This is a genomic window from Bacteroidota bacterium (assembly GCA_018266755.1).
Taxonomy (GTDB): domain Bacteria; phylum Bacteroidota; class Ignavibacteria; order Palsa-1295; family Palsa-1295; genus JAFDZW01.
Map to the genome: position 1 here is coordinate 1,153,426 of JAFDZW010000005.1, position 57,671 is coordinate 1,211,096.

Consider the following 57,671-nt stretch of genomic DNA (forward strand, 5'->3'; position numbering starts at 1 on the left):
ACGTGGTTGTGCGCGCAAAGAAATGCTTCGGCACGATTGTTATCGAGCGCATTCCACAGGACATCGCGATTCTCGGGATACTGTCCCAACCCGTCATTCGCCGATCCGGCGCCGAGTTGGTAGTCCCAGGCGTAGGCAGGTTTGTGGCCGATTGCGAAGATGTGCTTGCTTCCCGAAGTCTTTGCAGCAGCGATGTCGGACGCGATCCAATGCGACGCCGGACGCCAGTCTCGCCCGACCGGGTCGGTATTAACGACCACAAAGTGTGCATCCTTAAAATTGAACGAGTATGTGAGTTTGCTCTGATCGGTTTGCAGGCTGTCGGCCCCCCCGATCCCCGGACCATTACTACCAAGGATATATGGCGACATGATAGAAAGCCACTGACGTTCGGCGGCAGCCGTCGCAATCTTTTTGTCATTCTGCGATTCATGGTTTCCGAGCACTGCAACGAGCTGGATGCCGGCCGCTTTCGCTGCAGATGCTTCGTAGAGTGCTCTCCACGCTCCAAGTTCGCTTGCTAACTGCGTCGAATCCTTCGTATAGCCGAGTACCATGTCGCCGGCAAAGAAGAGATAATCCGGTTTCGGATTTAGCGACGCGATCTCCGTCATAGAGCGATTGAACTGGCTGAGGTTTGCCGTGCTCGGATTCGATGTAAAATTTGTATCGGCTTTATCGACACGATTACATCCAAGCACAACAAACGAATATGCGACAGCATTGGAATCGGTCGATGTCGGGGGCGTCGTAGTAGTGGAATCGGATGTGCAGGAAGCTAACAGAAGTGCCATAGCCGCGCCGAGCACGACAGCACCGAACGAAACAATACGTACCATGAGTAACAAGAAATGAGGTGAACGAAATAGAATTGCCCATCAGCAATGGTGGGAGATGCAAAACTACCCGTCCCTCGTTATTTCCCTATTACCACGGTGTTATGAATCGAATACGCGCCGATCCTCGCTTGGGATCGGTCGTAGAAATACGATGGAGACCGTTGATTATTTATCGAGCAACTTCATGACGACGCCCCATTCGCTTTCGCTCACCGGTTGCACGCTCAACCGGGAACCGCGTTGGAGCAGCACCATCTTCTCCAACCCTTTTGTCGTTTTCAGTGCAGCAAGCGTGATCGGGTTCTTCAGTTTCTGTTTGAACTTCACGGTCCGAGAGTACCAGATCGGATTGTCGGGTGTGGACTTCGGGTCGTAGTGATCGTCAGCGGCGTCGAGCGCCGTTGGGTCGGCATGGGCATCGCTTGCAATTTCGCAAATGCCGACAATGCCGATCACATCGCTGCTCGAATGATAGAAGAATGCAAGATCGCCCTTCGACATCAGATCGCGAATCGTGTTACGCGCCTGATAATTGCGCACACCGCCCCAATCGGTCTGTTTGTCGCGTGCCAGATCGTCGATCGAATATGCTGTCGGTTCGGATTTCAAAAGCCAGTAGTTTGCCATCACATTGCATATTAAGGCTAATACTAACGCAGAACACCACTAAGAGTGTTCGAGGGTTGACCGAGACCAACATAAACATCTTCGCTCCTCACCGGATCGAACTCGGTCATCTGGATCACTCTCGGATACGCGCGTGCATAAATACTGTCGCCGGACTTGAATCCGTTACCGAGCAATGAACTGTAGGTAAGGGGAGCTCTAAGCGACCGGATCGTATCGGCGGTTGCACCATACTTGTCTACGCTGAAGCCCGATGCAAAACCATAGCTGTCCGGATCAACCGGATCGAACACAGCGTGTTTCCCGACAAACAGGAGCGCCGGAGATGAAATCGCAAACGGACCGTTGGGGCTGGTATGTCCGAGCAGTACACCATCGTGCAGGGTCACCCGCCCGAACGAATCGACTTCTGACGGCGAGGGTAGGATGACTGCATCAAGCGTAATAGTGAAATCCGGTACCACCGCCAGATAGATAACACCTGCATTGACCACACCACCCCCGAGAAAGACGATGCTCCGAATCCTGCGCGTCGTGTAACCGGGTTTGGTAAATGTCAGCGAGTACGTCCGTGACGGCAAACCGTGGATGATCCACCGGCCGGTCGTATCGGTCTCGGCGCTGAAGTCTGTCCCGTCGCATCGCACCGTCACTCCGGAAGCCTCCGCTACATACTGTCCCTCTCGATCATAGAGGTACACTACGCCAGCCAGATCCCCCGTCAGGGTTGATCCCCCTCCGCCGGAGCCCACCGAATCGCTCGACTTGGAACAGGAACTCGTCACTGCTGCGAGGAAGCAGAGAATAGTTATCACGGTCAGACGCTGCATAGTAGGATCGGATAGCCAATATCGAGACAAATGTACGAACACAATCGGGATCGTGCACGCAAACGGACTATCGATTGATTGCCGACCGATGATCGTGCCCACGTGAATGGCAACCAGTCAACTCCATGGGGTATGCATCGGCAGAAAGAATGCTGGGGGCAGTTTCCGGTGAGGCCATGCGCTAAGTAACACTGCTACGTATATTTGCACGGTCTGTGCACGTCACGGACCGATCAAGTACCCCAGAGACATCCATCGAATGACAATGAAGTTTCCATCGTACCTACTACTCACACTTTGTATTTCCGGCTGCTCCATACTCAAGAGCGAACCTGCCGCGACGGCCGATGCGACACCACCGCCGGGATATAACCCCGTCTATATCACCGGCATCAAGAAGATCACCTCGCCGCCGACCGAGCGCCCGGCATTCTACCTGAGTCGTTCCGAGGCAACCGAACCCAACCGCATCCGTCTGTTCTCGCATATGGTGGATTCTGCCGGAAATTACCTTTCCGGCGCATCGAGCTCGAAACTTCGCTCGATGTGGTGCCGCCTTACGGATGTCTGTGCGGGGCGCACCGATATTATCAAAGATTTCAAACTTCGCGAAGTCTCGGAGAACGACCATATCCCGACAGCAATCGTGCTGGCAATGGATCACTCCGGCTCGATGGGTGAGCCCCGTGCGCTTGCAGTGCAAGAGGCCGCGTCAAAGTTCATCTCCATGAAGATGCCGGAGGATGCATTCGCATTGATCAAGTATGACGGACATATCGGCGTCGAATCGCCGCTCTCCAATGATGGCCAATTGCTGCAATCGCGGCTGCAAAAGACAGGGCTTACCGGGTTTGGAGGGTTCACGGCCATCGGCGATGCGATCGAATCGGGTATCGACCTGCTCGCGAAGACACAAGGATACGACCGCAAAGCGATCGTCGTCTTCACCGACGGAAAGGACAACAGTTCGACGCTGACACGCGACTCGGTCATCCGTAATGCCAGACGCAACGGCGTTATCGTTTGCGCAGTCGATTTTGGCGAGAACATCGATCCGGGATATATGACCGAGGTTGCAAACTCGACCGGAGGCATTCACGAGCAGGTGTATCGCACCGGTGAATTCGAGTCGGTCTTTCAAGACCTCTATCGCAAACTGAAAAACTATTACGTGATCGAATATACGCCGCGCTCCTACGGCCAGCACACGGTCTCGATGAAGCTCTGTCTGCCACGCGATACGGCGATCGCAGAACGCACATTCGATAACTCGCCGAAAGCAGGCGAAGTCGCATTCCTGGATATTACATTCAATGTCGATCAGGCAGACATCCAGCCCGCATCGGAAGAAGCGCTGACAAACGCAGAATATTTGCTCAAAGCATTTCCGACAATGACGGTCGAGGTCCGCGGACACACCGACAACACCGGCGATTCGCAACATAACAAGACGCTCTCCGAACGACGCGCACAGGCTGTTCGCGCTGCCCTCGTCAAGCGCGGCGTCGCCGCAAATCGTATCGTTGCGAAAGGCTTCGGAGACTCGATGCCGATCGCGGATAACTCCACCGAAGACGGCAGAGCTCGCAATCGGCGAACGGAATTCGTGATCCTGACACAGTAAAAAGAAGCTCGAATCTATCGAACGATCACCAGCGGCAGTACGACGACTGCCGATCCGTTCACGATGCGGACGAAATAATTTGCGGATGGCAGGTCCGCAATATCAAGAATCAGCGGCGCATCGGTACCGATGATTCCTTCCTTGCGCGAATGAACACTCCCGAGACCGTCCACGACGTCGATCACGACATATCCGTTCGACGTAGAATGGACTTCGGCGATGTTCGTTGCCGGGTTCGGTCGAACGGTGAATTGAGGAAGAACCTGATGGTGTAAGAACCGCGATACAATCCCAACCCCGCACCCACCGATAATCGATACGGCGGCTCTGGCCGAATCTGCAACGGTGAACGCGCACGGGACGAACGTCCCCACTACCGATACCGAGTCGAACCATACTCGAGGTGTCATGATCGTGTCGGCAAAGACATTGAAATCGGCTGTGCAGATCGTCCCCGAGGTTGCTCCTTGTATCCGCAATTTTGCACGGCCCGACCACGACTCGCTAGCGAGATCAACGGAGGTTCCACTCGCAGCATACGAACCGAGATAGTCGAGATCGGCAGTGACATCATAATGCAGTACCGCTTCGATCGTTTGCGATGAAGATAACCCGGAGAGCGTAAGCGGGACATGGATCGTCGAGCCAAGAACGCCGACGCTCTGGTCCGTCGTCGAAAGAGTGAGCACTTGTTGAGATCCTCCAACGCCGTGTAATGGCACGACAAGGGTAGATCCGTTCGAGAACTGAATCACATAGTTCGCATCGCGTGCGCCTCCTCCGGAGGGAGAAAATCGTATCAACGCGGAGTCCTGGACGGCAATCGAATCGGCGACACCCTGCAACAGGGTGTAGTCGGCCGACGCAGGGCCGACGATCGATTGCGAGACGACACGCGCGCTGGGGCAGCCGGTTGCCACTACCGCGAAACGTTGCACGATCGGTGAGTCGCACGGGAACAGCGTATCCTGTGCGAATGCCACAGTGGGAGCGATCGACGAAGCGAATGGGGTTTCGACACCGACATCTTCCAGCGTGATCGTCACCAGCGTCCCGTCGGAAAATGTCAGGACGATCGCACCACGAGCGAGACCTCCCTGTGTGGGTGTGAACCGAACGACGAGGGAATCGAGATCGCCAACCGAATCCCGCATGATTTGGACGAGACGATACGACGGGTCGCCGGACAATTGCTGAAGTATAATATGCGGCTGCGGACATCCATTACCCGTAAGATAAATCGTCCGATCGAACGGCGGATCGCAGATGCGTATTGTATCGCGCAAGACTGACGGACTGGCCTCAGCCCCGAACGAATTCGCAACCCCAAACCCATTGAGCGGAATGCTAATCTTCGAACCGTCGTCGAACACGATCTCGTACGTCGCGCTGCGCAGACCGAGTCCATGAAGTGTGAAGCGCACCACCGCCGAATCCAATACTCCGATCGAATCCGGCACGGGTTGAACGAGAGTGTAGTCACCTGGCTGCGCGCCGACGATCTGCTGACTGACAATTTTCGGCACCCTGCATCCTCCGGCATGAAACCGAAAAACCCGTGTGAGTGCGCTATCGCAAAGTGTTAGTGAATCGGTCAATGCTGCCGGTGAGTATGTTCGAGTATATCCGCCAGGCGTGGTGAACGAGTTTAAGGGGATGCGCACTATGGTGCTGTCGGAAAAGACCACCTCGTAGGTTGCGCTTCCGGCTCCGCTTGAGCTCGGACGGAAATCGATCTCGGCATAGTTTGCAACACCGAGCGAGTCGGGTGCCGGAGTAACAAGGGTGTAATTCCCGCTGCCAATAATACGCTGCGAGACGATATGCGGCATGAAGCAACCCTTCACCGAAAAGATGACACGATGCGTTACAGGCGAATCGCAGAGTGTAAGCGAATCGGTGATCGAAGCGGGCGAGGCCGTGCAGATGAACGGCACTCCCCTGCCATTCCCATTCAACGAGACCAGTTGTGTGCTGCCGTCATCTGCCGTGAGCAGCAGTGTTGCCGGAAGTTGGCCGTGAATGCCTGTCGGGGTAAGCGTTACGACTACCGAATCCGATGTTGCAAGCCATGCACTGTAGGAAGCGGCATCCTGACCATACACACTGACACTCTTCAACTTGACGGGCAGACACCCGGTATATCCGCACGTCAACATTCGAACGATGCTATCGGAGCAATCGACGACGGTATCTCCATCGAACAAGGAAGCGACGCTTGGCGAGAGCGTACCCGCGTTCGGGACTCGTCTGATCGAATCGTTGCCGCTGTTAGTCGTACGCCAACAATTCCCGTTGGCGTCTACCGCAAAGACGGTGTTGTCGTTCTTCGTACATACAAGATGCGCATCGATGATTCCCGACGGTCCGCCGATCTTCTTCCATGTTCGCCCATGATCGAGCGATCGAAGCAGTCCGTCGAGCGTCTCGGGTGTGGTCTGCACATAAAGCGTGCCGCCAAGCGAGTTCGTTATGCAGCCGGTGTAGTACGTGATGTCGCTGTAGGCCACCTGTGGAAATGTCAAGCCATTATCGAACGAGTAGTGGAGGCGGCTGCGCAAGTCGCTTTCCGGTGCTGCCGTTCCTTCGTTGACGATATTGAACTGCCCCCAATTACACGAGTCGAGCGCGAAGCTATAACAATCGTAGGTATAGCCGCCGGCCGATGTGGTCCACGTCAGGCCATAATCCGACGACCACAAGACACGAGAACCAGTCGAACCGTTGAGCTTGATGATATAGATAGTATGGTTTGCATGACGCACGAGCAGATTCGTGAGGTCACCGTTGTATGGCGGGACGATGCGATTCCATGTCGTGCCGCCATCTTGCGTCACCCACACAATCCCCGCGCCGGTTGCGACAGCGATGATATAGGGCGACGACACAAATTTCGCTTGCGTCCAGAATGAATCCGGCAGATTTGCCGCCGACCAGTTCGCTCCACCATCACGCGTTATATATGGCCCGAAATAATGGCTGAGGACGACACCGTTGAGACTATCATAAAAGTCAACATCGAGTGTCTTGGCCGCTGCAAGTGGAAAGTTAACAGTATGGGTTATCCACGTGACACCGTCGTCGGAACTCTCCATTACTGTATTCTGCGACGTGGCATAGACCCTGCCTGCACAATAGGCGATGGCACCATCGAACGACTGGTCGAGTGTCAGCAGGCCGGACTTCATGAGCTGCCACTGTGCCTCTGCGGGACCGGCGAAGACCGATAGGAAATAGAGTACAACAACCACCCACAGACGGTGGTAGCATTTACTGCTCATCACATGATATTTCTCATGCATTCTGTGCTGTTGGTACCTCCAGATCAAACAAGAACGTCCGTCAGAGTACTCCGCAAGTATCTCGCCTCTCCTCGTCGGTAAGACACATCGGCCGGGATAAATGTGACAAAGCGGGAGCGCCATCCGACGCCCCCGCCTTGTCGTAACGATTCACGCCGGGTTTAGAACCCCTTGATCTTGGCTGCTTTCTTATAGACCAGCATTACTGCTGCCCAGCCGACAAGGATGAAAATGCTCGTGATTCCCCAGTCACAATTGCTTGCCATCGGCGCATGGTGCGAATTGATCATCGCCCACACAAGCGGGACGGACATATATGTGTTATGCTTCGAGCGCGAACCGGCAAGCGCGACAACGGATGCGTCGGCAGGATTACCCGTCTTCACGCCGTTGATGATCTTCTGCTGCGATGGCCAAATACGGTACCACACATTGTAGGCCATGGTCGTCCCGAACATTGCGCCCATGTAGATAACCATCCCCCGATAGCCGAACCCACAGACGGTCTCCATGACCCACAATACCGCGACGACAAGCACGAACATGATCGCGGTGAATACTTTGGGGTTCTTCGCCAACGGGCTCTTGGCGAGCGCATCGTAAATAAACGGAGCAAGGATAAAGCTCCAGAGCACGACGATGCTGCCGGCAGAACCGCCGGACGTATTCGCCAGAAAGACGTTGCCCGACTCAAACACGAAATAGATCAGCAGCACGCCGGTGATCCACGTGTAGGCAGCTCCCCAACGAAACCAGTACAGCGCTCGGGGCATGAGCTCCGGCACGACCTTCTTCTTCGTGTCGCCGTCCATCGTCCCCGCAAATGGGCCGTTGACAAAATTAAAGAAGTACAGCAGGCCGATCCAGAGGATACCCGCAGCAATATGGGTCCAACGCGAGAGAATGGATAGATAATCGACGAATTGCATAATGACTGTGTGTTTTGGGTGAAAAATCGATCCGATGATGTAGTGTTGCAAATATATGAATATTTCCCCTCGGTGCAACTACTTCCCTATGATGATTTCCCTCTATTAACAGACAGAGCCCAACAACGGGAAGAAGGTCAGTTCGGCGCGATGCTTGCGGCGGCGTGTACGATATCCTTCACTTCAAGAATACGCTGCGGATAACCATGCAACGTCACGGCAAGCATCGCATCGCCAATCTCGCGAAGCGAGCAGATCATCGAACGAGCAAATAGCCGCAAGATCGGCACGAGCCAACGCAAGTAGCGATAGAGTGTCAATGTATTATGCAGTCCAGGCGTGGCTTGGATGAACCCGGGTCGAAACAGAAACACTGCTTTGAACGGCAGCGCTGCCAGGTCATTCTCGGTCTTGCCTTTTACACGCGCCCACATCAACCGTCCGTGTTCCGAGCTGTCGGTTCCGGCGCCGGAGATGTAGCAGAATGTCATTGCGGGCGACTCTTCGACGAGCGTTCGGGCGAAGTTCAGCGTAAGATCGTATGTTACCCGTCGATAGTCGGCCTCCTTCATTCCAATCGACGACGTACCGAGGCAGAAGTAGCAGGCATCGTAGCCGGCAAGCTGCGAGCGAATCTGCGAGAGATCGAACAAGTCCGGGATAAGAATCTCTTTCAGTTTGGGATGCACCGTTCCACAGGCGCGGCGCCCAACGACGAGTACCTGTTCGACCTCCGGACGTTGCAGGCATTCGAACATTACTCCCTCGCCCACCATCCCGCTTGCGCCGGTTACGATCACTCGCAGTCCCATGTGTCACTTCGTATTATGATGAGGAAAATACCGAGAATAAAATTGCTGCACCTGAAATCCGAACAGATTCGTCCCGGACTGCGCCGCATATTCGGTGGCGATTTTGCTCGCGCGCTTCGGGTCGTGATCGACACACCGGATGAGCTTCAGCAACGTATCGAGGAACAGGAGTGCTCTTCGCTCACCGGTGTGGTAGCCGTTGGTCCGAGCGAAGCGGATGTGTTTCATAAGTGCGGTCTCGCTCGCGATATGGTCTCCGCGCATCGCAGTAAGATATGCATCGTAACATCGCAGCGCTAGCGCATTCGCGCTGATCTGCTTTCGGCCGCTGCTGAATATGTATCCCCGATGAAGGTGCTGTTGCGCTTCGTCAAGTTCGCCGAGATAAATATGATAAATCACGAGCAGCGTTGAATACGTAAGCGCCGCTTCGCGCGGCAACAACTGAAGATCGTGAGGGAAATGCGATTCGATAAACTGTTTGACCCACTTGCGATCTCCTTCACGGAGGATCCGCGGCAGAAAACGACCGATCTGGTACACCGACGGACCGAGTGTCTCGCAAGTCAGTGTCAGAAATCGTTGGAGTTCTTTCACGCTGACACCGTCGTTGCCTTCGAGTTGGAGCCGACACTCCATGACATACGGCTCGGCAAGCAGCGAAAATACTTTTGGGCGAGATCTGACTAACTCCATAGCCTCTCGTGCGTAGTGCCGTGCATCCGGTTTACCCGAGTGTCGGCTGCTATCGAGCATCAATCGATCGACGGCTAAGAACGCCGTAACAGGATCGTCGCTGTTGCGGGCCTCGGCATATATTCCCTCTAACCCGATGCGAGCGGCTGCATGACGTGTGCCATCATAATGCTGCGATCCGGTTCGACGAAGCTCATCTATCAGATCGAAAGTCCGCAATAGCCTCGACGATTCGGATTCGTTCAACATTGCCGCATACTCCAGGGAACACCGCTCAACGTGGGTTCGCACCCGATCCCCGTTCTTGCTGTCAAGCAAAAAGAATTGGGCCATCACGATCACGTCGGCATAAAAGCGCTTGAGGCCGGCGGGATCGGATCGAAGCGCGGTCTCCTGAGCGCGGAGTACCCTCACGAAGTGCCGGAAGAGTTGTTTGTTGCCGAGATACATCAACAGATGGGTGCCGCCAGCAGAGACGATATCCCGGTAGCATGCATCGAGGATCTCGCCGACGACTTGATCGAGCCGACCGGCCGATGCACTACCCCGCGGACTCCGCGCAACCGCCGACGATCCTCCCCGGGCCTTGCTTCGAAGCAGCCGTAGGAAGATCGTCCGCTTATTGCCGCGAAATTGGAGCGGTCGCAACCGTTTTCGCTCCGATCGGCTAAGCGAATAAATAAATTCTTCCAGTAAGCGCATAAAAAATTGCAACCCCCATGATGAGCTAAAATACGAATATGTAGCTCGTTTTCCAAGAGAGGTATGAGATCGTGGCGTAGCGCTCCGGCGCATCGGGGCAGACAAATTGAGGCAGGGGTAAAAATACGGAAGCCTCTGATCGCATCAGAGGCCTCCTGCCACGGGTTAATCGCAATACACATACATACTCAATATGTGCTTACTTGAGAACGGTTATAAAGCAAACTTCTGTATGTAAAAATACATGACGACGGGGGAAACCGCAAGCCTAATTTTGAGCAGATTTCTACGTTATTTCAGCCTAATTAGTTATGATTGAATTGCTTGTGTGCCCAAGAGCAGATGAAAGCTGTAATTTTATAACGACAAGAACTATGGGACACAAACGAAAGCCCCTCGTGGCTGAGGGGCTTTGCATCGTTGCTACGCTCGTGGCGGCCGTACACTCTGGGGATACTGTGCACCAACCGACTGCATAGGAGTTTGGGGATGCAAATTTATGCATCCCATGGGTTCCGAACAAAGTCATGTTTCGGAAACAACTTCATGTGATGCAGGCCTAACTTCTGAAATAACAATACGTTTCTATCTATTCCCCGAGATACGTCCCCAACGATGGAATGCCGGGATCTGCACGTCGGTTATATTGCGAGCACATCTCCAATAAATCAATACAATCGCGCACTTCGATATGGCAATGTCTCCGGAGCACCCAATGATACACAACATCAGGCAAACCCTCCTCAACCAATACGAAGCTTCGCTCAACATGCTCAAACACAGTCTCGCCGCCTGTCCTGCCCAGCACTGGGACGCCAAGGTGGGCCATAGCACGATCCGACAGGATGCATATCACGCGCTCTTTTGGTGTTCGTACTACCTTACTCGCCACGAAGATCAATACCAGCCGAGCGAATACCACAAACGAGGCGGCAACGAACTCGAACCTGTTATCAGCACCGGCCTTGAAAAAGAAGACACGCTACGGTTCATCGAGGATACGCACGACCGTATCGTCCGCACAATCGCCGATGAGACCGAGGGGTCAATGTCGGGCGACTGCGGCTTCCCGTCCATCTTTCGAAATTCGCCGTTGTCACGGCTCGAACTGCATGTGTATAACATCCGACACCTGCAACATCACGTCGGGCAAATAAACATCACACTTCGCCACATCTCCGATGCGGAAGGGCTCGATCTGAAGCTGCCCTGGGTCGGCCCGGGGTGGGGGTGAGGGTCGGATCATTCAGACCGAGCGAGAATGGTAACTCAACCACTCCTCTCGGGTGATCGCATACCATGTTTCGAGGTGGCCGTGATAGTCGAACTCATTCACGAATCGCATTCCGCTTTTCTCCAAGACTCGGCGGGAAGCGGCGTTGCCAAGTGTGGTTGTAGCGTAGATGGCGTCGAGGTGGAGTGTTTCGAACCAATGACGCAGCGAAGCTGTAGCCGCTTCGGTGGCATATCCTTTCCCCCAATGCTGCCAAAGGAAGCGGTAGCCGAGTGAATGATAGTACTCGTGTCCGTTGCGATGCTCGTGGACGATTCGCAGCCCGCTAATGCCAAGGAATTCCCCACTATCTCGTTCGATCACTGCCCACCGTGCGATACCGTCACGCTGCCGCTGATGCTGCATTGCAATGATCTCCGTCTCGGCAGCCGCGAGGTTCAGCATTGGCGCAGAATGCATGTGGCGCATTACCTCCGGATCGGAATCGAGCTGGAATAATGCGTCGGCATCGGATGCAAGTATCTCCCGGAGGACGAGTCGGTCTGTTTCGACGGCATAGATCATACAGCAGGACAGAACTCCGATCATAGAAGAATAAGCCCCGATGACGGGTCACAATCGAACATCTCCGGTAGTAGATGGTGCAACTATTCAGACGAGCGAGTGTTGCCCCATCAGATTCCATCGTCTCCATGCAAGCATCATCAATGGGCCATTTACTCCTACAGTGTTGTATACTACTTGTCTCACTGGTCCCTTGTGCGACTCCAGGTTTTGCTCAATGGCAGTCAACGAGTGGACCAGCAGGCGGCGAAATGAAGCGGTTCGCAGCATCCGGGTCGTATCTGCTCGTTGCCTCTGAGAAAGCAGTACACACCTCAAGCGATGGCGGGAACACGTGGACCGTGACTAGCCCCTCACCGGACGGGTTTACTATCAACTGCATCGCCGCTGTCGGTGGAACGTGCTATCTTGGTACCGATCGAGGACTGTTTCTTTCGCTTGACAACGGGGCGACGTGGCAGCCCTCGACATTGCAGAGCATCATCGTGCGGGAGCTGGCATCACGGCGGGGTTCACTCTACGCATTGTGCACCGATGTTTCCCACTCCAACAGCGACGACGGTGAAGTCCGACGTTCAGACGATGGCGGCAAAACGTGGGTCCCCGACTTTCCCGGTCTTAACCACGTCCGGGTCACCCAGATGGTCGAAACACAGGGCGTGCTCGTTGCCGCCACATTCAATAAGGGAGTCTACCGGTCATTCGATGCAGGAAGTACCTGGCAACGATGCACTACAGGATTGGATACCAGTTTCGGTGAGTACATGGGCCATCTGGTGGTCGATGGTAACCGAATGCTGACGGCGGCGAGAAGCGGGCCATGGGGAGTTCTTGAGTCAACAGATATTGGCCTGTCGTGGCACGTACTCGCGCTTGGTGACAAGGCAGTGAACTCAATCTTCCAAGCCAACACGTCGTTGTTCGCGATCAGAAGCGACGGACTCTTCCGATCTTCGGACCACGGCGCCACATGGCAGAAAACACAAGCCGACAGTGCACTCCAGTTACCAAATGACATGAACGACTACGGCAACCAGATCCTCTCCGCGGTTCGTGATGCAGTATTCCGATCGGCAGACGGGGGGATGACATGGGATCCATCGTCAACCGGGATCGCCGAGTCCAGCGTATGGGATCTGCTTCCGTGGAAGGACGGAATGCTGGCCTTTGTATGGGATCGTGGTGCTCAACACTCGACCGACCATGGCATAACATGGAGTCGATACTACATTCCATACCTCTACGGTCACCTGCTCTTTGTGTATCCCGGAAACCAGCGAAACGGGCTGATCCTTGCGCTCGACAATGGGGTGCTTATTCGGACGTTCGATTCAACGACGTGGGAAGAAATCACGCCCCGAGTGTTCGGTTGGGTGTCCGGTTCGACCACAGGCCTCGTCGAACATAACGATAAGCTGTACTTCTCTTGCTACAAGGGAATTGCGGTCAGCTCCGATCATGGTGCCACGTGGAAGGACATCACGACAACTCTTGCATCCTAATCTTCCTTCTTGCAGCGTGGTGCTTGGATGTGATCAATCCATTAACGTTGACGTCGCACGTCCACATTACCGATTCCGACTTGCAGACGATGGAAGCTGGGTACCAAACTCGGCTACGACCTCGACCGGTCTTCAACTCTTTCGGGAGTATACAAGACCTCCATATCCCGTCGTTGTTCGCTCCGGGCTCGTGGATGTTCTTGACTGTGCAGGTGCAACGGACACACTCTTGCAGCTAAGCGGTAACTCGTATTGGTTTTGCGACGCAAGCCCAGATCTGTTTGTCATGGCCGACAGCGGCTTATTCAGGTCCACAGACCGAGGCGTCACGTGGACCAGAAGTTATGATACGCTGCCGATCGGAATTCATTCTGCACGGCTGGCACGGTTCATGGATGGATGGTTATTCGCGGGAGTACCGGGCATGGGTGTCTGGAGGCTCAACATCTCAGGCCATGATGACGGATCACCTACTCCCACCCCGCCGCCGTCGTTTACCAGTTCGCTTCAGGGCGACCCGGCGTCAACGTCTTTCCAACTGACAGTAAGTTGCCACGATCCTGGCACTGTCTCGGTCCGGGCCTACGACATTGACGGCCGGTTGCAGGCCGACATCGCCGAACAGTCATTCAGCGCGGGTGACCATGTGCTGAAAGTGGATGTCAGTCGTTGGCCCCCGGGACGGTATCAGATCGTGGCACGTGCGGGTTCGAACCTCTCATCGAACGGATTGATCGTAGTGCACGACCGCTAACAAAAAAGGCCGATCATGCTGATCGGCCTTCCTTGACAGATTGGTATCTCCCTGCCTCAGGTGCCTGCAGCGTAGTCCATTGCGTATGCGATCTGCTCTTCGGTGAGCACATCGATCTTGACGCCGTTGGTTGCGAGCTTGACACCGGCGATCTCCTGATCCTGTTCGACCGGGATATCATAGACCTTCCCGCGCTCCATGATCTCCTCACCCTTGTCCACCTTCACCAGGCGGAGCTGCGACATGAACTGGTTCGCGAAGCTCATGTCCATCACCTCGGACGGGTGTCCTTCGGCGGCAGCCAGGTTCACGAGGCGGCCCTGTGCGAGCAGGTACACGCGGCGGTTACCGCTCAAGATATACTCTTCGCAGTTCGCACGGATCGTGCGCTTGGTTGCGGCGCGGTCCTCGAGATCCGGAATATTGATCTCGCAGTCATAGTGACCGGTGTTGCAGAAGATCGCGCCGTCCTTCATCGAATCGAAGTGGCGGCCGACGAGAATATCCTTCACACCGGTGGCGGTGATGAAGATATCGCCGATCTTCGCAGCTTCGTCCATCGGCATGACCTGCATGCCTTCGAGCGTTGCCTTCAGCGCAGCGGTCGGCTTGATTTCGGTGACGATCACGTTCGCGCCCATGCCCTTCGCGCGGGTCGCGACGCCCTTGCCGCAGTGGCCGTAGCCTGCGACGACGACGTTCTTGCCAGCCAGCAGCACGCTCGTGGCGCGGATGACACCGTCGAGTGTCGATTGGCCCGTACCGTAGACGTTATCGAAATCCCACTTGGTCTCGGCATCGTTGACGGCAACGACCGGATACATGAGCTTGCCGTCGTCCGCCATTGCGCGCAGACGGTGCACACCTGTCGTGGTCTCTTCGGTACCGCCGATGATACCAGCAGCGAGTTCGGGATACTTGTTGTGGACGGTAAAGATGAGGTCGGCGCCGTCATCGAGCGTCAGGTTCGGCTTGAAGTCGAGCGTACGGTCGATGCACCAGTAGAATTCTTCGACATTCATGCCATACCAGGCGAAGATCTGGGTACGACCGCCGACCGCGAGCGCTGCGGCAACTTCGTCGTTGGTCGAAAGAGGGTTGCAACCGCTCCACGACACCTCGGCGCCGGCGGCGGCGAGCGTCTCGATCAGCACGGCGGTCTCCTTCGTGACATGCAAGCATCCGGCGATCTTGTACCCGGCGAGCGGCTTGGTCTTGGAATACTTCTCGCGAAGCGCCATCAAGACCGGCATGCGGCTCTCGGCCCATTCGATCTGACGACGACCGGCATCGGCCAGCTTCAGGTCACGAACTTTATATTGTCCCTTCTTCTCGTCCATTAGTGTATCCTTGAGAAAATAGTAGTGGAATGATATAGTCCTACGTAAATCGGGCGTATAACAGATTGGGGATGGGGTTCGTTCAAGATGGTGTGCAGTGAATAATTTGATCCCTGTCCGACTGAGTTATCAACTTGCCAATCCTCTGCCAATCACTACGTATGAATACATTACTGCGCTTGGTCCCGGAATATCAATAGAAACGGTATTCGGCAAATTATGTAAATAAGTCAAAGTCAGAAAACAGTTTAAAAAACATTAGTCAATAATTTGGAATATCCCCACAGTATGCGTATATTTAGAATATTGCCTTGGCATAATGATGGAGCGGCAGCCCACGATGTAGGAGTGCCCGCCATCAAAGTTTTTACCCCAGATACTTGCAGTATACCTCGCGAGCGATCAGGATACAAAAGGCGGTTTGCCGAAAAGCCTTGATAGAGTAGGCATACCTTATATTTCCACAACTTAATCAACGTAACTATGATGAATTGGCCAAAAACAATCGCACTGTCCGAGTTGGACAAGCTGAAAATCGAGTGCGCACATGACCAGGGACTACGCGACCGAATGGTGAAGAACCCGGCCGCGGTCCTTCAGGAGCGTGGGATCGAAGTACCAGCCGGCGTCAAGGTGAACGTGGTGCAAGATGCAGAGAACACGCACACGATCACCCTGCCGCCATACGTGGGTAGCGACCTCGCCGCAGCGACCATGGCAAAGGCATCGAATAGCGGTACATGGTGGTGTACAACATGCACCGCCACGACACCGATCTGTGCCGGGTCCTTGGCATCGCTAACCTGCATCTGAGCGTACGTAGTCTGTCACGCACGAACAGGTAATCGCACTGCGGTCCTCAACACCGAGGACCGCAGTGTTGCCTTTTGTCATCAACGCATACCGAAGCGAGCTTCCGAAGACTTCCGAATGCCAATACTTCCAACAGTCACACAGAACTCTGACGATGAACCGGTCGACCTGGAGTTCAGCCAATCGCTGAACCGCAAACCGATCGTCAAGGAGTTGCTCTCCCCACTACTCGAGAGAGCGGCGGCAGAGCTATCCCAACGGCTTTCATCGACCGGATTATTCGTGAGCTCCGACGTACTGGCAGACCTGTTGCACGGGTATGAGCAAACCTTGGCTCGGCTGACCAATTTGATCATCGTTCAACGGTTCTCCAGCTTCCACCTCGTGCTCAACCCGTTGTGGCGTCCGCGGAAGGCGGCACCAGGTCCGGATACCGAAGGCAGAAGCACTGCCGTGCTTAACGCATACATCGAGTGGGAAGAGATCGAGCGCACATTCGGGCCGGATGGTTCGTACCCGGAGCTTGGACGACTATTGCGGATCGCACAAGAACATTGGTTGGTGATGTGCGAGGAGATTGTTGCTCGCGTATCCAAACATCTTCCCGATCTCGCGACGATCATCGGGGCACCTGTTACAGTGCTCGATGGTGTAACGTTTGGCATCTCCGATCCGCATAATTTCGGACGAACCGCCGTGATTCTTCGATTTGGTACTCACCGCATTCTCTATAAACCGCGGACCCTCGCCCCGGAAATGGCCTGGGCTCGGATTGTGGAGAAGCTCGTGAGGGAGTCTCTCGATCAAGAATTTCCACTTCCCCGGATCGCGGACTTTGGCGACTACGGATTCATGGAATTCGTGGGCAGGCAAGATTGCAGAGATCGTGACGCGGTTGCACGTTGCTATACCCGATACGGTGCACTGATGGGAATAGCGCACGCTCTCGGAACCTGCGATCTGCACCACGAAAACATCATCGTCAGTGGAGAGTACCCTGTCGTGGTAGATGCGGAGCCCCTGCTGCGTGCGCGGCTCGCACTTAGCACGCACGGAGACAAACGGCTACAGACGGAACAGAACTTGACGCTCGACGATCTGGATGTTCGTGAATCTGTCCTTGAGCTCGGAATACTACCGATCGCTGTGCAATCGCTCGTCAAGCGAGAGCACGATACAGACCGAGCCGAGCATCAGGAGATCGTCATCGGCGCCCTGAGCGCGTTCGCAAGTACTCCCCATATCGATATGGTGCCATGCGCGATCGGGAGTGACGATTTACAGATCCGTCCGGTGCAGGTGCAGTCGCATTCATCTCCGAATCTTCCGAGCTTCAACGGAGCCGTGCAACATCCGGAAGCATGGATCGACAGGATCATCGACGGGTTCTCGACCGTCCACCACTACATAAGTTGCCATAAGGATGAGCTAGTGGGTCCGAACGGAATCATGGCTGAGTATGCCTCATGTCCGGTGAGACTGCTGGCTCGGCCGACCATGGATTACATGAACGTGCTCTCGCGTTCGTTGAGTCCGCCGGTGCTCCGCTCCACGGAGTCACGCCGGGCGTTGATCGAATCGGACTTGGCGATCCTGAGCCAATTTCGAATGGACAACGTTCAAACACTGATCCCTGTAGAGATCGAAAGTTTGATGCGCGGCGATGTCCCACGCTTCGAGGTGGCGTCGGACGAAATACTGTGCGCAGGCGCCGAGCTCATGCACACACCCCTTGCAGGGGCGAAACTCCGTATCGAAGGAGTCGATGAATTCGATCGGCAGATCCAAATCCGACAGATTCGTGAGCGGATGCTCAACAGAGATCGCGAACTCTCTGTAGTTGCTCCGGATCCGACGAATGCAAGCGATGTGGAACGGCATGCACTTCAGCTCGTCGAGGCGATCATCGATGCTCGGATCGAACAGAACGGAAACACCTCATGGGTGTATGCTGCATATGCGGCTGGAGTCGCTTCCACAATGGCTCACAGCGATGTCGAATCGCTGTACGAAGGGAGCGCAGGTACAGCGATCGCGATAGCGGAAGCGGCCGCCCTCACAGATGAGCGGGGTTGGATGCAGATAGCCCGATCGGTCTTCGATGCTGTTCGACGCACCGACGCTCCCGAGAGCGCTCGTCGGGGGTGCGGGATGGCAAGAGGTCTGGGCGGCTTGTTGTATGCAATGGCACGCGTCGGACGTTGCGCGCAAGACGAAGCGCTGATCGAACGTGCGGCAACGATCGCGGTATCGTATGCTGGCCGCTTGGCCGACGAGGCAAAGCGTGACGAGGTGCTCTATGGACGAGCTGGGCTCCTGCTCTCCGTCCTCGCCCTATATCGCTTGTCCCCAACAGAGTCGTTGCTGCGAACAGCCGATCACATTGCGAGATTGATCATCGCAAATGCAAAGCGCTCTGACAGCGGGGCAAGTTGGTCGGTAAACGGTGGCAAACCTCTGCCGCACGTCAGTCACGGTGCGTCGGGGATCGCAATGGCGCTCGCGAGGTACGCGGCCATTCGCAGCGATGCGGACGCAGCCAACGTTGCGATGCAGGCCATCGAATTCGACGATACGTTCTGGGTAGAACGCGAAGCCGGTTGGGCGGACGGTCGTTTTCTCGATGTACCGATGCAGGATCGTACGAATTGGGGATGGTGCAACGGACGATCCGGGGCGTTGCTCGCGCGCTTTGCTATCGCGCATGATCTTGGGACTTCGTTCATCGGCGCGAAGGCTACTCATGCGCTATCGGCAGAATGCATAGACGTACTATCGGATGTTTCTCCGGGATTGTGTTGCGGCACAGCCGGTGCGATCGATGCGTTGCTTTCCCTGCCCACAATCCCCGCGGATGCACACATCCAACATTGTATCGCTTGTGCGACAAAGGCTTTGGCTACGACCTCACCTGCGAGCAACTACTCCACGTTGGCAGCTTCCTTGTTTTCAGGGAGCGCAGGACTCGCCTTCGGACTGTTGCGAGCAGCACAGCCAACGCGGGTTAATCCCTTGTTGAGCTTCGTATAGCAGGACAAAACGGTGGCGAGCAGAACCTACCGCTTCTTCTTCGCGGGCGGAGGCGGCTGCAGCGGATAGTCCGCTTCGATCTCGCCTTTCTTCATCTTCGTGAGCTTGCCTTTGAGGAGCGAGAGCTTGAACTTGCTGATGTGGTCGATGAAGTAGATGCCGTGGAGGTGGTCGATCTCGTGTTGGATGACGCGCGCGAGCAACTTATCGGCTTCGAGTTCGACCTCGTTGAAATTGCGGTCGAGGAATTTCACGCCGATCTCCGACGGGCGCACGACATCCTCGCGAATATCGGGAAGACTCAAACACCCCTCCTCGAAGACCGACTCACCGAAGGTGCCGATGAGTTCGGGATTGATCAGTACGATCGGCGATGTGCCTTCGTAGCCTTTCGCATGCGAGACATCGACGACCGTCATCATCAACCCCTTGCCGACCTGATTCGCAGCCAAGCCAATGCCGTCGGCGTTGTGCATCGTCTCGATCATATTATCGATGAGCGACTGCAACTCGGCCGTGTCGTCGGCGATGCGTTCGGTCTCGCGCCGAAGCACCGGTTGGTCGAAGGTGTAGATCGGTAGAATCAAGGGAAAATGTAAAATTACAAACGTAAAATGTAAAATTAGAAATGCAGGCTTATGCCAATTTTACATTTTACATTTGTAATTTTACATTTGCCGCGCGAGCGCGGCTCGTGGACCTGAGGGGAGTCGAACCCCTTACCTCTACAATGCGAATGTAGCGCTCTACCAGATGAGCTACAGGCCCTCGGTTTTTTGAATGCGGAGTAATAATTGGTTTTCGCCGCCGAAGGTTCCGATTCGAGACGAGCCTGATAGTCGGTGTATCCTTACCGGATTACCAACTGCACCTGGTCGCTGGCATCGGGGGTTCGGAGCGTCACGCGATAACTCCCCGCAGCCACCGCAGGAAGCGAACACGAGATCTGTGATGCGACTCCTTCTTCCAGTTGGCCGGCCCAGAGCTGTGCGACCTCACGACCGTTGACGTCGGTCAGTTCGATAACGCCGTTCGCCGACACTGGAGAATAGACATTCAAGGTGATCTTCCCATTCAATGCCGGGTTCGGATACACAGAAGAAAGGCGCAAGCTCTTCGAAGCGACGAGCATCGGCACCGCATTCGGCGAACTGGCGGTTGTCTTTGGTAAACCGAGATAGACGAACACCTCCCCATCCGACGAGACGCCTTCGGTCCAAGCGGCAGCATAGATGGAATCGAGCAAATCGGCGCCGATATAGTCTCCGATAAATGCCGGCCCCCCGTTGAGTGCGCCGACGACAGTGGGATCGAAGTCGTTCGGTTCGAGCGCGGTCGTCGAACTGTCGCCAGCAGCATTGAGATGATAGCGAAACGGCGCTGTCAAAATATTATTCGGATCGCGCTCGCTCGAGTAGCAGGTCAGGAAGGCATCGCCGGTGCGCTGGTTCACGCTGACCAGCGGACAAAATCGGTCGAGCACAGGCTGAGTGCCGGGCGCGGTGCCGTTATATCCGACGGCGATCGGTTCGCTCCAGGTCTGCCCGAGGTCCGTGCTCCTGACATAGAATTGCACTGCTCCGTCACCATTCCACTCACTGCCAAAAACCAGATGCAGATCGTTGTTGCGCAGATCGACATCGAACGACATGTATGGCTCGCATCGCGGACCGTAGTCGCCCTTGAGCGCAGGATAGCCGGTGACATTCTGAAAGAATGGATCATATTCATGGATCGGACGCATCTCGAACGACGATGCTCCATCCGTCGAGACATAGAGCACATGGTATGCGGCGGGATTTCCGAGCGAGTCGGCAAACACACTGCTATAACTTACCAATACTTCTCCATTTCGTCCCGTTTTGACGGAGCCGAACTCCTCCACGGAGGTTTCGATCACAGTCCATGTGCTCCACGTTTGACAGGTATCGTCGCTATAGACGATCCGTGTTTCGCCGCCACCGTTCAAATCGTAATGAGCCCACACCAGATAGACGCGGCCGTAGTACGGACTCGTCGGACTATTATCGACACACAGTGCTTCTTTATCCTCGAACCCGTCTATCTGATCGTCGGGAACGACCAACGATCCGTTTTTCCAAGTACGACCATTCACACTGGTCGCAACCACGAAATTGTCCACAATCGAGGGGCCAGTATACGGATCACCGTATATATATGCATAGTAGAGTATTCCGTTCGCACCGGCGGCCATCACTGGGTCGCCCATCGCAACCCATGTACCGGTTGACGACGCGGGAGCCTGGACGTATGTACGCGACCAATTCTTGCCTGCATTATTCGTGTAATACACCGGCATACCGCTGACATACATATTGTCGTCGTTGGCGCCTGCAACGACGATCTTCGGATCCTTGCGATCGATCGCAATAGTCGTTTCATTTTGCTGCGTGAACTTCGATTTCGACACATTCACGGCAACACCGCTATCGTCCGGAATACGTTTGAGCGATTCATTCACGTCGGACCGGCCATCGGGAATAGCGTCGGTACTGATCCCGAGCGCATGGGCTGCACGCAGACGCAACATTCTACCGTATGCGTCGGCATGCGTATTGAGGTAACGCACATTCGGATCTTGCTCACATTGTTGCTCGATCCAATCCTGGATCCGACGTTCGTTCTGCGTGAATCTAGAGGCGCGCTGCTGCGCAAACGAAACAGAGTGAAGAACAACTGATACTCCGAGGATCACCGCAAGCGAGGACATACGATATTGTTTCATATTGGACGTTCAATAGAGGAAAAATGCAATCACCAAACAACGGATGTTACTCGATATGGACCCATTGACAATCAGATGCCGTATCGGTCGTAACGCGAACGATGTATGCACCGGCACTAACTGTAGGCAGTGTACACATCAATGAGGAAGCCTTCGTCTGAGCGGGCAGTCGTCCTTCCCAGATCACCGCAACTCGTTTTCCAAGTTCGTCGCACAGCTCCACCGAAGCCGGTGTATCGTGATCGCTGGACACGCGCACGGTAATACTGTTGCCATGTACCGGGTTCGGCGATATCGATCGGATCATATCGTTCTTCGGCGCATCGGCCGTAGCGGGGACTGCGCTGGTGGTACGGTTGACCCCGACAAACCCAACGATATTCCCAATCTTCGAATCGGGGTGACCTTCTGTCCAGGCGGAAGCATAGACGGGTTCGTACGCATCGGAAGTGATGTAATCGCCGATAAACGGTTGCTTGCCTGGACCGTTCTTCACTTCGAGCGGATCGAAATCCTGCACGCTCAACTCCCTCGCATGCGACGATCCGTCATGATCAAGCTCGACGCGATACGCTGCCGCACGCCTATTGGCTGTGTCTCCCTCACTCGAGTAGTAGGTCGCATACGCTTCTCCGGTCAGTTGGCTTACCGAAACCCAAGGGCAGAAGCGGTCTGCCAGCGTCGTATCGCTCGGCAATTTGCCTGAATATCCGACTGCGTATGGGAAACTCCAGTTCGCACCGAGATTGCCGCTCGTAAGATAATAGAGCATCGCGACCTTTCCGCCAACGAACCAGTCGCCGTAGACAAGATGGATCTGACTGTTGAAGATGTTCACGTCGAAGCTCATGTACGGATAGCAGCGGAATCCGCGCTCGCCTTTGAGCGCAGGGTAGCCGTTGATATTGGCCGGATAGATCGTATAGTTCGATACGAACCGCTTCGTAAACGTACTGCATCCATCCTTCGATACTGCAATCCAGTGCGTACCGGTGAGCGAATCCTTCTCGACCGAATATCCGACCACGACCTCGCCGTACTTCCCGGTCTTCACCTCGCAGAAATGCCCCACATCGGGCGAGATAGTCTTCGGCAGACTCCAGGTCCTACATGTATCGTCCGAATAGCTGATCTTCACCGAGCCGGTGACACCACTGGTGTCGTAGTGCGTCCAGACGACATAGACACGCCCCGCATGCGAACTATAGACGGAGCGATCGACACAAATAAATTCCTTGTCCTCGTAACCACTGAGTGAATCGACGGGGATCACGGGAGTCCCGTTTCGCCAGGTAAACCCGTCGGTACTGATGGCGACCATAATATTGTCATGCTGCAACCCGACCTCTGCACGCATATATGCATAATAGAGCGTGCCGTCGATATGATATGCAAGGATCGGATCGCCAAGCGCCTGCGTCCCGAATTGTGTGGGCAGGAATGTCGTGCGCCATGTATGTCCGGTATCGACCGAATAATAACATGGCATCCCATAGCTCGACATGCGGTGATCGTTCGCACCGATGGCGACGATCGCCGGATTGCGTCGGTTGATCACGAGCGAGGGGTCGTTCTGATAATTCTCGGCATCGCTGGCAACCGACTTCGCAGAAACGGTGTCCATAATGTCCTGGACCGGAATGCCGCCGCCAAATCCGGTGGTGTCGATCGTGATGCCGAGCGCCGAGAGCGCTCGCAATTCAAGGAAACGGGGATATGAATTTGCCGAACGGTAGAGTGCGAGCGCCGAGGGACTTGCTCGCAGAACCGAATCGACCCAGCGATCGACCAACACTTGCGTCGAGTCGTCGAGTACGCTCGCGCGAACATGCCCCGCTGTCAATGTGACGACGAGTGACCCTACAAGCCAGATCCGATGGAAGTGCTGCAAGTCTGGTGAGCTGCCTGTGTGTAGATATAAAAGACACAAATTAGGTAAAATAGTTGCAGCATCGGGTGCCCGGCGGCGGCTCGGTGTTGACTGTATCACCATCGTCATTCTGAGCGAAGCGAAGAATCCCTCGATGAAACGCAGTAACCCCCCCTTGAACCACTCAACCAGTCGTCATTCTGAGCGAAGCGAAGAATCCCTTGATGAAACCCTGTGAGGCTCCGACATAGGGATTCTTCGCTTCGCTCAGAATGACATCTTTTATACAATTTCAAACTGAGCCACTGGAGGAGGTCCGGTATTGTAATTATGCAAGCGCTGAAGTTAACACCCACTTCCGACGCCGTCCTGCCATCAGCGAGAATACATTTCCCCTGCTGCGTGTTATACGGGCCGGACGCTTTTGGAGAAGTGATGGATTCGGGACATATCGCCAGACCTCGCAGCCGTTTCGTACACGTGTTTGCCGTATTTACGGCAGTGATGACACTATTCCTGATCTTTGTCGGGGCACTGGTAAAAAGTCACGACGCCGGTCTTTCCGTCCCCGATTGGCCGAACACCTATGGCCAGTTCATGTATGCCTTCCCGATCGACCTCTGGCGTGCGAATATCTTTTACGAGCATAGCCACAGACTGCTTGCATCGTTCGTCGGTTTCCTGATCTTAGTGCAGGCGTTCATGCTCTGGCGGCTCGAAAGCCGCTCCTGGGTCAAACGCCTTGGCTGGCTTGCGTTAGCAGCAGTGATCGCGCAGGGCATCCTCGGCGGACTGACCGTGATATTCCTGCTCCCGACCTGGATCTCGACCTCACATGCCTCGCTCGCCCAGACAACACTCTGTATCGCGACGGCCATCGCGCTCGTCACTTCACGAAAGTGGGACGACGACACGGTGAAAGTACAAGAATCCGGATCGTCGCTTCGCACACTATCGAAGTATACCGTCGCTGCCATTTTCTTGCAATTAGTGTTCGGGGCGGTCATGCGTCATGAAGAAGCGGGCCTCGCCATTGCAACCTGGCCGCTGGCGAACGGCTCACTGATCCCGCACTTCAGCGATCTGGGCGTGGTGCTGAACTTCATCCACCGGACGTGGGCGTGGGTTGTCGCTGTATTGATTTTCACCACGGCCATCAAATCGCTTCGCGCATATCGCACAGAGCGCTCATTCCGCACACCGGCCATCTTCTCGATGTTGCTTGTGCTCGTGCAGATCACACTCGGGGCGATCACGATCTGGTCGGGGAAAGAACCGAACTGGACCTCGCTGCATGTGATGAACGGCGCGGCAGTGCTCATGACGGAAGTCATCCTTGCCATCCGTATCCATCACCGGCTTCGCATGGCGGCGAGCGATCGTATAGCGGCCGGTGCCGTGACGTCACCTTCAATCGTCAGTTAGAGTGGAGCAAGCAATGCCGGCCCCCGAGTCGAATCCGTCGGAGCTGAAACAGCTTCTACGGGATTTCTTCGACCTCTCGAAACCGGGTATTGGTTTCTATGCGCTCATCACGACCTTCGCCTCGTTCTGGCTGGCGTCGCATCACGATCTCAACTACATTCTGCTGCTGCATACGCTCATCGGTACGGGGCTGGTGACTGCAGGAGGCGGCGCACTCAATCAAGTCATCGAGATCACGCTCGATGCCAAAATGCACCGTACCGAACGACGTCCGCTCCCGGCGGGACGCATCTCGAAAGCATCAGGCCTGACGTTCGGTATCGTTACCTCGATCATCGGATCGCTCTACCTGCTTTTGTTCGTCAACGGTATTTCGTCGCTGCTGGCGATCGCAACGCTCGTCGGGTATTTGTTTATCTATACGCCGATGAAACGCACGACGTCGCTTGCGACGATCGTCGGTGCATTCCCGGGCGCCGTCCCGATCCTGATCGGCTGGGCCGCAGTAACGGGTGGCATCGACATCCGGGGATGGACACTGTTCGCAATCTTATTCCTGTGGCAGATTCCGCATTTCCTTGCCATTGCATGGATGTACCGGAAGGATTACGAACGTGCCGGCTTGCCGATGCTGACGGTCATCGACACCGACGGCGTGTCGGCGGCGCATCAGTCGATCGTCTATCTCGTTGCGCTGCTGCCGATCAGCCTCATGCCGACCATGCTCGGGATGACGGGCAAATTGTATTTCTTCGGCGCACTCTTGCTCAGCGTCGGATACCTTGCGGCAGGCGTACAGGTGATCTTCAAGCGCACGAATGCTTCCGCACGCGGACTGCTCATCGCATCCATCCTCCATTTACCCGTTCTGCTTGGGTTGATGGTGCTGGATACATTGTGACAACAACGACGTGGTTCCGGCTGAACGCCGGCTCTACTGTCAGCAACTGCAACCAATGACACAACAACCGCTATCGAACGGCGTGACCGTCAAGACATCGGTCACGGCACGCAAAGAAAACAAGCGCACGCTCACTATCTTGATGCTTGTGATCGGTCTGATCCTTGCTATTGCAGTCACGTATATCATTATCTACCCAAGTCTGTAAGATGTTTGGCTATCTCTACGAACGGCAAGGCCTCGGCGATACGACCCACGACGGCTCGGAGCTTGTCAACTCCAAGCGCTTTGCATTTCTGCTCTACATCGGGCTCACGATCATGCTCTTCGCCGGGCTCTTCGGCGGTTGGTTCGTGCTGCGAGGCAACAACGATGTGTGGCCGCCGCTCGGGACGCCGCCGATGACGTTCATAAAAGTGTTGCCGTCGATCGTTGTGTTGCTTGCCAATGTGATTGCGATGATCCTGGCACGCAATGCGATGCGGCAGGGGGCGCTCGAACGTTTTCGAACGATGACGACGATCTCGGCCGGCATTTCAGTGCTCTTCGTACTGGCATTCGGGCTCGAATGGTGGCGCTTGATAGGGGGTGGTGTGCATTTTAGCACTGTATTCGGCGGGCTCTACTTCACGATTACCGGAATTTTTCTGCTGCATTTTCTCGGCGGCTCGTACGGCCTCGTGAGTTATGTGCGCAAAGCGAAGGATCTGCCATTTTCCACACCACAGCTCGTCGGGTTCAACAACACGCTGACATTTTATTATTTAATGTTCGCCATGTGGTTCATCATGGGGACACTCGCTTATATCAATTAGAGATTATTAATCCAAACTATTGCAATAAGGATCGACTCGTATGGCTACTGACAAAAAAGTGAATAAAATGCTGTGGGGCATCCTCGTCGTTGCCCTCGTTGGAATTGGGATATTCGCACTCTCCGATTGGATGCGACATCAGGAGAAAGACCAGCCAACTCGCGTTCTGCCCGCATACGGTGCCGTCCCCGATTTTACGCTAACCAACCAGGATAATGCGCCGGTCTCGCTTAAAGACCTTAAAGGCAAGATCTGGCTCGTCGATTTGATCTTCACCAATTGCGCAGGCACCTGCCCAATGCTCACCGCGCGTATGGCGGCCATCCAGAGCGCCATTTCCAAGACACCGCCCGATGTGCAACTCGTGAGCATCAGTGTCGATCCGAACAACGACACTCCGCCGGTTCTAAAAGACTATGCGAAGAAGTACAGCGCAGACCCGAAGCGTTGGACGTTCCTCACGGGCAAGGTTGCCACGATCTACTCGATGGCAAAAGACGGCTTCCATCTGACACTCGATTCGGCGCACGAAGATGTTCACGAACCGATCGTGCATAGCGAGCGCCTCGTACTCGTAGACCGCACCGGCAACATTCGCGGATACTACAACGGTACCGAAGAAGACGCCCAGAGCAAGGTGCTCGCCGATCTCGGAGAATTGTTGCGCGAAGGCAAGAAAGACTAAGGCCGCACGAATGACGCTTAACGATCTGCCACTCCTCAATGCCACGCTCAATGCGACGGCATCGGTACTTTTACTCACGGCACGAAAGAAAATTCGCAACCGAGAGATCGAAGCACATAAGAAACTTATGATCGCTTCCGTCTGCGTGTCGGCGCTCTTTCTTGCAAGCTACCTGACGTATCATTTTGCAGTGCATCTGACCGTCCCGTTTCGAGATCCGGTCTGGTTTCGGCCCATCTATCTGACGATCCTGCTGACGCACACACTCCTTGCAGCCACCGTCCCGGTGCTGGTCGCGATCACGCTCGTGCGCGGGTTGAAACGAAAGGACGCATTACATCGTAAGATCGCGAAATGGACGTATCCGATCTGGCTCTACGTCTCGGTCACGGGCGTCGTGATCTATTTGCTGTTGTATCAAATTTTTCCGCAGGTGATCTCATGAACCATTCGCACGATCATACGGCGCTTCATACCGATCCGTCGTTCACCTCGAAACATATCGTGCAGATACTCCTTCGCGGATGGCGTAAACAATGTCCGGTCTGCGGCGAAAAGACCATGTTCTCGTCGTACTTCACGATGCGCGACCGGTGTGCGAACTGTGGCGTGAATTACAACCGCGAGGATGGCGAGTACGTCGCGTCGATGTACCTGAGCATCATGATCATTACGGTGATCTTCGTCGCCGTCTATGTGGTGCTCGAGTATGGGTTCAATGCGTCGCTGACCGTCGAGCTGATCGTGCTTGTTGCGCTCAACGGGCTGTTCCCCATCTGGTTCTACCCCCGAAGCAAGAGCCTCTGGGCCGCCGCACTGCATTTGATGGGAAGGCTATATCCGGATTAGAAAAATCTATATTCCCTTGCCATTCTGCCCAAAGTACCGTCATTCTGAGCAAAGCGAAGAATCCCTCGATGAAACGCAGAAAGGCTCCGTCAACAACATTCTCACTATGCTCAGAATAACATCGTTGTAGACCGTGCAGACAGAACCACTATCAGGAAAACCGGCGCGAAACCCTATTCCCACCCCGCATTGTTAGTATACCACTATGAAGACCATCCGCACCATTGCCCCCGCGCTGTTCGCAGTTGTGATCGTCATGACCGCTTCGCTTGTCTTTGCACAATCGTGTCCGATGTGCAAGGAATCGATGACCTCGGCCGGTAAGAAGCTTTCGGACGGGTTCTACTACAGTATTATCTCGCTGGCCTTTCTCCCGATGAGTCTCGTCGGAAGCGCTGCTGTTTGGGTCATCAAATCTTCCTACCAGAAAAGTCACCCCGAATCGACGCTCGGCACCTACGGCATGGTCCGCGAAGCGATCAAAGAGCGGTTCGGACGCAAGTGATCGCCTGAACACGGATTCGTCGGATTAGTGGATTCACACGATTTCAAGCCGAACGTGGAGCACCATAGGCTCTGGGCTTCGACATTGCGCACGCCGAAATTCAAGGCGCTGAGGTTTCTGTAGATTCGGCGTCTTGCCGTTCTATAACGACTCGGCGCTTCGATCGTCATTGATCTAAACTCTAGGCGAGGACGCGATGTCGAAATGCTGATCAATGGGTCGGACTGTCAAGAATGTTTTCTGCACCCATCGCGCAACCAACGGACCGAAAGCGTGTTTCAGTTGAGATAATGCCGATGCCCTATGGGTTGGAAATACCTCATTGCCCTAGCCTTATTGTGGTCGATGCCACAGATATCGATAGCCCAATCTGACACCACCTGGGTCGAGTTCGATCATTTCGCCACTACCTGGCATGGTGTACGACTGGGACAGGACAGTACCGGAGCGTTCACATCTGTACTACAGGACACCATGGGAATGGTCTGGGGGGCATTCGGTAGTAGCGTACTTTCGGACTATACGGTCCGGTTCGGCGATACTCTCCTCTATCACGACTCCGCGAGCGACACGTTCCCGTTGAGAGTCCTCATTGACCCGGTGACGAGAGATATTCTGTCCCTGTCCCTTCGAGTTCGCGTTCACATGCTGACCGATTGGTTCTACGACTCTTTGCTCATCGAGAACATTCACTTGCTTAGTTCTCGCGGGCATCTCTCCGCGACAATCGCTGGGGATTCCGTCAGGCTGCATCGTGTTCGATTCACTCGGATAGCACAAGATACCGACTACGTAAATCATTGGCTAAACAACGACACTATTACAGCCCTTGATACTGCAAGTCAACTTACCAAACTCACGGTTCAGTTCTCTCTGAGGAGTGATCTGGGCATCGCGCCTACCAAGAAAGGATCAGTGTTTGCTGCTTTCCCAACTGTGGCCGGTTCTGCGTTGAAGATCCATACAGGCGATGGGTGCATGGGAGGCCATTACGTCATCTATGATGAATTAGGGCGAAGAGTGCTCGAAGGGACTTTACCAGCAGAGCCTTCGATAGTAATAGTCGATCTGAGAAGGCTCACCGCCGGGTTCTACCATTTCGTTTCGGGAGGGGTATCGAAGCGTATTCTTCTGATTCGCTAAAGATGAAACCTCGCCTGCACGCCACGCAGGTCTTCGAGGCGGCGCGATACTTCCATGCTGTCCTGCATGAGTTTCGTCGTGTCTTCTTCGGTGAGCGGTTCTCTGAGGCGTTCGCGGATTGTCACGAGTTCGCGTTCGAGTGCGCGGCGCATGATCAGCGCTGCGCTTTGATGGACGGCGAGTCGGATCTGCTCTCGTAATTCGAATTCCGTTGGTGCGGCATCGACCCATTCGTCGCTAATATGGATCTGATGCGCGGCGGCATCGACGATCATCGTTCGAGCGAGTTCGTCGTCCTCGAAATCTTCGAGCAAGTGAGCAACCGACGGCGATGCGGCCGTCTCTTCGAACTCCCGTGTGCACATCAGGATGACCGACTGCACGATGGGATGTTCGATGAGCGCAAAATCGAAGTCGACCTCGATGGCCGATTTATAGGCAAGCTCCGTGTTCTCGAGGAACGCACGAAGCAGCGTGAGTTCGGCATTCGTCGGCGGCACACTCGGCGCGACATGCATGACGAACGCATCAAGCGGATCGGACGGCGGTTCGGGAGGAAGCGGAATATCGTCGGATGCCTGGCGCTGCTGCTCTTCGCGCATCTTCAAGCGATTCTCACGCACCTCGTCACCTTTGCGGATCTTGGTCAACTCGCTGAGCAATGTTGTCTCGAGTAACCTGAACTTCTCGGCAATACGTCGCACAAAAAACTCACGCTTGATCGGATCATTAACCTTTGCGATCGTCTCGACGATCGAACGCACAGCTCGCGCAGAGCCCTCCGGGGTGTCGAACGCCCCTGTATCCTTCAGCAGCTTCGCTTTGGTTTCGACGAACGACGTGCGGCGCTCCAACTCCTCGGCGAACGCCTGTGCGCCTTTTTCGCGAATGAACGAGTCGGGGTCATGATCGCCAGGCAGTACGACTGTACTCACGTCGAAGTCTGCGGCAAGCGCAAGATCGATGCCACGTTCGGCAGCATTACGTCCGGCTTGGTCCGCATCGAAGAGCAGCACGATTTTCTTTGTGTACCGGCGCAACAAGTTGAGCTGGTCGGTCGTGAGCGATGTCCCGCTTGCGGCAACAACGTTCGTAAACCCCGCCTGTGCGAGCGCGACGACATCCGCATAGCCTTCGACAAGCAGCGCAAAGTCCTGCTTGCGGATGGCGTCTTTTGCTTGGTAGAGTCCGTACAGAACGTGCGACTTGTGGTAGATCGCTGTCTCGGGCGAGTTGACATACTTCGCCATCGACTTCACCGAGTCCGACGGCAGGATGCGACCGCCGAAGCCAATCAATTTTCCGACCGGTGAATAGATCGGGAAGATCACACGGCCATGAAACCGGTCGTACTCACCACTATTTCCTTTGGTGATGATCCCCGCCTCTTCGTAGATCTTCAGCGACGACTTCGAGTGCTCGTGCGCCTGAAGGAACGATGCCTCTCCCTCGGGCGAATAGCCGATACCGAACCGATGGAGCGCTTCATCGGAGAACCGACGGTCTTTGAGGTACTTCATCGCCACCACTCCCGCTTCGCTTCTGAGCGAGCGGTAGCAAAAAGCAGCGTACTCGCGGCATGCATTCGACAGCGATTCCGTGCGGTCTTGCTCGCCGGCGGGCTTTTGTGCCATCGGCGTGTATTCGATCCCGACGTGTTTCGCGAGGCGTTCGAGCGTTTCCGGGAAGGTCAACCCCTCGATCTTCATGAGGAAAGAAAACACGTCGCCGCCTTCGCCGCAGCCAAAGCACTTGAAGATCCCCTTATCCTCGAGAACGTTAAATGAAGGAGTTTTCTCGGAGTGGAAGGGGCAGAGCCCGAGGTAATTTCGTCCACGCTTGCGCAAGCGGACATGCTGCCCGACGATATCCACGATGCTCACGGCATCGCGGATCCGCTCGACAATATCATCGGGTCCTCGCATCAGGGTTGGTCGGTAATCGGTAGTCGGTACTCGTTAGCAGGAAATGCAAAAGTCAGAAGCAGAACACAAGATTCCTGCTTCTGACTTCCTCAAGAATAGAGTCATTCTGAGTGGAACGAAGAATCCCTTCCGGTTTGCCACAGGCTTTCGTACAACTCCGAAAGGATTCATCACGACAGCCGCACTGCGGTCTTCGTTCGCAATGGCCTGTGGTACTTGCCTCCCAAAGCTTATTTCTTGCTCGAATCCGGCGGGGCTGCCAACGAGTCGCTTGCCGGTGCCAGAGTATCACCTCCGGGCGCTGGCTCGGGGACGTATACGGTGACGGTATTATCCTTGAAGCTCGTTTTGTATGCCATCACCGGCCGCTTCGCCGGACCGTTGATGACCTCTCCCGTGACCTTGAACATGGAGCCATGACATGGGCAGACGAATCTGCCGCCATCCTTTGCTTCGTAGCCAAGGTCGCACCCTTTATGCGTACACTTTAGATCGATCGCCAAAAACGACGACTCGCCCGTGCGGACGACCTGGATCGACTTTTCGAGGTCGTCGATATCGAGATGGTAGACCCCGCCGACTTCGGCAAGCTCCGGGGTATCCTGAATCATGAGCGGAATCTCGCGCACCCCTCCGCCCGGGACGAGCGGCGCGGCCTGCACATTCGAGAGATCGATGCCTTGCAACGCAGCAATGCCGGCGATCGCGCCGAGACCGGTGATGGTAGTATTCTTGAGAAAGTTTCTTCTGTTCATACGATCAATGTTTGGGTGGTTCGTCGCGCACACGTTTGTCATTCCGGGAAGCGGTGTTAGCCCGACGAGGAATCTGGGGTGCCTGCCACGTATCGGCCGACTGACACCTCAGAGAGTATCGTCGTCTCAGATTCCTCCCTTCGGTCGGAATGACAATTGCGAAGTCACATAAAAAACCCCGCCGCGTGAACAAAGGGTTCTGTTACGCGCAGCGGGGTCCAACCATGAAACGAAACTTAGTTCATGAGCGACAGGAGGCGGTAGTACGCATCCTTGGCGAGTGTGTAGTTCGGTTCGAGTCCGATGGCTTCCTGATACTCATCGAGCGCTTCGAACCAATCGCCTCGGCGTTCGAGGATGCGGCCCAGGTTGTAGTGCGGGAAATGCGGGGTCGCATAGCGTCTGGCTTTCATTGCGAGCTCGAGATACGGGATCGCTTCGTCGGTGTCGCCTTTCTGTATCAGATAAGCGCCGATGTCGTTGTACGGATTCCCGAAGTCGGGATCGAGCTGAATCGCCATCTTGCACTCGTCGATCGCTTTGTCGTAATCGCCGAGGAAGCTATGCGCCCAGCCGAGAAAGGTGTACGCTTCCGGTGTCGGATTAAGCTCGATCGAGGTCTCGTAGTTCTCGATCGCTTCGTCGAGCCGTCCGGCCATCTGAAGCTTATATGCCCGTTGCAGGTATTCCTGCGCTTTCTCCTTGGGTCCGAGGTCTTCTATGTTGGTTGTCGTCTTCATAACTGCCCACCTCCGTGGTCTCTATTCTCTTTTACGAACGTGAATCCTTTCGGTTTCTGCCCGTCTGGGTTGGTCAATGATGGCGAGTTACAGTCACTGGTACGCTGTCATTGGCTAATCCGGTTTTCAACTGACACTCTTTACCCTACACTCGTATATACTTCGCACCCTGCCTGTGCGTTACAGCTTCGGGGCATTATGAATGAGAATTCACCCCGAAATGCCCTCTATCTTGTCATTACGAAGAAGCGCTTCAGCCCTACGAGGAATCTGGGGTGCCTGCCTCTTATCGGCCGGCTGACACCTTCAAGTGTATCGTCGTCACAGATTCCTCGCTTCGGTCGCACTGACATGCAATGAACTACTTAAGAGACACGCTCACAATGAACTCTGCAACGCTCACTTTTCCACAATTCTACGTATGTCGCAATTTCCGTGCCGCATTCTCCGAGAGGATGATTGCCGCGCTCATCGCCACATTGAGCGACTCGCCGCTGCCGATACGGGGTATCATTATTTGACGGTCTGCCTGCGCAAGCGCTTCTGGGCTTGCGCCGTGGGCCTCACTGCCGAGCACAATCACGAACTTATCAATGAACTCCTCGCTATACAAGGAACACGCGTCCGGCGACAGAGTCGTAGTGAAAACTTTGTGCCCTTCTTTCTTCAACCGCGCGAGCGTATCACCGACCGAATCAGTCAGTTCGCAGGCGACGGAAAAGATCTCCCCTTGCGTCGCTCGGACGGTCTTGGGCGCGTACGGATCGGCCGATCCGTGTGCGAGTATCACGCGCCCGATGCCAAACCACGCTGCGGCGCGAATAATGGTCCCTACATTTCCCGGGTCTTGGACCCCATCTAATAGTATGACACCCGAAGCGACCGAAGGTTTCACTTTGGGCATACGAACGAGCGCAAATATACCCTGGGGTGTGCGGGTATCGGATATCTGCTCTGCCTGACGAGGAGTGACGGAGTGCAACTCGATGCGGTTCTTCTCGAGAAGGGAGACGAGTGCGAGGTGTTTGTCGAACGCGTCACGGGTGAAGTACGCCGATTCGATCTGCTTCGGCGATTCTTCGAGCGCACGCTCTACGAGATGCGGGCCCTCGATCACGAATGCCTTGCGTTCATAGCGCAAACGAGCATCGCGGACGAGACTCCGCAATTCTTCGGATGCTGACCTTGCAAGCGGAGGGGGCACACTCACAGCATTGCCAGGTGTCGTTTGTTTCTTCAACCGTGCTTAGCGTTTCGCTTTGGTTGCGGTCTTCTTAGTGACTGAGGTTTTCGACGATGAAGCGTGATGGTTGCTATGCTCCAAACTTGCTTTGACGAACTCACGGAAGAGCGGGTGCGCCTTCGTTGCGCGGCTCTTCAGTTCGGGGTGGAATTGGCCCGCGACGAAGAACGGATGCACCTTCGCCGGAAGCTCGATCATCTCCACGAGCTTGCCGTCCGGCGAGAGACCGCCGAAGACGAGGCCGTGCTGCTCGAGCGTCGAACGGTACTCGTTGTTCACTTCGTAACGATGACGATGGCGCTCGTTAATAAACTGGTCGTGATAGATCTTGTTGGCGAGTGTACCCTTCTGCAGAATGCACGGGTAGCTGCCGAGGCGCATCGTGCCGCCTTTGGTGGCGACCTTCTTCTGGTCGAGCATCATGTCGATCACGTTCTCGCCGTTCTCGACGAACTCGGTCGAGTTCGCATGCTTGAGTCCGCAGACGTTGCGAGCGAATTCGATCACCGCGCACTGCAAACCGAGGCAGATACCGAAGAACGGGATCTTGTGCTTGCGCACATACTCGATCGCCTTGATCTTTCCTTCCACACCACGTGAGCCGAAACCCGGGGCGACGAGAATGCCGTCAATGTTCTTGAAGTAGGGCGCGAGGTCGCGCTTGCTCTCAAGCTCCTCGGCGTTGATCCACGTGAGGTTCACCTTGGCGTCGTTCTCGGCCCCGGCGTGAATGAACGCTTCACTGATGGATTTGTACGCATCGGCGAGCTGGACGTATTTGCCGACAATGCCGATATTCACCGACTTCTTCGGGTGCTTGACCTTCTCGACGAACTTGCGCCACTTTGCAATGTCCAGCTTGGCCGATGTCTTCAGGCCGAGCTTCTCCATCACAATCTGGTCCACCTTCTCTTCGGCGAACGTCAGCGGGACTTCGTAAATGGTCGACGCATCACGCGCTTCAACAACAGCACGCGGATCGACGTTGCAGAACAGACCGATCTTCTGGCGGATGGCCTTGTCAATGTGTACTTCGGTGCGACAGACGAGCACATCGGGCTGGATCCCGATCTCAAGCAAGGTCTTGACCGAATGTTGCGTCGGCTTCGTCTTGATCTCACCGGCGCTCGAGATATATGGTACGAGCGTGAGGTGAATCGACAAGCAATGCTGCTTGCCGACGCTGATCATGAGCTGACGCATCGCTTCGAGGAACGGCAGCGATTCGATGTCACCGACCGTCCCGCCGATCTCGGTAATGACCACGTCGAACTTGCCGGTCTCGGCCAGGCGCATCATGCGGCGACGGATCTCGTCCGTAATGTGCGGCACGACCTGCACCGTGGCGCCGAGGTAATCGCCGCGACGCTCGCGTTGGATCACCTCGTTATAGACCTGGCCGGTCGTCGTGTTATTATCACGCGTCATCGAGACGTCGAGAAAACGCTCGTAGTGGCCGAGGTCGAGATCCGTCTCAGCGCCGTCATCCGTCACATAAACCTCACCGTGTTGGTACGGCGACATCGTGCCGGGATCGACATTGATGTAGGGATCGAACTTTTGGATAGTGACGCGTAGTCCGCGGGATTTGAGCAGCAGCCCTAGTGAGGAGGAGACGATTCCTTTCCCGAGCGAGCTAACAACGCCGCCGGTGATAAAGATGAACTTGGTCTGCCGTCCGTACTCTTTCTTTGACAAAAATACTCCTATTCCTTACAATAAGTACGGGCTCAAATATACGAACTTGCCACGTCGTGATTTTCAATAACGGAAGTTTGTGGGTAACTCTCTTCTTCATCCCGAGCTCACTGAAAGGGCTGAAGTGATTGTTTCAATTACAGTTGGTGCCTGTCTCCCAGCGTCTCGAATTCTGTTGGTACATACCAAATAAATTCAACCCCAATCTATCACCTCGATCAGAATACGTGAGGCCGGGAGGATCGTTATCTGCTTTGCCAGACGAGTCAGCAACCTTCCCATGCATACCGTGTTTTGTTTAATATAGTGGTTTACCCTATGAAACGAATCAGCTATCTCCTCCTACCCGTACTCGCGGTCAGTGCGTTACTCATTTCGTGTCGATCGTCCCAAGTGAGCGCCGACCAAACAGAGACCGGGCCGACCGCACCGAAACTGCTTAGCGCAACGGTTGAGGTACGCGGTGTTCCTGCACGGCTCCAATTGGAGAGGTCTTCGTACGATCACACCTCGAGTCAGGCCGAAGTACGTGACACAAGTTATCGCAACGACACGGTGTCGTTTGTGATACTCTCCTCCCCGAAGTGGATGGCGTGCGACACGTTGACCCATCACGACACAGTCTCGATGTGCAGCGATTCCGATGCCTATGGCGCCAGAGGTGGGTATGGTCGCACTAAGATGGCGTTCCGATCCTCAATCGATACGAGCGCTGCCGTACTGCGCTTCTTTCATGCAGACTATTCGAGCTATTATGGAGAGTCCTCCAGCGAGCAAGGTGGATCGTCAAGCTCCTGGACGGGAAGCGGTGCAATGCTCGTTGTGACGGCAGTCCCGTTCACGCGAGTCGCCGACACACTGTTCGTGACGCTCGATGGAGAAGCGTTTCGAGCACGACTCGACAGCATGTACCACTCAACTTCAGCGGACTACGGTGGCACGATCATGGGATCCGGTAGCAGCGAGAGCATTTCCAGCATACAGACGCCCTTCCCCGCAAGCGCGTCGCTCCGTATCCGTATTGTCCTTGCCCGGTAGCCGGAGCGTGGCACAGCGAGGAGGTCGTGGCGTCAATGCGCCGACTGGTGTTGCTTCACCAGCGCTTCGCGTCGTTTGGCCGAGAACGAACTCGATATGGTGAAATACAGTCCGCACACAGGTCCGTACATCATCCCCGAGAGCGCAGGCAGCGTAACTCCACCGATGAGCGCCATCGAGAGCCCGAGGGTCGAGAGGATCATGAAGAACAGGGCATCGTACATGCTCCATTTCGTATCGAAGAGTTCGACCTCGTTGAAGTGGAGTACCTCTCGAAAGCGTCGTGCATGACGGTAGAGCACATAGAAGATCGAGTAGATCGCAAGGACGCCAACGTTATAAAGGATCATCAGATTGCGAACGTCGTCCGGCGACGTGAAGACCTCCAGCTGCAACCCGGAGATCGATGGGAACATCGCATGGATGATCGGGGCGAAGATCGCATTGAAGAGAAACTTCATCGGATAGACATAATAGAGCACGACAAAGAGCAGCGCGATCGTTAGTATCACGGTCTTTTTGTCTTGGAGCCCGTAGCGTCGGAAGTACTTATACTGCTCGAACCAAATGAACATGAGCATCACGAACGTCATCGCGAAGCTCGGCAGGCCAGCGAGCGTACGGTAGAACTCTTCGAAGTTTTTCGGTACTTCGAGCGAGACGATCAGGAGCGTCACGGCAAACGCGAACACTGCATCCGAGAGTCCTTCGATACGACTGATCTCGTCACCGCGCCACTGAAAGCCCGGTTCGACGAAGAGATGATGTTTGGTTGCTAATTTGGAAATCATAGTACGTGCGAAGATACGACAGTGGGGTCTGGGGTTTGGAGTGACTGTCACTTATCGGTGGAGTGACAATTTTCAAGATATCGCCTTTACAGATTCCTCCCTTCGGTCGGAATGACATGCTGGCTGGCCAACCAAACATCACACTACGATATCAAACGCTTTTACACCCAACGATTGTTAGTAGAGACCTTGATGGAAACCGTCACGCAACCATACTCTCTACGAGGCCTCGTCCTCTATTTTCTGAAGCTCGGCACGATCGGCTTTGGAGGGCCTGTGCCGCTCGCAGGGTACATGGATCGGGACCTTGTCGAATCGCGCAAGTGGATCACACGCGACGAGTTCATCCGCGGTCTTGCCTTTAGCAAGATGGCGCCCGGTCCGTTTGCAACGCAACTTGCGATCTACATCGGCTATATTCGCTCGGGTGTGTGGGGTGCGTCGCTTGTTGCGTTCTTTTTTGTGCTGCCGTCGTTTATTATTGTCGTCGGCCTTGCCATGCTGTATCAAGCATACGGAGCGATGCACTGGATGGAGGCCACATTCGCAGGCGTGAGTGCCGCCGTTCTCGGCGTAATCGCCCGATCGACCTACAAACTCACGCAGACTGCGGTCGGCAACGATAAAATGATGTGGGGCATCTACATCGTAGCCGCCGTTGCGGCGGTGTTGATGGAGAACGAACCTATCTGGCTTTTGCTTGCGGCGGGAGTATTCATGATGCTCTGGACCATGCGCATGAGTCCGAAGCAGATCGGAGCGAAGCTCCTTTCGTTCAATCCGATGGCGCTCATGCTTGCGGCCACATCGTTGCCGCCAACCGCGGGTTTTGTCGAGCTCTTCTGGTATTTCGCACAAGCCGGCACGGTGGTGTTCGGCTCGGGTATGGCGATCGTGCCGTTCCTCTACGGAGGTGTCGTCCAAGGCCATCACTGGCTCACGCAGCGGCAATTCTTGGATGCTGTGGCGGTGTCGATGATCTCGCCGGGGCCGCTCGTGATCACGACAGCATTCATCGGCTACCTAATCTCCGGCATGCCAGGGGCATTCGCTGCGGCGCTCGGTGTCTTTCTGCCGGTGTATCTCTTCGTCGTGATCCTTACGCCGCTCTATGAGCGGCTCGCGAAGAATGCTCCGTTCCAGGCATTCATCAAAGGGGTGACCGCTGCCGCAACTGGCGCCATTGCCTCAGCAATCATCAATCTTGCACGTCATTCTTCGATGGGCCCGATCGAGATCACCTTCGCCCTCGTCGCGCTCGTGCTCACGTTCAAATGGAAGATCCCCGAACCGGTCATCATCCTCGCTGCGGGGCTACTGGGGATACTGCTACTGTAGTCGACGGACAATGTTGCGTCTACTCGAAGAGTCGCCGGCTCAACTCATCTCGAGACAACTTGAAATGTTGTGCCACATCATTGAGGATTCCCATCAGCGTTCCCAACTTCAGAGGATCATGTAACGGTATCGCAATGTGGTGCTCACCGTGCTCGGAAGTCGTCAGCATCAGGTGACTTCCTCGCTGCCTCACGACGACATACCCCAATTCGCGAAGCGCTTTCGCAAGATCCGTGCCGGATAGATCACGCGGCAGCTTCATGCGTCGAGCACTTCTTCCCGAACGAAGTGGAGCCTGATTATCTTGGGCGCATTCGCATCCCCGTAGAAGCACTCCACTGCCTCTCGGACATTCCGTCGAAGCTCCTCAAGAGAATCGGCTTGGGTAAAGATAGACTCCCCCAAAGCACGAGCATTGTAGCCGCCTTCAACGGCATCCTCGACCAAAAATATGATCTCATTCATACCTGATTCAACAGCGACGGAACATGATGGTTCACTTGCGGCCAGCCTCCTTACACCTCCGGATTCACCCGATGAAACACCTTCAATAACTCAAACCACAAAATGCTCACGAAGCCTGCGCCGACGCAAAAGATGAGGTCGTCGGGGTGCAGCGTGTGGAAATGGAAGAGGCGTTGGAGAAACGGCACGTAGAGCACCAGCGCGAGCAGGACGAGTGTACCGCCGATCACACCGGCAAGCGCCTTGTTCTTTCGCTTAAAGAGCTTCGAGATCGGCGCCGACCACGAACGGTTCGTGAGGATCAGACACAGGTTGCTGAACACCACCGTCGCGAACGCGAGGCTCCGGGCCTCCAGCTCTCCCCTTCCTTGCGAGAGAACGTACGCGTAGATACCGAATACGAGGATCACCGATACAGCGCCCTGCAACAGGCTTAACGAGATCATGCGTCGGCTAAAGAGCCGCGCCTTCGGCGGTCGTGGTTTTCGCTTCATCACATCGTCTTCTTCCGGCTCCGCTTCGAAGGCGATCGTGCAGGCGGGATCGATGATGAGCTCGAGGAAAATGATGTGCACCGGGAACAGGCCGACGGGCATCCCGAAGAGCAACGGCAGCAGCGTCATGCCGGCCGTCGGCACATGGATCGCGAAAATGTATGCGATCGCTTTCTTCAAATTATCGAAGATGCGGCGGCCGTTGCGTATGGCTTCGACGATGCTGGCAAAGTCGTCATCGAGCAACACGAGCGACGAAGCTTCGCGCGCGACGTCAGTCCCGCGGCCGCCCATCGCAATGCCAACGTTCGCGGCGCGCAGCGCAGGTGCATCGTTCACGCCGTCGCCCGTCATCGCAACGACCTCGCCCCGCGCTTTGAGCGCACGAACGATCTTCAGCTTCTGCTCCGGCATCACGCGCGCAAAGACAGAGGTCGTGCCGATACGTGTTGAAAGCGTTTCGTCGCTCATCGCGTCGAGTTCACTACCGGTGATGACCGACTCTGCATCGTGCATGCCGATCTGCTTGCCGATCGCCGTTGCCGTCGCGGGGTAATCACCCGTGATCATCACGACTCGAACTCCCGCACTGTAACACTCGGCGAGCGCCGCCGCGGCGCTTGCTTTCGGAGGATCGTAGAGCCCGACGAAACCGACAAAATCGAACGAGAGCATCCGCGGACTCTCGGGCGCTTCGGCCGAATGCGAGCCTCGTGCGACGGCAAGCACACGCAACCCTTCGCTCGCCATCTCCGCTGCGATCGCATGCAATCGCTCGAGCTCCGCACCTTGCGCGCCGCAGAGCTCCGCCACCGCTTCGAGTGCACCTTTAACAGCGACAACGCGTCCATCGCCAGTGACATCCGTCTTCCAGATATTTGTCACCGCGAGAAGCGACGGATCGAGCGGATACTCTTTTTCGAGCGTCCACTCTGCGCCGGGATACGATTCCTTCTCGAAGTGCTCGCCGCCGAGCGAATGGATGGCGATCTCCATCGGATCGAACGGGTCACGCGGACTTGCGAGAATCGCGCATTCGGCAAGCATGCGAAGGTCACCGCCGAGATGCGATGCGGGTTCGCCAACGATATAGCGTTCGTTGTTCGCCAGACGAAGTTCGCGCACGACCATTCGGTTCTCCGTCAGCGTACCCGTCTTATCGACGCACAGCACCGTCGTTGCGCCGAGCGTTTCGAGAACAGGCATGCGGCGCGTGAGCACGCGCTTTTGTGTCATGCGCCACGCGCCGAGCGCGAGGAAGATCGTCAGCACAACGGGAAATTCTTCCGGCACCATCGCCATCGCGAGGCTCAGCCCAGAGAGCAGACCACCCAGCCAGTTGCCGCGCGAAAGCGCGAAGACGACCGTCACGGCCAGACACAGTACCAACCCTGCGACCGCCATTACGCGGACAATGCGCCGGATCTCGCCCTGCAGCTTCGTGCTTTCCTGCTCGATCGCTTTGAGGTGCGTGCCGATCTTCCCGATCTCCGTGCGTTCGCCGGTGGCAAGGACTTCGACGATCGCGCGGCCTTTTGTAACAAGCGTACCGCTATAGACGAACGGATGATTCTCCCCGCCCGGTCGCAACAGAGCGGTGCTGCGGTCCCATTCCGCTTTGCTCACTGCGACCGATTCGCCGGTGAGCAACGACTCGTCAACCTGCAGCGATGCGCACTCGAGCACACCGCCATCGGCCGGCACGCGGTCGCCTTCGGCAAGGACGACCACATCGCCGCGAACAACATCGCGCCCGGCGATGCGCTTGCGAATACCATCACGAATGACGAGTGCACGAGGGCTCGAGAGATCGCGCAATGCTTCGAGTGCGCGTTCGGTCCGCCGCTCTTGAACGAAGGTGATACCGATGATCAATAGCGCCGACCCGAGCAGAATGAGCGCCTCTTGAATGTCGGCAAGTACGAGATAGATAACGGCGCAGCCGAGCAACAGCAGGAGCATTGGCTCCGAGAGGACTGCAAGAACCGTCTGCAGCACCGAGTGCTTCTTCGCCGAGGGTAGCTCATTAGGCCCTTCCTCGCGCAAGCGCCGCGCAGCTTCCGCTTCGCCGAGACCATCAAACCTCACCACAGGTTCGCTGCTGCCCATGGTGCAAAACTACGCAAAATGGATTACACCGACCTCGGTTGAGTGCAACTACTTGCTAACGATAACGGGAGCACTCGACTGCCTATTTCCGAAACTCAAGACGCACTGATATGTACCGGCACGCAAAACCGACAGATCGAGCGGTATCTCATGAACACCAGCCTCGAGGCTGCCTTGAAACACCTGCTGCACCGTGCGGCCCAACACATCGACCAACTCGATCCGGACCTGGCCCGATTCCGGCAGCCCAAACGTGATCATACCGTTCGTTGCAACAGGGTTCGGGACAACGCTGATGCGACCTATGTCAGCAGCTACATCTACATTCTTGGGTACGTCAGCGATCCCAAGTTCGGAGAGATCGCGATACCAGATCCCTGCTCCTGCGGTTGCGGCGAATAACCGCATGCCATCTGTGGTGAGTTGAATCACCTCGGCATCGAGCAGTCCTTCCGATACCCTCTCAAAACTTGACCCACCATCGTAGCTCACATACACAGAACTCCCGCCGGCGAGCGCGATTGCATTCCCGACAGGGAGAATACTATAATATTCCTGAAATGGTGGCGCGAAGGTGATCGTCTGCCACGAGCGCCCCTCGTCTGTGCTTCGCACGGCAGCATCACTGGTCGTTGCGAAGAGCGCGCCATCTGTCTGGGATAGTGACGTGACTGGCTGCGTTGGCAATGAATCAGCGAAGGGCCATTCATTACCCCCATCGGTCGAGTAGTGCAGCCCATCCGATGCGCCAACCCATAACCTGCCGCCGCGGCTAACGAACTCGGTCTTCATACCGCCAATATCAGGGAAGCGCGGACTCCAGACCACCCCGCCGTCTGAAGAGTAACTCGTAGTGTACCCCTCACCGATATACCATCTGGAGCCAAGCCTGGTGAGTACTTCAACCGAACCCGGCGAGTTGATCGTCGTCCAGTTCTCCCCCAAGTCGGTCGTTCGACCGATCGAAGTATTGCCGACCACGTACAAGACCGAATCTTCAACATGAAACCCATTCGCGCCCGCATAGGTACTATCGCCGACCGTCACCCAATGCTGACCAAGATCGAAGGTACGTCGCACCGGCGAACGGTCCGATGCCGCAACGAAGAGCGCCGAGCGACAAATTGCCATGCGCTTGACCTGTGACAATCCGATACCTACGTTCCGTTCTGCCCACGTCAAGCCTCCATCGGTCGAGCGAAGCACGGCCGAACGTTGATCGCCGGCCCACAGCATACTTCCCTGATGATACAGCACATTCGGAATCAGCCTTGACTGAGGCACATCGAGCCATGTCGAGCCGCCGTCAGTTGACCGGAAGCAACCGTACTCCGTACTGAGAAGGATATCGTCCCCATTCGCGACGAAGGCTGTTGCGCCCGTGGGCCCGTTCGGGACTGCAAGATCGTTCCACGTCTGTCCTGCATCGAGCGAACGGAGAATACTGAATGAACGTCCATCTTCATTCGTCCCGAAAGCATAAACGGTCGTGCCATCGACGAAAAAGGAGAACGGGTAGGCAAGAGCGCGAGCGGGTGGCCACGGCTTGAAAGTATTTCCCGTATCCATTGACATCCATATTTGGTCACGAGCATACCACAACACCGTCGTGCCGATTGCTGCTACCGTGAAGGCCGGGGATGGCGAAAAGCGTCCGGCCGGTGCCGTCCAAGTATTGCCTCGATCTGTGGACCGAAAAAATGATCCAGAGAACGAGAGACCGTAGACGATCGAGCCCGCCGATGCCAATGAGGATATACCTGTCAAGTCCTCGCTCGCGGTCATCCCATTCGATCGAACTGCAGAGCCATTTCTTACCCAAGTCCGTCCACGATCGTCAGACAGATACAAACCCACAGGCGTTGCGGCCAGCAAGCGACTTCCCGAGACCACCATCGAGCGGACCACACCCGAACCCAAGCCGTAGGTCACCGACTCCCATGATGCACCTGCATTAGTAGATCGGAAAATCCCTCCGCCATTATCCCCGCGAACGAATACGGTGTCCTCGATCGAAACGATCTGAGTGATGTTGCCGCCATACAAACCGGGGAGTTGTTTCCACTGGGCATGCAGCGTTGAGACCAACGCAAGACAAATCGATGTGACCGCAAGACTGCGAAGCGTGTGATTCATAGCATACAAAATGTTCGATTTTGGGCAACCACCTCTCACAATAATTAGTGCCAATACACCGCCCCCGCCGAATTGCTACCGGCCTACCTCGACAATAACATTTGTGTATCAATACCCGTCGTGATGGTGAAGCCAGGGACACCGAACAGGAACGTACGATGGGACGATTATACGACAACTCAACACCATCTCATTCTCTGCTGAGTCTTGAGAACGCCTGCTCATCGTTCATTCAGGATTTTCAATAATAAACAATGAGTGCTGTCAGTCGGAATGAGATCACTCTCGCACGATCATCTTCGTCGTAGTAGAGCGTTGAGTCACGATCCGAGCATAATACACCCCCGAACTCAGGTTCGACAGATCGAGTGTTGCGTCGCTGCCATACACATTCGGAATGTCCATCACTTGTTTGCCAAGGACGTTCATGATGGAAATGCGTTCGATGTCATCCGGTGCATTGTGAATCGTGATTGTGCCTGCTGTGGGGTTGGGAAATAACACAACGCTCTCCATACGAATCGGCGGCGGTACGGAAGACAAATCCGAAATTGGGCGGCGCCAGACACCTTGCCCCTGAGTTCCGGCAAAGATATATCTCTCGTTGATCGAAAGGCATGTGACTGTATCGGTACCAAGTCCGATATTCCAGTTGCCCCAACTGACGCCGCCATTCGTCGACCGAAATACCCCGCGTTCGGTTGCGACAACTACTCCGGCTACGTTCGCAGCGAGAACATTCAAACCTGCATTCGGGAGCCCGTTATGAGCATCACTCCATGTTGTTCCACCATCGGTAGAACGATACATACCTGTTCCATTTGTTGCAACGATCACAGATCCGCTCATTGCCATCGTATACTGTGGGGAGTCTGGAAGTCCCAAGACGTTCGTCCATGAGTTTCCAAGATCTGTCGAACGAAGAACGTGATTCAAACTATCGGTGCCAATCAAAAGTGAATCATAGCCGAAGTCCGGGTAGATACCCGCCGGTGCTAACGACCAGGTTTGTCCGCTATCGGACGAAAAATTTACCCCATAGTGCGGACTGACATACACCAATATAGTACCACTACTTCGGACGATGTTCTCGCCCTGCCAACCTAAGAAGTCATATGCTCCGCTGCCAGCGAGGATATGGAGGCCGTCCCAGAGAGAACCTCCGAACACATTCCGACCCATGGCAGCAAGCGTCATGATGCCGGATGTACCTTCCGCTTCCCAAGTCAACCCGTCATCGGATGAGGTAAACAGCCCGTCCGGGGCGTAATTCCAGCTCCTCAACGTAGCAAAGAGCACGGAACTGGTCGACGCGACACTATAGATGAGGGTATTTGCTGGACCAACACCACTCCATGATACACCTTGGTCAGTTGTACGAAACAAACCACGCCCATTCGTGACAATGATCAGCGCTTCGGAAGTTGATATAAGCCCGTAACCATAAGTATCATTTTGTAGTATCGGGGGAAAACGAGTTGCAATCCAATGAACTCCTTGGTCGGTCGATCTATACAAACCGTCATAAGATACCGTGAATAGATCAGAGCCTGAGACACTCATTTCGGTAATCGCCATCGATACGTCAGGTACTACATGTACCCAGGTTTTCCCACTATCTGAAGAGCGAAGGATGAACCTATCTGTGGTGGTCGTGGCAAACAAAATCGAGCCCATCGATGAGACATGATTGACATGGCACGTATCCACTTGTATCCAGGTGGCTCCGCTGTCGATCGATCGAAAAATGCCGGACTCTGTTGTCGCTAACAAGTAGGCTCCGTTACCGAGAATCTGCCAGACATTGTCATTAGGCGTTTCGGGACCAGGTACCAGGCGAGTCCAACTCACTCCGAGGTCCGTCGATGCATAGATCCCTTCGTCAGGGCAGACATACAGCGTACTACCAACTGCAAATAGTGCTGACGTGTTTCTCGTGAACATATAGACTGGTAGATTCGCGTTCATTGGGGTCCATGTTGCGCCATTGTCCGTTGAACGATTAACACCGTTCGCATTTGTCGCAAACAGGTCGTTGCCGAGAATAGCCAACGAAGTAATCATTGTGTCTTTTAACCCATTGCCAGTCGATGACCAAGTTACTCCGTCATCCGTTGACACAAAGAGGCCATCGTTATAAGAACCCGCAAAGATCGTCATTCCATTCTTAGTCGCAAAGGCCGAGAGCGAGGCTTCCGACGGGCCCGATGTTTGTACCCACTGGGCATGCCCATCCATAGATCCGGTGACACACACCGAAGTACAAACCAACGCAAGACGCAGCAGAGACTTAAACATGGTGTTTCAATTGTGCCTCTTTCCTTCAAACATTCCAACTGGAATCGAGGAGAGTGTTAGAGCAACTCTTCTGGACGCAGCAGAGTAATTTTCTGGGCCGGATAAGGCCGAGGTATCTACGTTCGTAGGTCGCGATCGATACTCATGAGATTATGCAACCCTCATCCACAAATATACCGACGAACCCTGAAATTTCCCCTTACAATTTGGTGAATTCTTGCTCATTATTGAGCTATGCTGGATAACCCCCTATGTGACAAGGGAATAGAGAATAATCCCTCCTACCTCGACAACAGCAGCGACTTATCGATCCCCGTCGTGTCGCCGACGACGCACCAGTTGAAGTTGCGGTAGTAGATCTTCGCAACGCGCTGGATCTGCTCGGGAGTGACCTTCGAGAGTTTGCTGAACGAGATGAACGCATTGCGCCATGAGCCGGTGAGGAGCTGAGCCTGTCCGATCGCCACTGCCTGCCCGATGGTCGTTTCCTGTTTGAGGTAATTGCTCGTCGTCCATTTTGCTACGCCGGACTTGATCGCCGATTCGAGGATCAAATTCTTCTGGAAGAAATCCACATCGTTGAAGAAGATCTTCACTGCGCTATCGACGTAATTGGTCTGGAAGGAAATCTCTTCGACGGCCGAAAGCCAATCGAGGTCGTCGTTGTTCGGCGCGTATGCGAGGTTCGTCTGGACGCGCAAGTGCTGGAAGAGGAACCCACCGAGGAAATTGCGCAAGCGAACGTACGCGTAGTAATCCGAATCGCCTTTGTTCGGGATGTGATGATAGCAGAGCACATAATTCGTCGGGAGCTTGCGGTCGATTGGTGGGAAGAATGCGCCGGGCGAATATGCTTGCGCCGGGATCGGCAGCTTCGGCGGCGTGAACGAGCCCATCGGCAGCGACGTCATGCCGCTCGAACGCATCTTCGCTTCGAGTTCTTTGCGGCTGACGTTACCGACCACGACGAGTAACATCCGCGACTTTATGACGATCGACTTGTAATAGTCGAGCACATGCGCCGGCGTCTGGGCAGTGATCGATTCCGCCGTGACGTGCTTGCCGTACGGGTGATGGTGGAAGAACATCGAATCGAGCACGGCGTGGCTTAGGCGGTCGGGGTCGCTGCTTCGATCGCGCACACCGACGAGTGCATTGCGCTGCAGGTTGCGAAACTCGGTGGTATCGACGACAGGATGCGCAAAAATATCGCCGAAGAACTTCCAGGTCGCATCGAAATTCTCGCGTGTGCAGCGCATCGAGATTGTCGAGAAATCGCGGCCGTCGTTGCCGCCCATGACCGACCCCATGCGCAACATTTTCCGGCGGTATTGCTGCTTCGACGTGATCTCGCTGCCGCTCGACGGGACGAGCGCCATCGCGAAGTACTCGCTCGTCGGCAGTTCGTCTTTGCTCATCGCGCTCGTGCCGCCGCGAATGAAGCAGATCGCGCTCACGGTCGGCGCTTCCGTCGTTTCCCGCAACAGGACATCGATCCCATCGACGGAGAATTCCTGCACGTCGTCGATCGACGTATCGTCCATGCCGACGGCACGGGGTCTGGTCGGTGCGAGCGCAAGTAACGCGAAGACGAAAAGGGTCAGAACGAATTGCTTCATCTCGGAGTCGGTACCAAAGCGTCGTGAGTGAGGTCGCGCGGATTGAGATCGTACTTCAACAGATCGCCGGCTTTGACGGCGATCGAAATGACGTACGGTTTGCCGATTACGTATCGGCGCAAATATTCATTGATATCCTTGCGCGTGATCTTCGAGAGATTATCAAGATACCCTTCGTAGTAATCGAGTCCCGTCGACGCCCACCAGAATGCGATATTCTTCGAAAAATCGGAAAGGCTCTCGCTATCGTAGAGGATGCGACTGCGAAGTTGCTGCTTCGACGTCTCGAGCTCTTCGTCACTGTAATAGCCGGGCTTCGTAAACTTGTCGAGCTGCTCCCAAAAGATCTTCATCGACGCTTTCATCCGCTCGGGCGGAGCGTAGATGTCGGCTTGGATCGGTCCAACGAGGCGCTGGGTATAATACCAAAAATTGCGTGCCGACGCGACACCCGATTCCAGGAGCGACTTCGTAAATTCGTGCTCGTCCTGACGGATGATCTCACTGAACACATCCGCCGCGTATGTTCCTTTGTCGTCGATGCCGATCGACGGCCCGTGCCAGCGCACCAAACATGCGGCGGTTGGCGTCTCGACGAAATCGGTGACGTATTTATTCTCGGTAAGCGGCTCGATCGCCGGTTGAGTCGTGCCCTTGAATGGGTCGGGGCCGCGTTTCCAGGACGCGAAATATTTTTGTGCCAAATCTCTCACATCGTCGGTGGAGCAATCGCCGGCAACAATCAAGAGCGAGTTATTCGGGATGTAGTACTTGTCTTTGATGGCGAGCATTTTCTCGCGCGTGGCAGCTTTGATGGCTTCGCGCTGGCCGAGCGCTTCCTTGCGAATCCAGTTGTCACCCCAGATTGCCTTCTGCAGGTCGCGGTTAAAATTAAAGAATGGCGAGGCTTCGTCGCGGTCAAACTCGGCGAGCACGACGGCGATCTGCTGATCGATCTCCTTCTGCTTAAAGAGCGGATGCATGATGGCCGTCGCCATGAAGTCCATCCCTTCTTCGATGTTCTGCTTGGGAAGTGTGAAGTAGTACTGCACGTTCTCCTCATGCGTCTCACCATTATAGACGATGCCGAGGCGATCGACGCGATCAAGAAAATCTTCTTCGCTCGTATCCTTCTCGTTGGCGGTGAAGAACATGTGCTCGTAGAGATGGCTGAGGCCGTTATATTCCTGCGACTCGGTGAACGAGCCGTTCTTGACCGCGATCTCGACGGTCACGATGGGCGTCAGGTGATTCTCGACGACCAGCACTTCAAGCCCGTTATCGAGCTTGAAGCGTGTCCAGTGCGGCAACTGTGCGAGCGAGGTCTGTGTGGCAAGCCCCACAAACAGAACAGCAAGAGCAATGCGTATGCGCATAGATTTTTTTACTCGGCAGTATGCAAGATGTTACAAGCCGTAGTGATAAGCCCGGTCCGTCGATTTTCGTTTCGCCAATGCATCTGTCGGAAGTGGCTCAGGGTAAGCAGATGTAAGAAGCTGTCATTCTGAGCAACGCGAAGAATCCCTCGATGAAACGCAGTGAGGCTCCGCCACAGGGATTCTTCGCTTCGCTCAGAATGACAGTATTTATTCAGATCTACCCTCGTCCGTCGAACTGCGAAGTCATTTTACCCCGAAGTGGTGTTATAGCAGCCACATCCCAAGGGTGATGGAGCATCAGAAAGCACCAGTCCAACAACCGACGCCTACGGGCGCAGCGATCCGCGAGTGGCTCGAAGCCGATCACAAGCGGCTCGAAGAGCTGTTGCATCTTGCCACCGAGGGTAACGGCACGATCGACCGCAAACGCTACGACGAATTCCGCACCGGCCTGCTGCGGCATATCAATATCGAGGAGAAGATTCTCTTCCCCGCCGCGATGAAGTCGAACGTACTCGAACAAGCGGCGCAGCTTCGGCTCGATCATGGCGCGCTCGCCGCGTTGCTTGTGCTCGATCCGTCACATACAGTCACTCACGCGCTGCGAACCGTTCTGGCGAAGCATAATAATCTCGAAGAAGGCAACGAAGGCGTGTACGAAGAATGCATAACCCTTATCGGCGACCTTGCCGGGAGTGTCTTTGCGAATTTGGAAGCCTCACCGAACATTCCATTGGCAATACGCGCCCAAGGTGAGAAGATCACCGACGCTGCAAAGCGCTGCCTCGAACGCGCCGGCTACCCCGGTTCGCTGCTCGGCGATTAGCGCACTTCCTCTCTCGGTTCGTATCTTCGCATACCATTCGATTATGCAGGTATGAACATTCGTCTCATTCTCACTGCCTTGTGTATCGTCGGGGTCGCAAAGAGTATTCGCGCGCAGAGTTGTGACGACCTGAACATGCATGAGTTTCTCGATATCAGCGGCAATTGCTCGCGGATGTTTCTCTGCATGCGGCCCGATATCCTCGGCCGACCGTTCGCATACACTGCCGAAAAAGAAGGAGGTCTGCGCATCGAACGGATCAACGCGGGAATCCCGACCACGATCGTACTCCTGCAGGCCGGGGTTTTTGACTCGCTCGACGTGATGAACATCTCGCAACAAGGTAACTACCTCTATCTCGCTCTTGGCAATCATTTCGGGACGAACAGCCAGTCACCGGGCATAGCCATTGTCGACGTGACGGACCCGACCACGCCGTCGGTAACCGACATCTATCGATATCCTGCAAGCAATGGCGGGTGCGGTATTGTCAAAGCGGAAGGCGATTATGCATATATGGGCGCAATGCTCCACGGGCTCGTCATACTTGACGTTTCCGATAAGCATGCAATCAAGTACGTCAGCGAGATCACGCCGGACCGCAGCTTCCCGTCCCCAACACCCGATACGCTGAAGTATAACGCACGGGGAATGACGGTTCGAAACGGCATCGTCTATCTCTGCTTTGATGCCGGCGGCGTGCGCGTAATCAATACGACGGACAAACTACATCCGCGCGAGACAGGCCGCTACTCCGCACCCGAGGTACTCAACCGTCCTCGCGCGTACAATAATCTTGTGCTTGACGACACGCTGCTCTATGTAGCATGCGATTACTGCGGAATGGAAGTGCTCAGCGTCGCCGACACCTCGCACATTTCCCGCATTGGGTGGTGGAATCCGTGGCATTGCGAAGGGCCGGCGAACAACTGGTTCAACTCCGGCGGCTATGCGAACGAGATCGAGTATCTGCCGTCGTGCAAACGTGCGTTTCTTTCCTGCGGGCGTGCACCGTTGGAAGTTGTTGATCTCAGCGACCCTACTCATCCCGACTCCTGCGCGGGGTATCCCGGCCCCATCAACGTCGGCTCGTGGGGAGTCTCGCTCGGGAACGGTTACTTGTATCTGTCCTACATCTGTGCGCTCATTCCGTTCACGTCCGGCTCGACAGGGATTAAAGCAGTCTCCTTTACACCGTGCAGTGCAGGAGTTGCAACGCAGACGACGGCACCGGAGGTCACGCTCACTCCACTGCCTGCGAGTGATCAGATCATGCTCACGGCTTCCACGGATATTTCTCGTTCATCGATCGAAGTATTCGACGCGCTCGGTCGGACGGTCTCACTGCGGCATTCAATACCGTCGGCACATTCAATCCGCGTTGAAGTGAACGATCTTCCCGAAGGAGTGTACTTTATCCGTCTGAGCAACTAAACGACGAAGCTCACGAAGCGTTTTGTAAAACTCCGTCGCTAAGAAGGAGCACATGCCAAAGGAACTCAACGCCGAGTGGCACAACGATCATCGCATGCCGAAGAACGCGACACTTGACCAGCGCATCGCCTGGCATATCGAACACGCTAAGCACTGCGGCTGCAGACCGATGCCCGAGAAGCTGAAGGCCGAAATCGCGAAGCGAAGGAAGACGTCGTAGCGTTAAGTCCCACATGGAGACCAACCGACTTCTGAACGAACTACAATCCAAAGCGACGTTCACCGACGCTGATTTCCCCGCGTTCCTCGCGCTCTTCGAGCCGCTGTGCTTACGTAGGAAGGAACATCTGTACTCAGCCGGCGATATCGTTAAGCATGCCGCATTCATCGTGAAGGGTTGCGTCAGGCATTACTACGCGAACGAACAAGGTACGGAGCGCATCGTGATGTTCGCCGAGGAGAACTGGTGGATCGGCGACCTGACAAGTCTGCGCGAGCGCACCCCGACAAAGCTGAACCTGCAAGCGGTCGAAGACAGCGACCTACTATTGATCTCACGCGAGCGTTTCGAACACGCATTGGCAACGTTTTCCGGATTCAACGAGTATTACACTAAAGGCACACAGAAGACCTACACCAAACTACAGGAACAGGTTGGGCAGTCGCTTGCGGATTCGGCCGAAACCAAATATCTGAGGCTGCTCAAAGAGCGTCCGTCGCTCGTGGCCCGCGTACCGCAGCATTATATCGCGTCCTATCTCGGCATCACACCCGAATCACTGAGCCGCGTGCGAAAGAATCTAGGATAACTGCCCTGTATCGGCATACGGTTGTCTTCCGGACTCTCGTCACCACAGATTTCTTTCTTCGGTCGGCAGGACAATCTGCACCAACACAGCCCTCCCTCTCGTTTCTTAACATACATCAATGGAATCGTACCCTCCGACTCGGTAGCTTTGTATCGTTCGATTCAATTAACTCATTCATCATTCAAAAAACAATAGACAACTATGGCACGCATGATAGTCACCCACCGCGTTGCGGATTTCAACAACTGGAAGAAGGCATTCGACTCGATGGCCGAAACGCGCAAGGCGCACGGCTGGATCGGCCACGAAGTGCTACGCGACGAAGCAGACCCGAACAAGGTCACGATCATCAATAAGATGAAAAGCCTCGATGCCGCTCGCGCCTATGGCACATCGCCCGATATCAAAGCAGCGATGGCGAACGGCGGCGTCTTGAGCGCACCGGAGATCACCTTCCTCAACGACGAGGAAGTTGTGAGCTACTGACATCCGCTCCGTCGCCGTGCATCCGAAACGACGCAACTTCGAGCGTTCCGTCGCGGATGCGCTGGGCGAGCAGCGTCGCACCCGAGACCTCGACCGGCAGGTACCCATCCGGGACCTGCCAGTCGAGGTGTTCTTGGGTATCCGGATGGTCGAGCGGTATCCCGTGAATGAAATAATTATCCTTTGCTTGTGCGGAGTGAGGGTCTTCAACCCCGTTCGGATATTCGGGGTTGCCATAGACAAGGTACAGCTCCCGATTCTTGCGGTCAATCAGCAGGCTCACCTGCTCCGACAGATTCGAGTTTAGATAGATCCAATCCTGGAGTGTCTTGCGATTCTTCGCAGCGAGGTGGCGGACCGAATCCGGATAGTCGCCTCGGAACCGCGGGCTGTATGTAATATCGATCGTTCTCAATCGCTCCCCATTTGATTTGTACACGTAGATGTGCCTTGTGAAATCCTGCCATTCGTAGATGCTTCCATCAGCGTCCACAACGACGCGCGAGTCCATCAGGTCGATGAGCGAGTCCGAGAAGTATACGGGGTCAAGCGCTCCGAATTTGTGCAGGAGTTCGCCGTTCTTTCCTACCTCAAGTACCGTCGCAGGATGCTGGTTGGATGCTGTTATTTCTTCCGGGTTCATTCCAACCACGAACACGTTTCCATCGTCGATACTTCGCACCGCATGCGACAGCCTCGCATCGGGACAATCTGCTTCTTCGTCAAAGGCCAATTGATGAAGCGAGCCGTCTGTAATGTTGCACGTATAGATGCTCCGGCCACCGATCGGCTTGATGGATGTGCTCGATATCACCACACTGCTATCCTCGCAGATCCAGTCGATGTCTGTGGGCATGATATAGGGATAGCGTGACTCCGCCAGGTCGTACTTGCGAAGCACACGTAACGTTGAATCCGCAACGAATACGGTCTTGAGGGAGCGATCAAGGATGCAGTAGTGCCCCGAACGCGACTTGACAACGTTGACTTTCGGTCCTACGAGGACCGAGGCTCCGCGAGCGTCGTGGAGCGTGAGCGTCGCTTCCTCTCTGGGTTTCAAATTGCCGCTAACTTTTCGCTCAACTCGCGTGAGCAATGCGTCGATCGAATCAATATCCGTTGCCACACCGCCGCATTTGTCCATCGCCAATATCTTACCGCCTTCATCGGTGATGTAATAGTACGGCAATGCACGAACGCCGTATGCTTGTTCGTATGCCGAGATCGGGTCCGGCACGGTCTCGAACTTCCAACCATGCACCTGCCCATACTTCGAAGCGAACGACCCGTCCGCCTCGCAGAAGAATGCCGAAACCCGAAGGTGATGCTTCTTCGCCAGCCGTTCCTGAAACGCCCGGAGTGTTCCGTCGCATGTGAAACAGGTGGAAGCATCAACGAACGCAACGATATAGAACCGATGCGAGTCCGGCTGAAAAACGCGCACCGAATCTCCTACCTTGTGAAGTGAGAAGCTTTTGGCAAATTCATCCTGCGCCGCAATCCGCGTCGCGATTAAGAGCACGACGAGAAGCAAGAAAGCACGAGCAAGCACATGGCTTTTCCTTGACAATGCTGGCATATGTGGCCGTTCGAATCCCAACAGAAGATGACCGGCGCAAGCATACAACTTGCGCCGACCGGTTGCGACATTCATCATTTGGGTACTGCCCCAGAGAAGTTACCACTCGCGTCGCAGACGATATTGTCCAACGGAATATGGAATCCTGGTACGCCTGGGAATGCATTATCCGGCACATCTAAGTACGAGCCATCCGGGAATGGGAAATTTGCGCCGGGGATGGTTGCGTCGAACGATGGCTCGCCGATCGGCGTCATCTCGGCCTGCGCAGAGGTTATCGTCCCATCGAATTGCCACGTGGTGCCTCCGTCCGACACATTCGCGACGTTTTGAATCGTGATCTTGATCTTGCAGTCGTTCCCGTTCTTGTCGCAATCGCAGTCCTCGCCCTTCTTGCCGTTCCACTTGAGCTTTCCCTGGCCGAGGGTGATCGTGACTGTGACCGTGGTCGCTTCCGCTTGGCCAACGGCGATGAACAACGCAAGCAGCATCACACAGAACGCAAGCGTTCTGTTGCGAGCCTGAAATGCATGTAACGTCTTCATAAGTGTTTGTTGATTTGGTTAATGTCGTGTTGATCTTGTCTTGGCGTTCGGACCAGCCGTTTCGTTGCCGGTTCTCTGCCACAATGTTCATACACGCCAAGTGTACATTTCGGGTAGGCACCTATCGGTTACTTCGCGCTTCGTCACGGCGGACGAATTTCCGAAGCGCTCGCATCGCCGTTTTCAATCGCTCCTTCACCGCGTTCTCGCTAATGCCGAAGGTGACCGCAAGCTCACGCGTCGTGTGTCCATCTATATAATGCAGACGCACGGCATCTGCCTGTGCGGGTGTCAGCTCGGTAAGAAGCTGTTCGGTGAGCATCGCATCGAGGAGGCGGACTTCAAGCGTTGCATCGTTGAAGTCGGTGAGAAGCTGCACCTCCGACTCTGCGGGCAACGACGAAAGCCGTTTGCGACGGCGCAATTCATTGAGCACTGCATTTCGTGCACAGACGTAGAGCTTCGGTCGGGTGATCTGTTCAAGCGGCGAGGAAAGCGTGCAGGTGGTGAGTGCATCGCGCACGGCAATCGCGATAAAATCGACCGCAAGCGGAAATCGCCGACGAAGCTGAAGTGTGATCTCGCGGATCGTCGCGGAATCGTCCTTTGTCAATAATGGAGTATCGACAGTAAGCATTTGAATGTACAACTAATGAGTATTGACTCGATGATGGGCACCTATTACCCCCTTCTTTAGCGAACTCTGCAACGGTGGCGGACATTCCCAGCGGTTGCATTCCTCCTACTGACACATCCCGTTGGAACCTGCACGTGTCGTTGGTTCATGTGCTGAGGTGTTGATTCGGATGGGATGGGTGCGAAATGCCCCTTCCCCCAACCCCTTCCCGTAACGGGAAGGGGATTTTTTCTTCTTTGCTTACGCCAGCTTCAATTGTACTACAAATTATCAACCAGCGTAAGCAAAGACAATAAGAAGCCCTCCCGTTACGGGAGGGTTGGGAGGGGCTTGGCAGGTCATTCTGAGCATTCTTCTGCGACCACAGGAGCAGAAGCGAAGAATCCCTTCCACGGAGCCGCAGTCTCTTCAAGCCAGTAGGACGGACTCTCAGTCCGTCCTGTTTCGGTCTGTACGAACCATCGAGACAACCCCGAAGGGATTCTTCGGTCGCCGCGGTGACCTCAGAATGACAGGTGGGGTAAGAGGAGACTGCGGCTTCGTCGCATTGAGTCCGGTAGGACGGCCACAGGCGTAGCCCACGAATTCATTCGTGGGCGAGGTTCGGGGCAGGACAGAATGTTCGTGGTTGCCGAAAGAGCACTTACTAAGAGTCCGTCCTACAGGTGTGGGCATACTGCGGCTCCGCGGAAGGGATTCTTCGCTTCGCTCCTGTGGTCGCAGAAGAATGCTCAGAATGACGCGTAAGTATACGGGCATCCCCACCTTTCCCCCCGAACCAAGAGGATTT

49 protein-coding genes and 1 tRNA gene (1 of these 50 running past the window's edge) are annotated in these 57,671 nt (G+C 55.1%); 21 read left to right on the forward strand and 29 right to left on the reverse strand.

What is annotated here, in order from left to right:
* The 3 genes from JSS75_09550 to JSS75_09560 form a co-directional block, all read right to left on the reverse strand.
* On the reverse strand, positions 1 to 839 hold the 5' portion of the coding sequence (locus JSS75_09550; GenBank protein MBS1903937.1) for a metallophosphoesterase. 241 nt of this gene lie to the left of the window's left edge; only the first 839 of its 1,080 coding nucleotides appear in the window; it begins with the start codon at positions 837 to 839; the stop codon falls past the left edge of the window.
* Between the two features lie 165 nt (positions 840 to 1,004).
* The gene (locus tag JSS75_09555; protein MBS1903938.1) at positions 1,005 to 1,466 is read right to left on the reverse strand and encodes an EVE domain-containing protein; all 462 of its coding nucleotides are present in this window, start codon (positions 1,464 to 1,466) and stop codon (positions 1,005 to 1,007) included.
* A gap of 23 nt (positions 1,467 to 1,489) precedes the next feature.
* Entirely contained in the window at positions 1,490 to 2,296 is an 807-nt protein-coding gene (locus tag JSS75_09560; protein ID MBS1903939.1) for a carboxypeptidase regulatory-like domain-containing protein, read from the reverse strand.
* 265 nt (positions 2,297 to 2,561) lie between these two features.
* Here JSS75_09560 and JSS75_09565 point away from each other — a divergent pair, with 265 nt between their 5' ends.
* Complete coding sequence (locus JSS75_09565) at positions 2,562 to 3,920, forward strand: OmpA family protein (GenBank protein MBS1903940.1); 1,359 nt, start codon at positions 2,562 to 2,564, stop codon at positions 3,918 to 3,920.
* A gap of 14 nt (positions 3,921 to 3,934) precedes the next feature.
* Here JSS75_09565 and JSS75_09570 read toward each other — a convergent pair whose 3' ends face one another.
* The 4 genes from JSS75_09570 to JSS75_09585 form a co-directional block, all read right to left on the reverse strand.
* Positions 3,935 to 7,222: a hypothetical protein gene (locus JSS75_09570; protein MBS1903941.1), complete on the reverse strand. Its 3,288-nt coding sequence runs from the start codon at positions 7,220 to 7,222 to the stop codon at positions 3,935 to 3,937.
* 161 nt (positions 7,223 to 7,383) lie between these two features.
* Positions 7,384 to 8,151 (reverse strand): urate hydroxylase PuuD, encoded by a 768-nt coding sequence (locus JSS75_09575; protein ID MBS1903942.1) that lies wholly within the window; start codon positions 8,149 to 8,151, stop codon positions 7,384 to 7,386.
* A 137-nt stretch (positions 8,152 to 8,288) separates the two neighbouring features.
* Positions 8,289 to 8,963, reverse strand: coding sequence for an NAD-dependent epimerase/dehydratase family protein (locus tag JSS75_09580; GenBank protein MBS1903943.1), 675 nt, complete (start codon positions 8,961 to 8,963; stop codon positions 8,289 to 8,291).
* Between the two features lie 3 nt (positions 8,964 to 8,966).
* Positions 8,967 to 10,361 carry a hypothetical protein gene (locus JSS75_09585; protein ID MBS1903944.1) on the reverse strand — a complete coding sequence of 465 codons (1,395 nt, stop codon included), beginning with the start codon at positions 10,359 to 10,361 and terminating at the stop codon, positions 8,967 to 8,969.
* A gap of 769 nt (positions 10,362 to 11,130) precedes the next feature.
* On the opposite strand from JSS75_09585, the gene JSS75_09590 reads away from it, so the two are divergent.
* Positions 11,131 to 11,595 (forward strand): DinB family protein, encoded by a 465-nt coding sequence (locus JSS75_09590; GenBank protein ID MBS1903945.1) that lies wholly within the window; start codon positions 11,131 to 11,133, stop codon positions 11,593 to 11,595.
* Positions 11,596 to 11,607: 12 nt separating this feature from the next.
* Here the strand turns inward: JSS75_09590 and JSS75_09595 are convergent, their stop codons facing one another.
* Positions 11,608 to 12,183, reverse strand: a complete 576-nt coding sequence (locus tag JSS75_09595) for a GNAT family N-acetyltransferase (protein ID MBS1903946.1) — start codon at positions 12,181 to 12,183, stop codon at positions 11,608 to 11,610.
* 227 nt (positions 12,184 to 12,410) lie between these two features.
* On the opposite strand from JSS75_09595, the gene JSS75_09600 reads away from it, so the two are divergent.
* Positions 12,411 to 13,661 (forward strand): hypothetical protein, encoded by a 1,251-nt coding sequence (locus JSS75_09600; protein MBS1903947.1) that lies wholly within the window; start codon positions 12,411 to 12,413, stop codon positions 13,659 to 13,661.
* A gap of 190 nt (positions 13,662 to 13,851) precedes the next feature.
* On the forward strand, positions 13,852 to 14,415 hold the full coding sequence (locus JSS75_09605; protein ID MBS1903948.1) for a hypothetical protein: 564 nt from the start codon (positions 13,852 to 13,854) through the stop codon (positions 14,413 to 14,415).
* 56 nt (positions 14,416 to 14,471) lie between these two features.
* Here the strand turns inward: JSS75_09605 and JSS75_09610 are convergent, their stop codons facing one another.
* Entirely contained in the window at positions 14,472 to 15,755 is a 1,284-nt protein-coding gene (locus JSS75_09610) for an adenosylhomocysteinase (GenBank protein ID MBS1903949.1), read from the reverse strand.
* A 519-nt stretch (positions 15,756 to 16,274) separates the two neighbouring features.
* Between JSS75_09610 and JSS75_09615 the strand changes: the two genes are divergently transcribed.
* Both JSS75_09615 and lanM read left to right on the forward strand, forming a co-directional pair.
* Positions 16,275 to 16,568 carry a hypothetical protein gene (locus JSS75_09615; protein MBS1903950.1) on the forward strand — a complete coding sequence of 98 codons (294 nt, stop codon included), beginning with the start codon at positions 16,275 to 16,277 and terminating at the stop codon, positions 16,566 to 16,568.
* A gap of 117 nt (positions 16,569 to 16,685) precedes the next feature.
* Positions 16,686 to 19,598, forward strand: coding sequence for a type 2 lantipeptide synthetase LanM (lanM, locus tag JSS75_09620; protein ID MBS1903951.1), 2,913 nt, complete (start codon positions 16,686 to 16,688; stop codon positions 19,596 to 19,598).
* Positions 19,599 to 19,624: 26 nt separating this feature from the next.
* On the opposite strand, the gene def is transcribed toward lanM, so the two are convergent.
* The 4 genes from def to JSS75_09640 form a co-directional block, all read right to left on the reverse strand.
* Complete coding sequence (gene def / locus JSS75_09625) at positions 19,625 to 20,185, reverse strand: peptide deformylase (GenBank protein ID MBS1903952.1); 561 nt, start codon at positions 20,183 to 20,185, stop codon at positions 19,625 to 19,627.
* A 108-nt stretch (positions 20,186 to 20,293) separates the two neighbouring features.
* A tRNA-Ala gene (locus JSS75_09630) sits at positions 20,294 to 20,366 on the reverse strand.
* Positions 20,367 to 20,448: 82 nt separating this feature from the next.
* Positions 20,449 to 22,344, reverse strand: coding sequence for a T9SS type A sorting domain-containing protein (locus JSS75_09635; protein MBS1903953.1), 1,896 nt, complete (start codon positions 22,342 to 22,344; stop codon positions 20,449 to 20,451).
* Positions 22,345 to 22,390: 46 nt separating this feature from the next.
* Positions 22,391 to 24,235, reverse strand: a complete 1,845-nt coding sequence (locus JSS75_09640; GenBank protein MBS1903954.1) for a hypothetical protein — start codon at positions 24,233 to 24,235, stop codon at positions 22,391 to 22,393.
* Positions 24,236 to 24,715: 480 nt separating this feature from the next.
* Between JSS75_09640 and JSS75_09645 the strand changes: the two genes are divergently transcribed.
* From JSS75_09645 to JSS75_09680, 8 genes are all read left to right on the forward strand, one after another.
* The gene (locus JSS75_09645; protein MBS1903955.1) at positions 24,716 to 25,639 is read left to right on the forward strand and encodes a heme A synthase; all 924 of its coding nucleotides are present in this window, start codon (positions 24,716 to 24,718) and stop codon (positions 25,637 to 25,639) included.
* 13 nt (positions 25,640 to 25,652) lie between these two features.
* Positions 25,653 to 26,540, forward strand: a complete 888-nt coding sequence (cyoE, locus tag JSS75_09650) for a protoheme IX farnesyltransferase (GenBank protein ID MBS1903956.1) — start codon at positions 25,653 to 25,655, stop codon at positions 26,538 to 26,540.
* 55 nt (positions 26,541 to 26,595) lie between these two features.
* On the forward strand, positions 26,596 to 26,748 hold the full coding sequence (locus JSS75_09655; GenBank protein ID MBS1903957.1) for a hypothetical protein: 153 nt from the start codon (positions 26,596 to 26,598) through the stop codon (positions 26,746 to 26,748).
* Between the two features lies 1 nt (position 26,749).
* Positions 26,750 to 27,355: a cytochrome c oxidase subunit 3 gene (locus tag JSS75_09660; GenBank protein MBS1903958.1), complete on the forward strand. Its 606-nt coding sequence runs from the start codon at positions 26,750 to 26,752 to the stop codon at positions 27,353 to 27,355.
* Between the two features lie 40 nt (positions 27,356 to 27,395).
* A complete protein-coding gene (locus tag JSS75_09665; protein MBS1903959.1) occupies positions 27,396 to 28,040 on the forward strand; it encodes an SCO family protein in 645 nt (214 codons plus the stop codon).
* 10 nt (positions 28,041 to 28,050) lie between these two features.
* Positions 28,051 to 28,485 (forward strand): DUF420 domain-containing protein, encoded by a 435-nt coding sequence (locus tag JSS75_09670; GenBank protein ID MBS1903960.1) that lies wholly within the window; start codon positions 28,051 to 28,053, stop codon positions 28,483 to 28,485.
* Positions 28,482 to 28,889 carry a DUF983 domain-containing protein gene (locus tag JSS75_09675; protein ID MBS1903961.1) on the forward strand — a complete coding sequence of 136 codons (408 nt, stop codon included), beginning with the start codon at positions 28,482 to 28,484 and terminating at the stop codon, positions 28,887 to 28,889. The genes JSS75_09670 and JSS75_09675 overlap by 4 nt, the downstream gene beginning before the upstream one ends.
* Positions 28,890 to 29,094: 205 nt before the next feature.
* A complete protein-coding gene (locus JSS75_09680; GenBank protein MBS1903962.1) occupies positions 29,095 to 29,394 on the forward strand; it encodes a hypothetical protein in 300 nt (99 codons plus the stop codon).
* 1,139 nt (positions 29,395 to 30,533) lie between these two features.
* Here JSS75_09680 and JSS75_09685 read toward each other — a convergent pair.
* From JSS75_09685 to JSS75_09705, 5 genes are all read right to left on the reverse strand, one after another.
* The gene (locus tag JSS75_09685) at positions 30,534 to 32,462 is read right to left on the reverse strand and encodes a DNA primase (GenBank protein MBS1903963.1); all 1,929 of its coding nucleotides are present in this window, start codon (positions 32,460 to 32,462) and stop codon (positions 30,534 to 30,536) included.
* Positions 32,463 to 32,692: 230 nt separating this feature from the next.
* Positions 32,693 to 33,217, reverse strand: a complete 525-nt coding sequence (locus JSS75_09690) for a Rieske 2Fe-2S domain-containing protein (protein ID MBS1903964.1) — start codon at positions 33,215 to 33,217, stop codon at positions 32,693 to 32,695.
* Positions 33,218 to 33,453: 236 nt separating this feature from the next.
* The gene (locus JSS75_09695) at positions 33,454 to 33,957 is read right to left on the reverse strand and encodes a tetratricopeptide repeat protein (protein MBS1903965.1); all 504 of its coding nucleotides are present in this window, start codon (positions 33,955 to 33,957) and stop codon (positions 33,454 to 33,456) included.
* A gap of 415 nt (positions 33,958 to 34,372) precedes the next feature.
* Positions 34,373 to 35,125, reverse strand: coding sequence for an RNA methyltransferase (locus JSS75_09700; protein ID MBS1903966.1), 753 nt, complete (start codon positions 35,123 to 35,125; stop codon positions 34,373 to 34,375).
* A 78-nt stretch (positions 35,126 to 35,203) separates the two neighbouring features.
* On the reverse strand, positions 35,204 to 36,898 hold the full coding sequence (locus JSS75_09705; protein ID MBS1903967.1) for a CTP synthase: 1,695 nt from the start codon (positions 36,896 to 36,898) through the stop codon (positions 35,204 to 35,206).
* 318 nt (positions 36,899 to 37,216) lie between these two features.
* On the opposite strand from JSS75_09705, the gene JSS75_09710 reads away from it, so the two are divergent.
* The gene (locus JSS75_09710; protein ID MBS1903968.1) at positions 37,217 to 37,936 is read left to right on the forward strand and encodes a hypothetical protein; all 720 of its coding nucleotides are present in this window, start codon (positions 37,217 to 37,219) and stop codon (positions 37,934 to 37,936) included.
* 32 nt (positions 37,937 to 37,968) lie between these two features.
* Here the strand turns inward: JSS75_09710 and JSS75_09715 are convergent, their stop codons facing one another.
* Positions 37,969 to 38,727 carry a DUF1211 domain-containing protein gene (locus tag JSS75_09715; GenBank protein MBS1903969.1) on the reverse strand — a complete coding sequence of 253 codons (759 nt, stop codon included), beginning with the start codon at positions 38,725 to 38,727 and terminating at the stop codon, positions 37,969 to 37,971.
* A 192-nt stretch (positions 38,728 to 38,919) separates the two neighbouring features.
* Here JSS75_09715 and chrA point away from each other — a divergent pair, with 192 nt between their 5' ends.
* The gene (gene chrA / locus JSS75_09720; protein ID MBS1903970.1) at positions 38,920 to 40,065 is read left to right on the forward strand and encodes a chromate efflux transporter; all 1,146 of its coding nucleotides are present in this window, start codon (positions 38,920 to 38,922) and stop codon (positions 40,063 to 40,065) included.
* Between the two features lie 19 nt (positions 40,066 to 40,084).
* Here the strand turns inward: chrA and JSS75_09725 are convergent, their stop codons facing one another.
* The 7 genes from JSS75_09725 to JSS75_09755 form a co-directional block, all read right to left on the reverse strand.
* Positions 40,085 to 40,327 (reverse strand): type II toxin-antitoxin system HicA family toxin, encoded by a 243-nt coding sequence (locus JSS75_09725; protein ID MBS1903971.1) that lies wholly within the window; start codon positions 40,325 to 40,327, stop codon positions 40,085 to 40,087.
* Positions 40,324 to 40,530, reverse strand: coding sequence for a 2-oxoisovalerate dehydrogenase (locus JSS75_09730; GenBank protein MBS1903972.1), 207 nt, complete (start codon positions 40,528 to 40,530; stop codon positions 40,324 to 40,326). Before JSS75_09730 ends, JSS75_09725 begins: the two co-directional genes overlap by 4 nt.
* Before the next feature lie 50 nt (positions 40,531 to 40,580).
* Positions 40,581 to 43,133 (reverse strand): cation-translocating P-type ATPase, encoded by a 2,553-nt coding sequence (locus JSS75_09735; GenBank protein MBS1903973.1) that lies wholly within the window; start codon positions 43,131 to 43,133, stop codon positions 40,581 to 40,583.
* Positions 43,134 to 43,181: 48 nt separating this feature from the next.
* On the reverse strand, positions 43,182 to 45,269 hold the full coding sequence (locus tag JSS75_09740; protein ID MBS1903974.1) for a T9SS type A sorting domain-containing protein: 2,088 nt from the start codon (positions 45,267 to 45,269) through the stop codon (positions 43,182 to 43,184).
* A 279-nt stretch (positions 45,270 to 45,548) separates the two neighbouring features.
* A complete protein-coding gene (locus JSS75_09745) occupies positions 45,549 to 47,567 on the reverse strand; it encodes a T9SS type A sorting domain-containing protein (GenBank protein MBS1903975.1) in 2,019 nt (672 codons plus the stop codon).
* 281 nt (positions 47,568 to 47,848) lie between these two features.
* A complete protein-coding gene (locus tag JSS75_09750; protein ID MBS1903976.1) occupies positions 47,849 to 49,186 on the reverse strand; it encodes an insulinase family protein in 1,338 nt (445 codons plus the stop codon).
* Positions 49,183 to 50,562, reverse strand: coding sequence for an insulinase family protein (locus tag JSS75_09755; protein ID MBS1903977.1), 1,380 nt, complete (start codon positions 50,560 to 50,562; stop codon positions 49,183 to 49,185). The genes JSS75_09750 and JSS75_09755 overlap by 4 nt, the downstream gene beginning before the upstream one ends.
* 292 nt (positions 50,563 to 50,854) lie before the next feature.
* Between JSS75_09755 and JSS75_09760 the strand changes: the two genes are divergently transcribed.
* The 5 genes from JSS75_09760 to JSS75_09780 all read left to right on the forward strand — a co-directional run bounded on the left by JSS75_09760 (position 50,855) and on the right by JSS75_09780 (position 54,120).
* On the forward strand, positions 50,855 to 51,391 hold the full coding sequence (locus JSS75_09760; GenBank protein MBS1903978.1) for a hemerythrin domain-containing protein: 537 nt from the start codon (positions 50,855 to 50,857) through the stop codon (positions 51,389 to 51,391).
* Positions 51,392 to 51,442: 51 nt separating this feature from the next.
* Positions 51,443 to 52,825, forward strand: coding sequence for a T9SS type A sorting domain-containing protein (locus JSS75_09765; protein ID MBS1903979.1), 1,383 nt, complete (start codon positions 51,443 to 51,445; stop codon positions 52,823 to 52,825).
* Positions 52,826 to 52,877: 52 nt separating this feature from the next.
* Positions 52,878 to 53,045 (forward strand): hypothetical protein, encoded by a 168-nt coding sequence (locus JSS75_09770; GenBank protein ID MBS1903980.1) that lies wholly within the window; start codon positions 52,878 to 52,880, stop codon positions 53,043 to 53,045.
* 13 nt (positions 53,046 to 53,058) lie between these two features.
* Positions 53,059 to 53,634: a Crp/Fnr family transcriptional regulator gene (locus JSS75_09775; GenBank protein ID MBS1903981.1), complete on the forward strand. Its 576-nt coding sequence runs from the start codon at positions 53,059 to 53,061 to the stop codon at positions 53,632 to 53,634.
* Between the two features lie 201 nt (positions 53,635 to 53,835).
* Complete coding sequence (locus JSS75_09780) at positions 53,836 to 54,120, forward strand: antibiotic biosynthesis monooxygenase (protein ID MBS1903982.1); 285 nt, start codon at positions 53,836 to 53,838, stop codon at positions 54,118 to 54,120.
* Here the strand turns inward: JSS75_09780 and JSS75_09785 are convergent.
* The 3 genes from JSS75_09785 to JSS75_09795 form a co-directional block, all read right to left on the reverse strand.
* Entirely contained in the window at positions 54,092 to 55,699 is a 1,608-nt protein-coding gene (locus tag JSS75_09785; protein MBS1903983.1) for a redoxin domain-containing protein, read from the reverse strand. The genes JSS75_09780 and JSS75_09785 overlap by 29 nt on opposite strands.
* A 74-nt stretch (positions 55,700 to 55,773) precedes the next feature.
* Positions 55,774 to 56,244 (reverse strand): hypothetical protein, encoded by a 471-nt coding sequence (locus tag JSS75_09790; GenBank protein MBS1903984.1) that lies wholly within the window; start codon positions 56,242 to 56,244, stop codon positions 55,774 to 55,776.
* A 121-nt stretch (positions 56,245 to 56,365) separates the two neighbouring features.
* Complete coding sequence (locus JSS75_09795; GenBank protein ID MBS1903985.1) at positions 56,366 to 56,881, reverse strand: RNA polymerase sigma factor; 516 nt, start codon at positions 56,879 to 56,881, stop codon at positions 56,366 to 56,368.
* Positions 56,882 to 57,671 lie beyond the last annotated feature (790 nt).

Bases quoted from the DNA above. Each gene is read 5' to 3' on its own strand.
- JSS75_09555 (MBS1903938.1), bottom strand. From the start codon at position 1,466: ATGGCAAACTACTGGCTTTTGAAATCCGAACCGACAGCATATTCGATC.
- JSS75_09560 (MBS1903939.1), bottom strand. From the start codon at position 2,296: ATGCAGCGTCTGACCGTGATAACTATTCTCTGCTTCCTCGCAGCAGTG.
- JSS75_09565 (MBS1903940.1), top strand. From the start codon at position 2,562: ATGAAGTTTCCATCGTACCTACTACTCACACTTTGTATTTCCGGCTGC.
- JSS75_09570 (MBS1903941.1), bottom strand. From the start codon at position 7,222: ATGCATGAGAAATATCATGTGATGAGCAGTAAATGCTACCACCGTCTG.
- JSS75_09575 (MBS1903942.1), bottom strand. From the start codon at position 8,151: ATGCAATTCGTCGATTATCTATCCATTCTCTCGCGTTGGACCCATATT.
- JSS75_09580 (MBS1903943.1), bottom strand. From the start codon at position 8,963: ATGGGACTGCGAGTGATCGTAACCGGCGCAAGCGGGATGGTGGGCGAG.
- JSS75_09585 (MBS1903944.1), bottom strand. From the start codon at position 10,361: ATGCGCTTACTGGAAGAATTTATTTATTCGCTTAGCCGATCGGAGCGA.
- JSS75_09590 (MBS1903945.1), top strand. From the start codon at position 11,131: ATGCTCAAACACAGTCTCGCCGCCTGTCCTGCCCAGCACTGGGACGCC.
- JSS75_09595 (MBS1903946.1), bottom strand. From the start codon at position 12,183: ATGATCGGAGTTCTGTCCTGCTGTATGATCTATGCCGTCGAAACAGAC.
- JSS75_09600 (MBS1903947.1), top strand. From the start codon at position 12,411: ATGAAGCGGTTCGCAGCATCCGGGTCGTATCTGCTCGTTGCCTCTGAG.
- JSS75_09610 (MBS1903949.1), bottom strand. From the start codon at position 15,755: ATGGACGAGAAGAAGGGACAATATAAAGTTCGTGACCTGAAGCTGGCC.
- lanM (MBS1903951.1), top strand. From the start codon at position 16,686: ATGCCAATACTTCCAACAGTCACACAGAACTCTGACGATGAACCGGTC.
- JSS75_09635 (MBS1903953.1), bottom strand. From the start codon at position 22,344: ATGAAACAATATCGTATGTCCTCGCTTGCGGTGATCCTCGGAGTATCA.
- cyoE (MBS1903956.1), top strand. From the start codon at position 25,653: ATGCCGGCCCCCGAGTCGAATCCGTCGGAGCTGAAACAGCTTCTACGG.
- JSS75_09655 (MBS1903957.1), top strand. From the start codon at position 26,596: ATGACACAACAACCGCTATCGAACGGCGTGACCGTCAAGACATCGGTC.
- JSS75_09660 (MBS1903958.1), top strand. From the start codon at position 26,750: ATGTTTGGCTATCTCTACGAACGGCAAGGCCTCGGCGATACGACCCAC.
- JSS75_09665 (MBS1903959.1), top strand. From the start codon at position 27,396: ATGGCTACTGACAAAAAAGTGAATAAAATGCTGTGGGGCATCCTCGTC.
- JSS75_09670 (MBS1903960.1), top strand. From the start codon at position 28,051: ATGACGCTTAACGATCTGCCACTCCTCAATGCCACGCTCAATGCGACG.
- JSS75_09675 (MBS1903961.1), top strand. From the start codon at position 28,482: ATGAACCATTCGCACGATCATACGGCGCTTCATACCGATCCGTCGTTC.
- JSS75_09680 (MBS1903962.1), top strand. From the start codon at position 29,095: ATGAAGACCATCCGCACCATTGCCCCCGCGCTGTTCGCAGTTGTGATC.
- JSS75_09685 (MBS1903963.1), bottom strand. From the start codon at position 32,462: ATGCGAGGACCCGATGATATTGTCGAGCGGATCCGCGATGCCGTGAGC.
- JSS75_09690 (MBS1903964.1), bottom strand. From the start codon at position 33,217: ATGAACAGAAGAAACTTTCTCAAGAATACTACCATCACCGGTCTCGGC.
- JSS75_09695 (MBS1903965.1), bottom strand. From the start codon at position 33,957: ATGAAGACGACAACCAACATAGAAGACCTCGGACCCAAGGAGAAAGCG.
- JSS75_09710 (MBS1903968.1), top strand. From the start codon at position 37,217: ATGAAACGAATCAGCTATCTCCTCCTACCCGTACTCGCGGTCAGTGCG.
- JSS75_09715 (MBS1903969.1), bottom strand. From the start codon at position 38,727: ATGATTTCCAAATTAGCAACCAAACATCATCTCTTCGTCGAACCGGGC.
- chrA (MBS1903970.1), top strand. From the start codon at position 38,920: ATGGAAACCGTCACGCAACCATACTCTCTACGAGGCCTCGTCCTCTAT.
- JSS75_09725 (MBS1903971.1), bottom strand. From the start codon at position 40,327: ATGAAGCTGCCGCGTGATCTATCCGGCACGGATCTTGCGAAAGCGCTT.
- JSS75_09730 (MBS1903972.1), bottom strand. From the start codon at position 40,530: ATGAATGAGATCATATTTTTGGTCGAGGATGCCGTTGAAGGCGGCTAC.
- JSS75_09735 (MBS1903973.1), bottom strand. From the start codon at position 43,133: ATGGGCAGCAGCGAACCTGTGGTGAGGTTTGATGGTCTCGGCGAAGCG.
- JSS75_09740 (MBS1903974.1), bottom strand. From the start codon at position 45,269: ATGAATCACACGCTTCGCAGTCTTGCGGTCACATCGATTTGTCTTGCG.
- JSS75_09745 (MBS1903975.1), bottom strand. From the start codon at position 47,567: ATGTTTAAGTCTCTGCTGCGTCTTGCGTTGGTTTGTACTTCGGTGTGT.
- JSS75_09750 (MBS1903976.1), bottom strand. From the start codon at position 49,186: ATGAAGCAATTCGTTCTGACCCTTTTCGTCTTCGCGTTACTTGCGCTC.
- JSS75_09755 (MBS1903977.1), bottom strand. From the start codon at position 50,562: ATGCGCATACGCATTGCTCTTGCTGTTCTGTTTGTGGGGCTTGCCACA.
- JSS75_09760 (MBS1903978.1), top strand. From the start codon at position 50,855: ATGGAGCATCAGAAAGCACCAGTCCAACAACCGACGCCTACGGGCGCA.
- JSS75_09765 (MBS1903979.1), top strand. From the start codon at position 51,443: ATGAACATTCGTCTCATTCTCACTGCCTTGTGTATCGTCGGGGTCGCA.
- JSS75_09770 (MBS1903980.1), top strand. From the start codon at position 52,878: ATGCCAAAGGAACTCAACGCCGAGTGGCACAACGATCATCGCATGCCG.
- JSS75_09775 (MBS1903981.1), top strand. From the start codon at position 53,059: ATGGAGACCAACCGACTTCTGAACGAACTACAATCCAAAGCGACGTTC.
- JSS75_09780 (MBS1903982.1), top strand. From the start codon at position 53,836: ATGGCACGCATGATAGTCACCCACCGCGTTGCGGATTTCAACAACTGG.
- JSS75_09785 (MBS1903983.1), bottom strand. From the start codon at position 55,699: ATGCCAGCATTGTCAAGGAAAAGCCATGTGCTTGCTCGTGCTTTCTTG.
- JSS75_09790 (MBS1903984.1), bottom strand. From the start codon at position 56,244: ATGAAGACGTTACATGCATTTCAGGCTCGCAACAGAACGCTTGCGTTC.
- JSS75_09795 (MBS1903985.1), bottom strand. From the start codon at position 56,881: ATGCTTACTGTCGATACTCCATTATTGACAAAGGACGATTCCGCGACG.